The sequence below is a fragment of the Tessaracoccus sp. SD287 genome (assembly GCF_017355265.1).
Lineage (GTDB): Bacteria > Actinomycetota > Actinomycetes > Propionibacteriales > Propionibacteriaceae > Aestuariimicrobium.
Map to the genome: position 1 here is coordinate 1 of NZ_JADIJQ010000020.1, position 52,617 is coordinate 52,617.

Here is a 52,617-nt window from a genome sequence, read left to right on the forward strand (position 1 = left end):
CTTTTCCTTCTTGCATCGCGGGGGACCTCCACCATGGAAGGACCACACATGCGCACGTCCATGACGATGCCACGCATCATTGCGGCCATCGTTTCAGCCCTGCTGCTGGTTGCCGGGCTCAACCTCAGCAATCCCGTCCAGGCCCAGGCCGCCGACAACAATCTCACCGCCTGGAACTTCTTCCGCAACAAGGGCTTTTCGCAGCCCCAGACAGCGGGTCTGATCGGCAACTTCATCGTCGAGTCCGGTGCCGACCCCATCAATCCGGCGGCCGTCCAGTACGGCGGTGGCCCCGGCCGTGGCATCGCCCAGTGGGAGGGGTCGCGCCGTGACGACCTGTACGCCTACGCCAACAGCCGCGGCCTGCCCTGGTACAGCCTGCAACTCCAGCTCGACTTCGTCTGGAAGGAGTTCATGGGGCCGGAATCGTATGCCTACTCCAAGCTGAAGGCCACCACCACCGTCGACAGCGCCGCAGTCGCCGTGAGGCAGTACTACGAACGACCCTCGGTCCACGCCGACGATGCCCGCAAGCGGGCGGCGTGGAGCGTGTACAACCGCTACTCCGGCACCACCCCTGCCCCTGCGCCGGAGACCTCGTTCCCCACCCTGAAGGCCGGTACCACCAACAGGTCCGCGACCACCACGCTGCAGTACCTCCTGCGTTCCAAGGGCTACAGCATCACGGTCGATGGGGCCTTCGGCACGGGCACCACCAGCACCGTCAAGAAGTTCCAGAGCGCGCGTGGTCTGGTGGCCGATGGTGTGGCCGGTCCGGCGACCTGGGGGGCACTGGTCCCCTCCCTGAAGGAGGGCAACACGGGGTCAGCGGTCACCGCCCTGCAAGTGGAGCTCAAGGCCCACGGCAAGTACACCGGCACCATCGACGGCAACTTCGGCCCGCTGACCACGTCAGCGGTCATCAGCTACCAGAAGTCGGTCGGCCTGGTCGCTGACGGAGTCGCTGGGCCCAAGACCTGGGGCAGCCTGGTCGACTGACCGCCCCAGAACCGTCATCGCCCCCGGCGATGACCACGCAGCGGCCGGTACCCGCCAGCCGGCCGCTGCTGTGCCCGGGCCCCCTCCCCGGGCACGCCCCCTGGGCGGGACCCCCACCGTCTCATCCCCCTCGTAGAAAGACCGCCATGAACATTCTGAAGAAGGTGCGCACCGTCGCCCTGGTCGCCACCCTGTCTGCCGGCCTGATCGCCGGCACCGCCTCGCTCGCCGAGGCCTACGTCCGCAGCGACTACCCGGCCGCGGTGATGACCTGGGTCCGCACGCCGTCCGGCTGGGACGACTCCTCGCGCGTCAAGGTCTCCGGCAGCACCATCACCTGCAACATTCCTCTCGCCACCGCCTATGCGAGCTCGGCCAAGGCTGTCGTCCGCCAGGAACTTCAGCCGCTCGTCCAGGAACTGATGCGCCGCACCGAGTCCATGGGGTACACGTTGCGGGCGGCCGACACCGGTGCCTACAACTGCCGCTTCATCGGTGGCACCTACACTCCGTCCAACCATGCCTACGGCCGGGCCATCGACATCAACTGGCAGAGCAACCCCCAGTCCTCGACGTTCACCTCGAACATCCCCCCGGCTGTGGTGAAGATGTGGATCAACCACGGCTTCTACTGGGGTGGCCACTACACCTACCCCACCAAGTACGACACCATGCACTTCGAGTACATGGGTTCCTACTCCAACATCGGCTACTACTACAACAAGCTCAAGGGAACCACCCCTGCCCCGGTGCCGGAGACCTCGTTCCCGACCAAGGACTACGGCGATACCGGCTCGGCAGTCACCACCCTGCAGTACCTGCTGCGCGGCAAGGGCTACTCCCTCACCATCGACGGCTCCTTCGGCACCCAGACCAAGAGCGCGGTCATCGCCTTCCAGAAGTCACGCGGCCTCTACGCCGACGGCATCGTCGGGGACAAGACCTGGACCGCGCTGGTCCCCACCCTCAAGGAGGGCAGCAGCGGCTACTCCGTCCGCGGCCTGCAGGTCGAACTCAAGGCGCACGGCAAGTACACCGGCACCATCGACGGCAACTTCGGCCCGCTGACCAAGTCAGCGGTCATCAGCTACCAGAAGTCCGCCGGCCTCTACGCCGACGGCATCGTCGGCGCCAAGACCTGGGGCAGCCTGGTCGACTGACCACCCGAGTCCTGTCGAGTGGCCCGGTGACCGCAGTCACCGGGCCACTCGCCCAATGCGGGGCTCACGTTGAGCAGGGCGGAACCCGTTCGATAGTGTCAGGGCAAAGGCGGGGCCGGCTGCTGTCGGGCCCGAACTCAATGTTGAGAGGAATCCCGTGAGTACTCCTGTGAAGGTGGCCGTCACCGGCGCCGCTGGCCAGATCGGCTACAGCCTGCTGTTCCGTATCGCCTCTGGAGCCGTCTTCGGCCCCGATGTCCCGGTGGAACTGCGCCTGCTGGAAATCACGCCCGCACTCAAGGCGCTCGAGGGCGTCGTGATGGAGTTGGACGACTGTGCCTTCCCGACGCTGGCCGGTGTCGAGATCGGCGACGACGCCAACCAGATCTTCAACGGTGCCAATCTGGCGCTGCTGGTCGGCGCCATGCCTCGCAAGGCCGGCATGGAGCGCGGCGACCTGCTCAGCGCCAACGGTGCCATCTTCACCGCGCAGGGCAAGGCGCTCAACGACGCGGCCGCCGACGACATCAAGGTGGTCGTCACCGGCAACCCGGCCAACACCAACGCGCTGATCGCCATGACCAACGCCCCCGACATCCCCCGCGAGCGCTTCACGGCGTTGACCCGCCTCGACCACAACCGGGCCAAGTCGCAGCTGGCCCACAAGCTCGGCGTCCCGGTCGGCGAGATCACCAACCTCACCATCTGGGGCAACCACTCCTCGACCCAGTACCCCGACCTGTTCAACACCCGCGTCGGCGGCAAGAACGCCGCCGAACTGATCAATGACCAGGACTGGATCGAGAACACGTTCATTCCGACCGTCGCGAAGCGCGGTGCCGCCATCATCGAGGCCCGCGGTCTCAGCTCGGCCGCCTCGGCAGCCAACGCCACCATCGAGCATGCCCGTGACTGGGTCAGGGGCACCGCCGACGGCGACTGGGTCTCGATGGCGATCCCGTCCGACGGCTCCTACGGCGTCCAGGAGGGCCTGATCTCGTCCTTCCCGGTCACGGTCAGCAATGGCACCTACGAGGTCGTCCAGGGTCTGGAGATCAACGACTTCTCGCGCGCCAAGATCGATGCCTCGGTCGCAGAACTCGCCGACGAGCGCGACGCGGTCAAGGAACTCGGCCTGATCTGATCCCCGCTGGGGTCACCACTGCCCTGGCCCAGGACAGCCTGGCGCAAACCTTCCGGCAAACGGCTCGCCCTCTTGGGGGCGAGCCGTTTGTCATGGGTGGACGGTTCAGCCGCCGACCGATGGCGGCGACGGCGGCACCACCAGGGTCAACGCGAGCAGGGCCGCCGCCGCCGCCAGCAGCAGCGCGGTGTCGAACCAGCGGCTGCGCACCGCCAGCAGCCCCACCCGTCGGGTGGGCAGGACCAGCCGGAACAGTCCCGCCAGCAGCACCGTCAGCCCGAAGGCGAATGCCCCTCGACGCCAGTGGCCGGTGGCCAGGATGGTGCAGGACGTGGCCATCGCCAGCAGCACCAGGAACAGTGTCCACTGGTTGCGGAGCTTGACCAGCAGGCTGCCTGCCCCGGTGTGCTGTGCGGGCGCGGCCATCTCAGCCGGCGAGGTGTTCGGCGCGGTCCACCACGTTGCTGAGCAGCATGGCGCGGGTCATCGGGCCGACGCCACCCGGGTTGGGGGTCACCCATCCGGCCGTGTCCCAGACGTCGGGGGCCAGGTCGCCGACGGTCTTGCCGTCGACCCGGCTGACACCGACATCGATGAGCACAGCACCCGGCTTGATCACCCCGGCGGTGATCATGTGGGGCACACCGGCGGCGGCCACCACGATGTCGGCGGTGCGGGTGTGCGCAGCGAAGTCCCGGGTGCCGGTGTGGCACAGGGTGACGGTGGCATTCTCGCTGCGCCGGGTCAGGATCAACCCCAGGGGGCGTCCGACGGTGGTACCGCGACCGATCACGGTGACCTCGGCACCGTTCCAGTCGATGCCGTGGCGGCGGACCAGTTCGACGATGCCGCGCGGGGTGCACGGCAGCGCGGCCGGCTCGTTGAGCACCAGCTTGCCGAGCGTGGTCGGGTGCAGCCCATCGGCGTCCTTGTCGGGATCGATGGCGGCCAGCGCAGCGAACTGGTCGAGGTGTTTGGGCAGCGGCAACTGGACGATGTAGCCGGTGACCGCGGGGTCCTCGTTCAGGTGCCGCAGCGCCTCGTCCAGTTGTGCCTGGCTGGCCTGGGCCGGCAGGTGGACGCGGAGCGATGCGATACCGACCTGCTCGCAGTCACGGTGCTTCATGGCGACGTAGCGTTCGCTGGCCGGGTCGTCCCCGACCAGCACGGTGGCGAGCCCCGGCACCACGCCACGCTCGGCCAGTGCCTGCACCCGTGCCGTCAGCTCGTCCTTGATCGCAGCGTGGACGGCCTTGCCGTCAAGAACCTGGGCGGTCATGGTGTGCCTCTCAGTGGAAGAAGTGGCGGGTGCCGGTGAAGTACATGGTGACCCCGGCGGCCTTGGCAGCCTCGATGGTCTCGTCGTCGCGCACCGAACCGCCGGGCTGGACGATCGCCCGCACGCCGGCCTGCAACAGGATCTGTGGCCCGTCCGAGAAGGGGAAGAACGCATCCGAGGCTGCCACCGACCCGTTGGCGCGGGCCCCGGCGCGTTCGACGGCCAGGCGGCACGAGTCGACCCGGTTGACCTGCCCCATGCCCACCCCGACCGAGGCGCGGTCATGGGCCAGCAGGATGGCGTTCGACTTCACCGCGCGGCAGGCGCGCCAGGCGAAGACCAGGTCGGCCAGGGTGTTCTCGTCGGCGGCCTCGCCGGTGGCAAGCACCCAGTTCGCCGGGTCGTCACCTTCGGCGTCGATCCGGTCGGGTGCCTGCAACAACGCCCCACCCGAGATCGGCTGCAACTGCCGTGAGCGATGGGTGTAGGCCGGGGCCACCAGGACGCGAATGTTCTTCTTGCGCTGCAGCTCGGCGACCGCACCGTCCTCGTAGGACGGGGCGATGATCACCTCGGTGAAGATGTCGGCGACCTGCTTGGCCATCTCCAGGCTGACGGGACGGTTGGTGGCAATCACTCCGCCGAACGCCGAGACCGGGTCGCAGGCGTGGGCCTTGCGGTGGGCCTCGGCGACGTCGCGACCCGAGGCGATGCCGCACGGGTTGGCGTGCTTGATGATGGCGACGGTCGGCTCGTCGAAGTCATAGGCCGCCCGATAGGCCGCCTCGCCGTCGGTGTAGTTGTTGTAGCTCATCTCCTTGCCGTGCAACTGCTCGGCCTGGGTGATGCCAGCGGGACCTGCCGCGTAGGAGTACAGGGCGGCAGGCTGGTGGGAGTTCTCGCCGTAGCGCAGCGTCCCCTGCTTGGTCCAGGCGCCGCCGATGAACGCCGGGAAGTTGTCACCGCCGGAGCTGTCGGTGAGCACCGATCCCATCCAGCTGGCCACCGCAATGTCGTAGGTGGCGGTGTGGACGAACGCCTGGGCGGCCAGCGCCTGCCGTTGCGCCAGCGTGTAGCCGCCCGCGGTCAGTGCAGCCTGCAGGTCGGCGTACTGGTCGGGGCTGGTGACGATGGCGACCGAGGGGTGGTTCTTGGCCGCGGCACGCACCATCGAGGGCCCACCGATGTCGATCTGCTCGACGCACTCATCAGGGGTGGCACCCGAGGCAACGGTCTCGGTGAAGGGGTAGAGGTTGGACACCACCAGGTCGAAGGGAGCCACCTGCAACTCGTCGAGTTGATCACGGTGGCTCTGCAGTCGACGGTCCGCCAGGATGCCGGCATGGATCTTGGGGTGCAGGGTCTTCACCCGTCCGTCCAGGCATTCCGGGAAACCCGTGACCTGCTCGACGGGGACGACGGGGACGCCGGCCTCGGCGAGCACCTTGGCGGTGGAGCCCGTGGAGACGACCTCGACCCCCGCCGCCGCCAGCGCCCGGCCCAACTCGGCCAGACCCTGCTTGTCGTAGACCGAGACCAGTGCCCGGGTGATGGGTGCCCGGGTGATGGGCTGGACGTCACTCATGTGCTTCTCCAATGTGCGTGCTGGCCAACTGGTCGACAACCTCGACCAGCAGACGCCGTTCGACGATCTTGATGCGCTCGTGCAGGGACTCCACGGTGTCGTCGTCCTCGACGGACACCGCCCCCTGGGCCAGGATCCGGCCGGTGTCGACGCCGTCGTCGACGAGGAACACGGTGGCCCCCGTGACCCGGACGCCGTGCTCCAGGGCGTCACGGGCGCCGTGCATGCCCGGAAAGGACGGCAGCAGCGCCGGATGGGTGTTGATGGTGCGGCCCGCGAAACGCGCCAGGAAATGGGCCCCCAGCAGCTTCATGAACCCGGCGCTGACCACCAGGTCGGGGCGGTAGGAGGCGACCAGTTCGGTCAGCTCGGCGTCCCACTGGGAGCGGTCCGCGCCCTTGGCCAGCGGCACCGCGAAGGTGGGCAGGTTGAGCGCGCGAGCACGATCGAGCCCCTCGCATTCACGGTCGGAGCCGACCGCCACCAGTTCCACGTCACGGCGGCCGACCAGATGGTCGGCCAGGGCCTGGAACAGGGTGCCGGAACCCGACACCAGGACGAGGACGCGGTAAGTCACCCCACCACCCTAACGAGTTCGGAGCCCCACGCGCGTGATCGTCCGCGCCGCTGCACCAGGCCGGCCGCCGGCGGGTGGGTTCGACGTCATCGCTCCTGGCGATCGTCGCGCACCCGCACGCGGGTGGGTTCGTCCTCCGCGGGCAGGGGTTCGGTCTCGACGGTGACGGTGCTCTCGACCAGCCCCTCGACGGGGTGCTCGGCCGACCCGTCGGCGGGTCGGGGACGCAGCACACCCGTCACGGCGCCGGTGAGGACACCGGCGATGCCGAGCAGGGTGGGTGCCATCACGAAGAGGTGGGTGGGACGCACCCCGAGTGCGACCAGGCGGCCGACACCGAGGTCGCCGCTGGACAGCATCCCCAGCCCCATCAGGACCAGACCGGCGATCACCCCCACCAGTCCCCCGACCAGCGCCGTCTCGTCGAAGCGGGCGCGGGGACGCGCTCGCAGCACCACCAGGGCACCGACGGCACCGGCGACCAGCCCGCTGAGCAGCCACAGCAGGTGCAGGGACGACCCGGGGCCCGACTCGGGCATGGCGCCCAGGACCGGGATCGCCGGCAGCATCCCCAGCTGGTTCTGCGCAGGACTGACCACCGAGCCGACACCGAACTGGAAACCGGCGCCCAGGGCCCACGAGGCGCACCACACCACCAGGTTGGGCAGCCACAGCAGCTGCAGCACCAGCAGCAGGATCGATCCCAGGGTGCCCGGTTCGAGGGATTCGTGCAGGGCGGTGATGCGGTCACGGTTCTGAATGAGGCCCAGTGCCAGCACGGCGGCACCGGTGCTGAGCATCACCAGCACGCTGGCCGCCACCCCCGCCGGCACCGGCCGCAACCAGCGCGGCCAGTCGTCCATGATGCGCCACTGGAAGACCCGCGCGGCGGCGACCACCGACGCGACCAGGCCGAGCGCCGCGGCGCCCACCAGGGCCCGCGCGGACTCCTCAGTGGTTGCCACCACGAAACTGGGCACCAGCACGGCCAGGGTGTGGACCAGGGTGAACACCCCGACGACCCGCAGCGCCAGTCCGCGGCGCTGGTGGCCGCTCAGTTCCTCGGGGGCGGCCAGTCGCGCCTGCCCCGCGGCAAAGCTTGCCAGTCCGACCGCCAGGGCCAGGTTGGCCAGCGTCATGCCGAGCGGGGTGATGCTGAGGTGCAGACCGACCACGGTGGCACCGGACAGGAAGCCGAGCAGCCAGACGCGGGTGCCGCTGGTGAAGATGCTGGTGAAGTCGACGTCGGTGGTTGCCAGCCACCCGAGCGCGAACAGGCCACAGACCACCACCCACGAGATCAGCACGCTCAGCGCGGCGGCGGCCGCTGAGGCCAGCCACCAGGGCAGCCACGGCTCCGCACGGGTGGGGTGCTCGTCGCCCTGGCCCTCCACGACCACATCCAGACCGGTCGTCCGGCGACCTCGTCGACCTGCGACCACGCCCATCCCTCCTCTTGCCCCTACCCGGCTGGGCAGGTCCCCCCTTGGTACTCTGAAGGATGCCCGGCAGGATCTGTGGTGCACACTGACTTGACGTCGGTCCCTGCTGGGACTGTTCCACGTCCTGATATCACCGCTGTCAACCGTGAAGGATTCCCGTGAGCGACGAACGCCCCGAGGCCATCCGGCGAGCCCGGCGCGCTGCCTCGGACGATGCACTCGACCCGGACGTCGTCGACGATACCCCAGGGGAGTTGGACTCCCCGTCACGACAGGGCGGACGCTTCGCCGCGGCGCCCGAGGCCACCGACACCCCGGTGCCGCCGCCCTCGTCCGGCGGAGCGGCTCCGGCCCCCGGTGCCCACGCCGCGTTCATGCGCCCCGGGGCGTCCTCCGCTGACACCCCCGCACCGCCCACCCCGCCCGAGCCGGTGCGGCCCGGCGGGCGCTTCAGCTCGGGCGTGGGTGACGCCGACGGGGACGGGCCGGCCCCGCGCCGCTCGGCCGCCACCTCAACGACTCCTCCCGAGTTCCCCAGCTTCGAGGCTCCTGCCGGCGTCGGCACCCTCGCCTTGACCGCGGCCGGTGACCCGGCCCCGGCGTCGGATCCGCCGGCGCCCGCCGCAGCCAGTGACACGCCCTCACCCGACGACTCCGCGGCCGACTCCCGTGCGACCGACTCCCGTGAGGACGCGGACGAACTGACCACCCACGCCGCCCGGAACCCGTGGCCGACGCGCATCCTGGTCGGGGTGCTGGTGCTGGCGCTGGTCGCCGCCGCCGGCTACTTCGCACTGCAGCAGAGCCGCAAGCCCGACGTGTCGGTCACGGTGACCCAGTCCTCGACTGCCAGCGCCACCCCCACCGGACCGGAGGCGGTCAGCGATGCGTCACTCTTGACCGACGCCGAGGCGACGGCCACTCTGGGCGGCACCTGGACGACCACCGAGACCCTCAGCGAGGTGTCGGCCAGCTCGCCCCAGGTCACCTGCATGACCAACCCCGAGGGTCTGCCGAACGCGCAAATCACCCGTCAGCGCGTGCTCGCCTCCGGCCAGGACAATGGACTGGCCGCCCTGCACCGCATTGACGCCTACGCCACCGAGGCCCTGGCCACGCAGGCCTACCAGGTGCGTCTGGCCAGGCTCAGCGCCTGCGACGACGTGCCGGCCTGGCTGAGCAGTTCGGCCAGCGTCGCCGGTCTGGCCGATGAGTCCTTCTCGTTGACCATCGCCTACCAGGACCCCACCGTGCAGTACCGCACGGTGGTGATCAGCCGCACCGGCACGGCCGTCTCAATGCTCGACGTCGCCCAGAACACGACCGCCGTCGACCCGGCCAAGGTGGCCGACGCCGCCCTGGAGCCGTCCAAGCGGCTGTGCCAGTCGGCCGGTGGAACGTGCCCCACCGAACTGGCCGTCCGTCCCGAAGTGGTCCCCCCCACCCCGATCTTCGGGTGGTTGGCGCAGTCCGACCTGCCACGCATCACCGCTGGTCAGGGTCTGTGGAGCGCGACCCAGGTCGGACAGGTGACCACCAAGGGCAGCCAGTGCGAGAACGCCACCCTGGCCTCGGTGAACGGACCTACCTCTCGGGAACAGCGTTCCTATTTGCTCGACCAGGACGACCGCGCCCCGGAGGCCTTCGGTGTTGACCAGGTCCGCTTCCTCTTTGCCGACGCCGCTGCGGCCAAGACCTTTGCCACCAAGCTCGGCAGCGACATCGCCGACTGTGGGAAGCGCAGCGAGACCGCGACCGTCTCGGAGGACCGCACGCTCAGCATCTCGGGGCAGAACCGTCAGCCCGTCACCGGCCGCATCTTCCTGGTCACCCAGGCCACCGGCGCGAACACCAAGGTGTACTTCCGGGTTGCCGTGGTGGTCTCGGGCAATCGGATGACCTACCTGGTGTCGAACACTCGCGAGAACTTCGACTTCACCACCGACTCGTGGCTGCTGCTGGCCGCTCGCGCCGGGCAGCGGATCACCCAGTCGCGCTAGTTTCTCCGTCCTCGCTCCGCGAGTTCTGCAGGGCCGGTGAACAAACAAGCACTCAGCGGCACAGGACCTGCATTTCTGCAGGGCGCGTGCCGCTGGGTACTTGTTTGTTGACGCCTGGCTGTTGGCTCAGCCGTGGGCGATGCTGCGCATCACGTCGCGCATGAGGGCGGCCGTCTCGCTGGGAGTACGGCCGACCTGGACGCCAGCGGCCTCGAGGGCCTCCTTCTTGGCGGCCGCGGTGCCTGCCGACCCGCTGACGATGGCCCCGGCGTGGCCCATGGTCTTGCCCTCGGGGGCGGTGAAACCGGCGACGTAGCCGACGACCGGCTTGGTGACGTGCTCACGGATGTAGTCGGCGGCCCGCTCCTCGGCGTCCCCGCCGATCTCGCCGATCATCACGATGGCGTCGGTTTCCGGGTCATCCTGGAACGCCTGGAGGCAGTCGATGTGGGTGGTCCCGACGATCGGGTCGCCGCCGATGCCGACCGCGGTCGAGAACCCGATGTCCCGCAGCTCGTACATCATCTGGTAGGTCAGGGTTCCTGACTTCGAGACCAGACCGATCCGGCCGGGGCCGGAGATGTTGGCCGGGATGATGCCGGCGTTGGACCGTCCGGGAGAGATCAGCCCCGGGCAGTTCGGGCCGATCAGGCGCGAGTTGGACTCGGCCACCTCGGCGTAGAACTCGGCGGTGTCACCGACGGGGACGCCCTCGGTGATGCACACGATCAACTCGACGCCGGCGCGGGTGGCCTCCAGCACCGCATTCTTGGTGTGGGCGGCCGGCACGAAGATGACCGAGACGTTCGCGCCGGTCGCGGCGCGGGCGTCAGCGACCGAGTTGAAGACCGGAACCGGGTCCTCCTCGAAGAGGACCGACTGGCCGCCCTTGCCGGGGGTCACCCCACCGACGATGCGGCTGCCCGACATGATCATCCGCTGGGTGTGCTTGCGGCCCTCAGAGCCGGTCATGCCCTGGACGATGATCTTGGACTTGCTGTTCAGCAGGATCGACATGGATCAGGCCTCCGAATCGGATGAGGTGGCGGCCAGTTGGGCGGCCGTGCGGGCAGCGGCGTCCATGGTGTCGACCACGGTCACCAGCGGATGGTTGAACTCGCGCAGGATCTCGCGTCCCACGTCGACCGCGTTGCCGTCCAACCGGACGACCAATGGCTTGACGGCCTTGTCGCCCAGCGACTGCAGGGCAGCCACGATGCCGGAGGCGACCTCGTTGCACGAGGTGATGCCACCGAAGACGTTCACGAAGACCGACTTCACCTGCGGGTCGGACAGGATGATCTCCAGACCGTTGGCCATCACCTGGGCCGAGGCGCCGCCGCCGATGTCGAGGAAGTTCGCGGGGTGCGGCGCGCCGGGCAGGTCCTCCCCTGCCTTGGCCACCACGTCCAGGGTGCTCATCACCAGACCGGCACCATTGCCGATGACGCCGACCGAACCGTCGAGCTTCACGTAGTTCAGTCCCTTGGCGGCCGCGGCGGCTTCCAACGGGTCGTTGGCCTGGGTGTCCTCCAGGGCGGCGTGGCCGGGGTGGCGGAACCGGGCGTTGTCGTCGAGGCTGATCTTCCCGTCGAGGGCGATGATGTCGCCCTGCTTCGTCTTGACCAGGGGGTTCACCTCGACCAGGGTGGCGTCCTCCTGGATGAAGACCCGGCCGACGCTGCCCAGGACCCGGGCGACGCGGGCCCGGTCCTCCTGGGCGAAGCCGGCGGCCTCGACGATGGCATCGGCGGTGTCCCAGTCGATACCCCGGCGAGGGTCCACGGGGATGCGGGCCAGCGCCTCGGGGCGCTCCACGGCCAATTGTTCGATGTCCATGCCGCCCTCGACCGAGCACATGGCCAGGTACTCACGGTTGGCGCGGTCCAGCAGCAACGAGAAGTAGTACTCCTCGGCAATGTCGGCTCCCTCGGCGATCATCACCGTGCGCACCGTGTGCCCCTTGATGTCCATGCCCAGGATCTCGCCGGCCTTCTCGGCGGCCTCGTCGGCGCTGCGGGCGAGCTTGACCCCGCCGGCCTTGCCACGGCCACCGGTCTTGACCTGGGCCTTGACGACGACCACCGCCGAACCCAGTCGCTCGTAGGCGGCGCGCGCCTCCTCTGGCGTCGAGGCGACCAGACTTCTCAGCACGGGCACTCCATGCTTCTCGAAGATGTCGCGGGCCTGGTACTCGTAGAGATCCACCCTTGGATTCCGTCCTGTCGTCGTGGCTTGCAACCGACGTCGAGCCTACCAATGCGGGCACGTCAGGTCCCCCGCCGTCCGCGCCGTGCAGCCCTGCTTCCTGAGAGATTCAGGCGGTAGTTTGAGTTCTTCCTGAGAATTGCTAAGCTTTCCTCAGTAAGTCGGGTTCACCCACCTGACCGTCGTACCCAAGGAGAAACCCTGTGCAGGACGCATCGAGCCGCTTGGCCATTCGCCGTGCCTTCGCCCGGACGAACACCCAGGCACCCGTTCGCGACTTCGACGAGACCCAGCCTCGTCACCGCGCCGTCCTGCGTCCGGCCCTGGTAGGACTGGTCGTCGGCGGGCTCGGCCTGCTCGGCGCCGGCGGCATCGTGGTGGCCGCTGCCGCCACCTCCACCGAACAGTCGCAGACCACCCTGGTGGTCGACGGCAACAGCCCCGACAGCTCCAAGGCGGAGCCGCAGAACCTCACCCTGGACGCCAACCAGAAGGCCGCCCAGACCGACACCGAGCAGACCGACACCGAGGGCGACGGCGCCGGCGGCCTGTTCGGCCAGCGCGGCACCACCCCCAACCGCAACGCCGTGCGTGCCGAACTGAACAAGACCCTGGCCAACGCCAAGGGCCAGCAGCGTGAACAGTCCCTGCAGGAGAGCAACAAGAACGTCACCGCCGCCAACGCCGCCGCCGAGGCCGCCGAGCGCGAGAAGCTCATGAATGCCGATGTCTCCAAGGTCAAGGCGGAGGGCGAGCGCATCAAGGAGGAGAAGCGCAAGGCTGCCGAACTGCTCAAGAAGCTGCAGGAGCAGGCTGCGGCGCAGAAGAACACCGCTGCCGCTGCCGACCCGGCCTCCACCACCTCCAATGACTCCGGGTTCACCCTGTCCACCGCCGACCTGCAGGCCATCAGCAAGGGTGGGGGCGCCTTCCCGCTCAAGGCCGGCACCTACTCCACGGGCGCCTACTTCGGCAAGACCGGCTCGTGGTCGCGCTACCACACCGGCCAGGACTTCCCCGCCGCCACCGGCACCCCTGTCTACGCTGCCGCCTCGGGCGTGGTCAGCGGCAACATGTCGGCCGCCGGCTGGGCCGGCTCCAAGTACGTCACCATCAACCACGCCAACGGAAGTTCGACGCTGTACGCCCACTTGAGCGGCCGGGTCGTCTCTGCGGGCCAGCCGGTCAAGGCCGGCCAGTTGATTGGCTACGTCGGCAATGAGGGCCGCAGCTTCGGGGCTCACCTGCACTTCGAGTACTACCCCGCCGGCACCCTGCCCGGTGACGTCTACTCGGCCGCCGACCCGATGTCCTGGCTGCGCAGCATCGGCGTCGCCTGAGACCGGCCGCGTCACCCCGGACGCGACGCCCCGGCTGAGAATTTCATGGCAGCCGGCAGCCCGCCACCCCGGACTTTCGGTTCTTCCTGAGAATTGCTAAGGTTTGCCTCATTGTGCAGACCGCTGCAGAACACACCTCAAGGAGCGCCGTGCAGGACCTCTTGGCTCGTCTGGCCCTTCGTCGGACATTTGCGCGGTCCCAGTCCGACGCTCCCGTCGCCGACTTCCAGGAGACCCGCAGCGCCTCCCGCACGGTGCGCACGACCCTCATCGGGGCCCTCGTGTGCGGGGTCTCGGCGTTGGGGGGCGGCGGCATCGTCCTGGCGGCGGCGTCCACCTCGACCCAGCAGGCCAGTTCCTCCTTGGTCCAGGACCAGAACAGCCCCGACGACACCGTGGCGGAGCCCCAGAACCTGAAGCTGGACGCGCAGCAGCAAGCGGCCCAGCTGACCGCCGAGGCCAAGGCCAAGGCCGACGGCACCGGGGCCGGTGGCCTGTTCGGGCAGCGTGGCACCACCCCGAACCGCAACAGTGTGCGCGCCGAGTTGAACAAGACCCTGGCCAACGTCAAGGGCCAGCAGCGTGAGCTGTCCCTGCAGCAGAACACCAAGGATGTCACCGCCGCCAACGCGGCCGCCGAGGCCGCCGAGCGCGAGAAGCTCATGAACGCCGACATCGCCAAGGTCAAGGCCGAGGGCGAGCGGATCAAGGAAGAGAAGAAGAAGGCCCTGGAGCTGCTGCAGCAGCTGCAGGGCGGCACCAACACCTCGGGCTACCAGCTGACGGTCGACGACCTGCAGGCGATCACCCGGGGTGGCGCCGCCATGCCGCTGAAGCCGGGCACCTACTCGATGAGTGCCTACTTCGGCAAGACCGGCCTGTGGTCGCGCTACCACACCGGACAGGACTTCGCCGCCCCCACCGGCACCCCCGTCTACGCCGCATCCTCGGGCATCGTGGGCCAGTCCCGCGCCGGCGGCTGGGCCGGTGTCCACCTGGTCGTGAACCACGCCAATGGCGGCTCCACCCTGTACGCCCACCTCAGCGGCAAGGCCGTCTCACCCGGGCAGCCGGTCAAGGCCGGCCAGCTGATCGGCTATGTCGGCAACACCGGCAACAGCTACGGGGCGCACCTGCACTTCGAGTACTACCCCGCCGGCGCGCTGCCGGGCGACGTGTACTCGGCCTCCGACCCGATGGCCTGGTTGCGCAGCATCGGCGTCGCCTGAGGCTAGAGCTTCTCCATCGGGGCGTGCCGCAGCAGGAAGCGCTTGACCCCCGCCGAGCCGAAGTCGACGTCAGCGGTCGCATCGGCGCCGACCCCGCTGGTGGCCACCACGCTGCCCATCCCGAAGGTGGTGTGCAGCACCCGGTCGCCGGCGTCCAGCTTCGGCACCGGTTTGCTGGCCCGCGCCTGTGGCAGCGACGGCATCCGCCCGTTGCCCGATCCGAACGAGGGACCCTCGGTACCCACCGACTGGCGCGACTGCCAGTTGCGGGTGGCCGAGGTGGACGCCCAACTGCTGATCGCCGACCCAAGGCGGCGCCAGTCGACGAGGTGGGGCGGGATCTCGTCGAGGAACCGGCTGGCCGCGTTGTAGGACGGGGTGCCGTAGGCCGAGCGAACCGCCGCCCGGCTGAGGTAGAGGCGCTTGCGGGCGCGGGTGAGCCCCACGTAGGCGAGTCGTCGTTCCTCCGAGAGCTCGGCCGCGTCGGCGAGTGCCCGCTGGTGGGGGAAGATGCCCTCCTCGAAGCCGCTGAGGAAGACGGTGTCGAATTCCAGTCCCTTGGCGGTGTGCAGCGTCATCAGGGTGACCACCCCGGTGCCGTCGCCCGAGTCGGGGATCTGGTCGGCGTCGGCCACCAGCGCGATGCGTTCCAGGAAGGCCGACAGCGACGGGTCGGCCTCCGGGCTGCCGGCGGCCAGGTCGAGCCCATCCGGGTCGTCGGGACCATCGGGTCCCCCCTCCGGCGGGGTGAGGTCGAGCGTGGTGGCCTGGGAGACGAACTCGGCGGCGATCGAGGTGAACTCGACCAGGTTCTCGATGCGGGTCTCGTCCTGCGGGTCGCTCGAGGCCTGCAACTCCTCGACGTACTCCGACTCCTTGAGGATTGAGGCCAGCACGTCGTCGGCGCTGGCACCGTCGGCAACCAGCTGCCGGTGCCGGGCCATCAGGGCAGCGAAGCCCTCGATCTGCTTGCGCGAGCGGGTGGCCAGACCCGGCACCTCACCGGCGCGTTCCAACGCCTCACTGAACGTGGTGCGGTGTTCGGCGGCGAACAGCTCGACGGCGGCCACCGCACGCTCGCCAACGCCGCGCTTGGGCACATTGAGGATGCGTCGCACCGACACCTCGTCGGCGGGGTTGGCGATCGAGCGCAGGTAGGCGATGGCATCACGGATCTCCTTGCGCTCGTAGAAGCGCAGCCCGCCGACCACCTTGTACGGCATGCCGGTGCGGATGAAGACGTCCTCAAAGGCCCGTGACTGCGCGTTGGTGCGGTAGAACACGGCCACGTCGGAGTACCTGTGGGTGCCGGCATCGGCCAGCGCGTCGATCTCGTTGGCCACGAACTGGGCCTCGTCATGTTCGGTGTCGGCGACGTAGCCGGTGATCAGGTCGCCGTCACCCGCATCGGTCCACAGCTTCTTCTCGGGACGACCGGAGTTGCGTGAGATCACGGCGTTGGCGGCGGTCAGGATGTTCTGGGTGGAACGGTAGTTCTGCTCGAGCAGGATGGTGCGGGCGCCGGGGAAGTCCTGGTCGAAGTCGAGGATGTTGCGGATGGTGGCGCCCCGGAAGGCATAGATCGACTGGTCGGAGTCACCGACCACCATCAACTCGGGGGCCTCGACGATGGGGGTGCCCTCCAGCAGGCCCGATTCCGGTTCCCAGGCCCCGCACAGCATCTGGATGAGTTGGTACTGGGCGGTGTTCGTGTCCTGGTACTCGTCGACCAGCACGTGGCGGAACCGTCGCCGGTACTGCTCGCGCAGGTCGGGGAACGCCTTGAACAGGTTGACGGTGGTCATGATCAGGTCGTCGAAGTCGAGGGCGTTGGCCTCGGTCAGTCGGCCCTGGTAGACCCGGTAGGCCTCGGCGAAGATCTCCTCGTTGCCGGTGCCAGCGTTCTGTCTGGCAGTCTCGACGTCGCGGCACTCGTTCTTCTGGGACGAGACCCAGTTCATCACCGCACGCACCGGCGCCCGCTTGGGGTCGACGTTGAGTTCCTTGAGCACCAAACCCATCAGGCGCTTGGCGTCGGTGTCGTCGTAGATGGAGAAGGTCTTGCGCATCCCCAGCCGGCTGATCTCCTGACGCAGGATGCGGACGCATGCCGAGTGGAACGTCGAGACCCACATCAGCTTGGCGCGTCCGCCCACCAGGTCGGCGACCCGGTGGCGCATCTCTGCGGCAGCCTTGTTCGTGAAGGTGATGGCCAGCACCGATCCGGGGTGCACGTTGCGCTGGCTGACCAGCCAGGCGATGCGTCGGGTGAGCACCCGGGTCTTGCCCGACCCGGCACCCGCGACCACCAGCACCGGCGACCCGGCATGGACGACTGCCTCGCGCTGCGGCGTGTTGAGTCCGGCCAACAACTCGGCGGGGTCGGCCGGTCGGGCGGGAGGTGCTGCGGGGTCACCGGCGTCCGGACGTCGGCGGGCAGCAGGCGTCGCAGCGGGTTCGTCGGGAGCGAAGAACGAGAACAGGTCAGGGTGATCGGTCATGGCCCGAACCACCCTAGTCGTCTGAACAGACACGTTGTTCAATAGGCTGGGGCCATGAGCTCACCCCGGACGTCCCTGCGCCACCTGTTCAGCCGAGGCCAGCGCCTGGCCGGCGTGGTCGCCACCGCGGTGCTGTCAGCGCAAGTGGTCCTGATGGTCGCCCTCAGCGTGATCGACGTCATCGCCCGCCGCAAGCGCAAGATCCGCAAGTTCCCGACGGTGCCGCCGAAGCCGATCCCCCTGGGTGAGGACATGGTCACCATCTACACCTTCGGACGCGACCTCTACGCCGACATGCTCGCCTCGATTGAGGGGGCCGAGCGCTACGTCTACTTCGAGACCTACATCTGGAAGGGCGACGAGGTGGGACAGGCCTTCAAGGACGCCCTGGTCGCCGCCGCCGCACGTGGCGTGGACGTCTTCGTCGCCTACGACGTGTTCGCCAACCTGGTCGTCGACCGACGCTTCTTCGACCTGCCCGACAGCATCCACCTGCGCCGCCACCCGTTGATCGGCAGCATCCTGCCGTTGCCGCGCAACATGGGACGCAACCACCGCAAACTCCTGGTCGTCGACGGCGACGACGCCTACATCGGTGGCTACAACATCGGCTCCCTGTACGCCGACCGGTGGCGCGACACCCACGCCCGCGTCCAGGGCCCGGCGGCGGCCGAGATCGAGAACGCCTTCGTCGACTACTGGAACATGAAGCCGCTTGGTCTGCTGCCCAGCAAACCCGCCCTGGAACTGCAGTCCCCCGCCGGTCGCGACTGGGAGGCCAGCATGCAGGTGCACCGCAACACCCCGCGCTGGCAGGTCTACCCGATCCGCAACATGTACCTGGAGGCCATCGACAAGGCCGACCACCACATCTGGCTGACCCACGCCTACCTGATTCCCGACGACGACCTGATGAGCTCACTGTTCCAGGCGGCACGCCGCGGGGTCGACGTGCGCATCATCGTGCCGGCCAAGTCGAACCACGTCGTCGCGGACTGGCTCTCGCGCGGCTTCTACGACGAACTGTTGTCCAAGGGGGTGCGACTGTTCCTGTACCAGGGCGCCATGGTGCACTCGAAGACGGCCACCATCGACGGGCACTGGTCGACGATCGGGACCGCCAACCTTGACCGGCTGAGCCTGGTCGGCAACTACGAGGTCAACGCCGAATGGACGGCGCCGGAAGTGGCCCAGAAGATGGAGGAGGTCTTCCAGAGCGACCTGCACAACTGCGTGGAACTCGACCTCGACCGCTGGCGGGCCCGGTCCCGGTTCGCGAAGGCCACCGAGTCGTTCCTGGCACCTTGGCGTCCTGTGTTCTGATCCCTTGAACCTGAGAAACAGCTGATTTCAGCCCACCCTTTCAGGCGGGGGAAGCCGTGTTTTGCGCGAAAAGGGCACCGGCCGCACCGACTCGTGCAAGGCTGAACAACATGAGCATTATTGGTTGGATCGTCCTTGGACTTATCGCTGGAGCCATCGCAAAGGCAATCCTGCCGGGCGAGCAGGGCGGCGGATGGCTCGTTACCATCATCATCGGCATCATCGGAGCAATCCTGGGCGGCTTCCTCGCCTCGGCACTCTTCGATGTCAACGTCAATGATGGCTTCTGGAATGTCTCGACGTGGATCAGCGCCATCATTGGCTCGATCATCGTCCTGGTCATCTGGGGCTTCATCCGTTCACGCAGCGGCCGTCGCGCCGTCTGACCCGCGAGACACCTCCACTTCCCCACCTATCCACAGAACACCGACGAAGCAAGGGCTGGCACCGCGCCAGCCCTTGTTTCACGTCCGCAGCCGCGGCGCTGCCGGGTCGTGACCCTCAGACGAGCTTGCGATCGGTGGCCCACTTGGTCAGCTGGTGCCGGTTGGACAGCTGCAGCTTGCGCAACACGCTCGACACGTGGGTCTCCACGGTCTTGATCGAGATGAACAGCTCGCGGGCGACCTCCTTGTAGGCGTAGCCGCGGGCGATCAGCTTCATCACCTCGCGTTCGCGTTGGCTGAGCCGGTCCAGGTCCTCGTCGATGCTGGCAATGTCGATGGCGCCGCTGAAGGCGTCCAGGACGAACCCGGCCAGCCGGGGAGAGAAGACCGCATCCCCGGTGGCGACCCGGCCCACGGCCTCAACCAGTTCGGCCGAGTCGATGGACTTGGTGACGTAGCCCCTGGCGCCGGCCCGGATGACCCCGATCACGTCCTCGGCGGCGTCCGAGACCGACAGGGCCAGGAACTTCACCCGGGTGGTGGGCTCCTCGCCTGCCTCGATGGAGAGCTTCTCGCACTGCCGGATGACTTCGGCGCCACCCCCGCCGGGCAGGTGCACGTCGAGCAGGACCACCGCCGGTGCGGTTTGCCGGATCGCGGCGACAGCGGTGGCGACGTCCTCACCCTCACCCACCACCTCGATGCGCCCGGCGCTGCGGGACAGTTCGTGGCGCACGCCGGCACGGAACATGGCGTGGTCGTCGACCAGGACGACGCGGACCGGCCACTGGGGCTCGGCAGCGCTGGCCGGGGTGGCGGGGGTTGGTACTTGGCTCACAGGTCCATCTCCAATGTGATGTTCGTTCCTTCGCCGGGGGCTGAAGTGATCCGGGCCCTGCCGCCGTGACGCTCGACGCGTCCGATGATCGAGGCCCGCACACCCTGCCTGTCGTCGGCGACGTCGTCCAGGCTGAACCCGACGCCACGGTCGCGCACGTACACCTCGACGTGGGCGTCCTCGACCTCACCGAACACGTCGATCTTATCGGCACCGGAATGCTTGGCGGCGTTCATCATGGCCTCGCGCGCGGCGCTGACCAGGGCCGACAGGTCGGGGGTCATGTCCGCATCGCCGACGCAGACCACCTCGATGGGCACGCCGCGTTCATCCTCGATCTCGAGCCCGGCCCGCTTGAGGGCGGCGGAGAGGTAGGCGTCGTCAGGACTGACGTCGTCGTAGAGCCAGCCCCGCAGCTCGCGTTCCTGGCGGCGGGCCAGGCTGGCGACCGCCTTGGGGTCGTCGGACTGGCGTTGGATCAGCGCCAGGGTCTGCAGCACCGAGTCGTGAAGGTGCGCGGCCATGTCGGCGCGGGCATCGCTGAGCAGCTTCTCGACGCGCGCCGCCTGCATCTCGGTGCGCCAGCGGTGGATCCAGGGCGCGGCGATCAGCCCGATGCCGGCCACCATCACCGCCGAGAGCAACATCAGCGCCGGCAACTGGGCCAGGCCCACCGAGGAGGCCACCACCGTGGAGGCAGCGGTGAAGATCATGCCGCCGCCGACCACCATCCGGGTGATCCCGGTCCAACCGTGGGTGCTCACCAGCGGCGCCACCCACTTGCTGGTGTCCTTCGCCGGCGCCGGGTCGGCGTCGGCCTGCTTCCAGATCAGGGTCAGCCCGACCCCGGCGAAGGCCAACGGCCAGAACATGCTGAACGGCACCCCCATGCCGAACGACTGGGCTGCCCACACCACGCCGACGCCGAGGACGGCCATGGCGGTCACGGCGCCGGCGTCGCGGCGCTTCTCGGGCACGGTCCGGGCGGCCTTGGTGCGCTTGTTGCTGCGGCTGGCGGCCGCGATGCCGGGTGCTTCGGCCTCACGCCGGCCGCGGGGCATCAGGACCCAGAGCAGCCCATACAGCAGGACGCCCAGGAAGCTGACGAAGGTGAGCGCCACGAAGCCGACCCGGACCGCGCCGACCGGCCAGTTCAGGTGCTGCGCGATGCCGGTGCAGACGCCGGCCAGCCACGAGCCCTGGGGCTCCCGATGGGCGCGGCGCACCGGCGGCGCCTCGAGTGCCACCGCCGGCGGTGGCGTCCCCACGTGGACGGGCGGTGTCGCGGGGCGGCTCGCCGGCTGCACCGCCTGGCCACTTCGCTGTGTCATCCATGCCGGCGCCGACGTCGGTGCCCCGGGCGCCCCCGCGCTGGGCGGGAACCAGGTCGGCGCGATCGGACGACCCGCCCCGGGACGGCCCTGCTGCCACTGTTCGGGGCTGCGGGCGGGTCCGGTGCGGGCCTCCTCAGGGACGTCGCGACCCAGCGGGGGCGGCGTCGGGCGCGCAGTCTGATGGTTCATGACCCCTCAAGGGTCACATGCCGGCGCGTGCGGTGCCACCCCGTCCGGCGAAGTCAGGTGTGGTTCAGGGTCGATCCCGATGACGAATTCGTCCTCCGGCCGCAATGATGGATCCATGACCCAGCCTGTCCGGACGCGACCTGTCCCTCAGCCGCGGCCCAGCAACGTCCCCGATGGTGTGCTCACCACGGTGCGTCGCCAGGACCGCCTGATCGCCGGCGTCTGTTCAGGTCTGGCCGTTCGCTACAACGTCGACCCCCTGCTGGTGCGGGTCGCCTTCGTCCTGCTCGGCCTGTCGCTGGGCATCGGCCTGGTCCTGTACGCCTTCTGCGCCGTCTGGATGGTCGAGGAGGGCTCCAGCGAACCGCTGATCCACCAGCAGGTGCCCAGTTCACGGAACTGGACCTGGCTGTGGGTGATGGTCGGACTGGTGGTGGCGTGCATCGTGGTGATGGTGACCATCGGCGGCCTGGTGCCGTTCGGTCCGATGCCGGCGGTCATCCTGCTGGGCGTGTGGCTGTGGGCGCGCCATGTGCGGGCCAGGGCCGAGAACCGACCGATGGTCTACTTCCCCGCGCAGACCCCCCACCAGCAGCAGCCCCAGACCCACTTCGACGCGGCCTCGATGGCGTGGCGCTCCCGCCTGGAGTCCGTCTACCTCAGCAACGACCCGCTGCCCCCTGCACCGCCGCAACCATTGCCGGTGGTCGACCTGTACGGCGTCCAGCCCGAACCAGAACCGGCCGCAGTACCCACGGGTCGGCGGGCCACGCGTTCCTCGTGGTTGGCCACCCTCGCGATGTGGCTGCTGGCCGCCGCCGCCTTCAGTGGGGTCCACCTGCTGGCCCCCGAGGGGGCGTACCGCTGGATGCTGCCGGCGGCCGCGGCCCTGGGGGTGATCGCTCTGTTCCTGGTGGTCGGGTCCTTCACCCGCCGTCCCCATCTGGGCGTCCTGTCCGGGTTGCTGGTGGCGGTGACGATGTTCTCGTCACTGGCCGCGCCCCATCTGGAGCCGGCGGGTCCCGCAGGCACCCACGTCTACAGCGCCGCGGCCGCGGTCCCCGACCACCTCGACATCCGTTACCGCTCCACCACCCTCGACTTCTCCCAGGTCGAGCTGACCGGGGACCAGACGCTGGTCCTGAACGTGACAGGATCCTCGGTCACGCTGAAACCCAGCGCCAGCACCGTCATTGAGTACCAGCTGGAGGGTGGCGTCCTGACCCACCAGGGCACCGACCACGGAGCGGCCGGGTCCGGCACCATCGACCTGCGCCAGGCCGGACAATCGACCCTGACCATCAAGGTCCGGGCCCGAGCAGCAGAGGTGGTTGTCCCATGACCACACCCACCCCCGCACGGCCTCGCACCGTCGACGCCAGTGCCCTGATCTGGGGACTCATCTTCCTCGCCGCGGCCACCCTCGGACTCGTCCGTGGCCTCGGTCAGCCCGTCAACTGGCAACTCGTCGGCATCCTGGCCCCCGTCGCGCTGATTGCCCTGGGCGTCCTCGGCCTCACACTCAACCGCTTCCAGACCCGTTAGGAATCACCATGTCACCCACCAAACACACTGCCATCAACTACGTAAAAGCCGGAGGCAAGCAGATGACCAGCAAGTACGTCCGCAGCAACGACAAGATGATCGCCGGTGTCTGCAGCATGATCGCCAAGCAGACCGGCATGGACGTCGGCCTGGTCCGGATCATCACCGCCGTCCTGGCGGTCGTGACCAGCGGCATCGCTCTGGTCGCCTACCTGATCGCCTGGGCGGTGCTGCCCGCCGAGGGCCAGACCACCACCCTGATGGACAAGGCGGTCAACGAGGGACAAAAGTTCTACGAGCAGCAGAAGGCCAAGAAGGCAGGCCAGCCGGGGGCACAGCCCGGGCCCGGGGCCCCGACCCCGTTCCAGCAGCCCCAGCACCGCACCAGCGAGCCCGACCCCTTCGACTTGTACGAGAAGTGACCTACCCCCACCTCGCACGCTGCTCGGCCCCGCACCCAGGTGCGGGGCCGAGTCAGGTGGTCACTCCCACTCGATGGTGCCCGGCGGCTTGCTGGTGATGTCCAGCACCACCCGGTTCACCTCACGGACCTCGTTGGTGATCCGGGTGCTGATCTTCTCCAGCACGTCGTAGGGCACCCGAGTCCAGTCGGCAGTCATGGCGTCCTCGCTGCTGACCGGGCGCAGCACGATCGGATGACCGTAGGTGCGACCGTCCCCCTGCACCCCGACGGAGCGGACGTCGGCGAGCAGCACCACGGGGCACTGCCAGATGTCGCGGTCGAGTCCGGCGGCGGTGAGTTCCTCACGGGCAATGGCGTCGGCCTCGCGCAACAGGTCGAGTCGTTCGGCGGTCACCTCACCGATGATCCTGATGCCGAGCCCGGGACCCGGGAACGGCTGGCGCCAGACCATCGAGTCGGGCAGCCCGAGTTCGCTGCCGACGGCACGCACCTCGTCCTTGAACAGGGTGCGCAACGGTTCGATGAGGCTGAACTGCAGGTCGTCGGGAAGGCCACCAACGTTGTGGTGGCTCTTGATGTTGGCCGCACCCTCGCCGCCACCGGACTCGACGACGTCGGGGTACAGGGTTCCCTGCACCAGGAAGTCGATGTCGCGGTCGTTGTTCAGGTCGCGGGCCACCTGCTCAAAGGTGCGGATGAACTCGCGGCCGATGATCTTGCGCTTGGTCTCGGGGTCGCTGACTCCGGCCAGCGCGCCCAGGAAACGCTCCCGCTCGTCGGCGACGACCAGGTCGACCCCGGTAATGGCCACGAAGTCCTTCTTGACCTGTTCGGCCTCACCCTTGCGCAGCAGCCCGTGGTCGACGAAGACGCAGGTCAACTGGTCACCGATGGCGCGCTGCACCAGGGCCGCCGCAACGGCCGAGTCGACGCCACCGGACAGGGCGCACAGTACCCGGCTGTGGCCGACGGCCTCACGGATCAGGGCCACCTGCTCATCGACGATACTGGCGCTGCTCCAGTTGGGCTCCAACCCCGCCAGGTCGTGCAGGAATGAGCGCAGCACCTGCTGACCGTGCTCGGAGTGCAGCACCTCGGGGTGCCACTGGACGCCGGCGAACTTGCGCACCGGATCCTCGAAGGCCGCCACGGGGGCGCCGGCGGAATGGGCCAGCGGACGGAAGCCCTCGGGGGCGCGGGAGACCGCGTCGCCGTGGCTCATCCACACATTGGCGGTGCTCGGCATGCCGGCCAGCAGGCAGCCCCCCTCGTCGACCGAGACGGCCGTGCGCCCGAACTCGCTGATGCCGGTCTTGGCCACCGCCCCGCCCAAGGCCTGGGTCATCGCCTGGAAGCCGTAGCAGATGCCCAGCACCGGTACACCGGCTTCGAACAGGGCGGGGTCGACCTGCGGGGCGTCCTCGACGTAGACCGACTGGGGGCCGCCGGACAGGATGATCGCCGACGGATTCCGGGCCAGGATACGCTCGACCGGCGCGGTGTGCGGCACCACCTCGGAGTACAGATTTGCCTCGCGGACGCGGCGGGCGATCAGCTGGGCGTACTGGGCACCGAAGTCGATGACCAGGACAGGGGCGTGCAGCGCCTCACCACCGGTGGGCATGGCGGCAGCAGCGGAGTTTTCGGACATGGGCCGAAGTCTAGGGCCCGCGTGCGGACCGCCGCATGTCGCTGCGGGCCGCCCACCGCAGCATTCGTCCCAGAATGCGGGATTTCGGAATATTTGGGCACGACGCGCGCTTGTCTCAGACATGACCATCTTCGAAAATGTCACCCACCTCGTCGGGCGCACGCCCCTGGTGAAGATCAACCGGCTGGTTGATGCCCCCGCCACCGTCGTCGCGAAGCTGGAGTTCTACAACCCGGCCAGTTCGGTCAAGGACCGCATCGGTGTGGCCATGGTCGACGCCGCCGAGGCCAGCGGCCAGTTGCAGCCGGGTGGCACCATCGTCGAGGCCACCTCGGGCAACACCGGTATCGCGTTGGCCTTCGTGGGCGCCGCGCGTGGCTACAAGGTCGTGCTGACCATGCCCGACACCATGTCGACCGAGCGTCGTGCCCTGCTCAAGGCCTACGGTGCCGAACTCGTCCTGACCCCCGGCGCCGAGGGCATGCGTGGCGCGGTCGCCAAGGCCGAGGAGATCGGCGCCCGCGACGGCGCCGTGCTGGTGCGCCAGTTCGACAACGAGGCCAACCCGGCCATCCACTACCAAACCACCGGCCCCGAGATCTGGGACGACTCCGAGGGCAGCGTCGACATCCTGGTCGCGGGCGTCGGCACCGGCGGCACCATCAGCGGCGCCGGCAAGTACCTCAAGGAGAAGAACCCCGAGGTGAAGGTGATCGCCGTGGAGCCTGCCGAGTCGGCGATCCTGTCCGGCGGCACCCCCGGACCCCACAAGATCCAGGGCATTGGCGCCAACTTCGTGCCGAAGAACTACGACGCCTCGGTGGTCGACGAGGTCGTCACCGTGACCAGCGAGGACGCCCTGTCCACCGCCCGCGACGCCGCCACCCAGGAGGGGCTGCTGGTCGGCATCTCGTCGGGCGCCGCCCTGAAGGCAGCCGCCGAGGTGGCCGCCCGCCCCGAGAACGCCGGCAAGACCATCGTGGTGATCATCCCGAGCTTCGGTGAGCGCTACCTGTCCAGCGTGCTGTTCAAGCACCTGCAGGAGTCCTGACCGCGATGGCACCACTCAGGGCCGGGCTGGCCCACGGAATCGGCCACATGCGAGAGGACCTCGATGCGGCCATGCGCAGCGATCCGGCGGCGAACTCCCGGGTGGAGGTGGCGCTGTTGTACTCCGGCGTGCACGCCATCTGGGGTCACCGTCTGGCCCACGCGCTGTGGAATACCAGCCCGGCCCTGAAGCCCGTCGCGCGCGGACTGAGCCAGCTCGTCCGGTTCCTGACCGGCATCGAGATCCACCCCGGGGCCACCATCGGGCGCCGATTCTTCATTGACCACGGCATGGGCGTGGTGATCGGTGAGACCGCCATCGTCGGTGACGACGTGATGCTGTACCACCAGGTCACCCTGGGCGGACGCAGCCTCGAGAAGGGCAAGCGGCATCCCACCCTGGAGGACCGGGTGCTCGTCGGCGCCGGCGCCAAGATCATCGGCAACATCACCATTGGGGCCGACGCCAAGATCGGCTCCAACGCGCTGGTAGTCAAGGACGTTGCCGCCGGGTCGGTGGTCGTGGCGGCCCCGGCCGTCAGCAAGTCCGCGCCCGTGCCCGACGACCTCTACGGCGACTGGAGCAGTCAGCTCTGAAGATCTGACAAAGAAGTACCCAGCGGACCGGTCAGGCGGCCCAACATTCGATTTCGGCCATTGGCTCCTTGTTTCTCGGATCGGATGACGCCCACGTCAGTCAGACTGCCTGTGGATGACTCGAGTCCGGTGCCGACAAGTGATCCTGCAAAGCGTCAGCATGAGCATCATGTGGAGCACACTGCCGTTGTCGGCGCTGAAGATTCGCCTGCAGGTCTGCAGCCGTCGTGACCTGCTCGCGGCAGGTCACACTGACCATCACATCCGGAAGTTGGTCGCAACCAACTCTGTGCGTCGACTTGGCAAGCACTGGTTCGGCACGGAGCGGACCCCGTCGCCAGTGGCCGCGGCGCTGCGACGCAATCATCGCCTCACCTGTGTCTCTGCCCTGGCCATTCACGGGGTCTACGTCCCGGACGCGCCGTGGGCCCACGAAGTCGGCCGTCAGTGCTCGTGCACGTCGGTCGAGGGCATCATCGAACACAGCCCGTTGCGCAGTTGGCCCGATGACGAGCCACTGACCTCGGTCCGGATGGCACTGCAGCATGCAGTGACCTGCCTCGATGCCGAATGGGCCGCCATCGTGATGGAGTCGGCGCTCAACAGCCAGCTCATCCGCGCTTCGGAGCCTGCCGAGCTCATCGAACACGTCTCGCTGAAGAAGCAACGCGCGATCGGCACCATTGACGGGCGGGCCATGTCCGGCACTGAGACGCGAGTCCGACGGTTCATGCAGAGCCTGGGTGTGCAGGTCGTCCCGCAGTACGAGGTGGCCGGGGTTGGCCGGGTGGACATGCTGGTGGGTGAGCGACTGGTGCTGGAATGTGATTCGCGGGGACACCACACGGGCCACCAGAACTACTCAGCCGACCGGCGTCGCGACCAGAAACTGACGCAATTGGGTTTCCAGGTCGTGCGGCTCACCCATGCTGACGTCATGCAGAACTGGGACCAGACCCAACACTTGCTGCGCGCCTTGATAGCAGCGGGCGTGCATCGACGTCAGCAGCGGCGAGGTCGCGCCGAGCCGACAAAGAAGTAGCCCACGGCCGCGCTGCGGGCCTCAACACCCGATCTGAGTCGCTGGCTCCTTCTTTGTCGGATCGCACAACGGTTCAGGCGTGCTCGCGGGCAATCTGCTCGTGGTGGCGAACCACCTCGGTGACGATGAACGTCAAGAACTTCTCCGCGAACTCCGGGTCGAGCTGGGCGTCAGCCGCCAGCGCCCGCAGCCGCTCGATCTGGCGCTGCTCGCGGGTGGGGTCGGCCGCCGGCAGTCCGCCGCGGGCCTTCAGCTCCCCCACCTGACGGGTCACCTTGAACCGCTCGGCGAGCAGGTGCACCAGCGCGGCGTCCAGGTTGTCGATGCTGCCCCGCAACTCCCCCAGCCGCACCATGACCGCGTCCTGCTGGGCAAGCTGCGGCTCCGGTGGCTGCGGGGACGAACCGGCCGCCATCAGTGCACCACGATCTCGATGCGCTGGAAGGACTTCACGTCGGTGTAGCCGGTGATGGCCATGGAGCGGCGCAGCGCACCGGTCAGGTTCATCGAGCCGTCGGAGGTGTGCGAAGGGCCGACCAGGATCTCGGCCAGGCTGCCGACCTGCTCGAAGTGCACCCTGGCCCCCCGCGGCAGCGACGCGTGCCACGCCTCCGCGCCCCAGTGCCATCCCCGACCGGGGGCCTCGGTGGCCCGCGCCAACGGTGCCCCGACCATGACCGCGTCAGCCCCACAGGCGATCGCCTTGGCAATGTCACCGGAACGGCCGACCGAACCGTCGGCGATGACCTGGACGTAGCGGCCACCCGACTCGTCCATGTAGTCGCGGCGGGCCTCGGCGACGTCGGCGATGGCGGTGGCCATCGGCACCTCCAGTCCCAGCACCTCACGACTGGAGTGGGCAGCGCCACCGCCGAAGCCGACCAGCACCCCGGCGGCGCCGGTGCGCATCAGGTGCATGGCGGTGCGGTAGTTCGCGCAGCCGCCGACGATGACGGGCACGTCGAGCTGGTGGATGAACTTCTTCAGGTTCAGCGGCTCGACGGCGTCCGAGACGTGCTCAGCCGAGACGGCCGTGCCCCGGATCACGAAGAAGTCCGGCTGGCTGGCCACGACGTGCTCGCCGAACTCCTGGGTGTTCTGCGGCGACAGCGCGCCGGCGACCGGCACCCCCGCGTCGCGGATCTCGTCCATCCGGGCCCGGATCAGGTCGGGCTGGATGGGCGCGGAGTAGACCTGCTGCAGACGTGCCGTCGAGTCGGCGGCGTCGCAGTCGGCGAGCTCGGCCAGGATCGGTTCGGGGTCCTCGTAGCGGGTCCACAGGCCCTCGAGGTTGAGCACGCCCAGACCGCCCAGACGCCCGACCTCGATGACGGTGGCGGGCGACATGATGGAGTCCATCGGCGCAGCCAGGATCGGGAACTCCAGTTGCACGGCGTCGATCTTCCAGCTCAGGTCGACCTGCTCCTCGCCGCGGGTGCGGCGACTCGGGATGATCGCCACGTCGTCAAGGCTGAAGGCCCGCTCTGCTCGCTTGCTGCGTCCAATGTCGTACATGTGTCCTCCGGCTCAGCGCACGTAGTTGGGTGCGTCGGCGATGTTCGCGACGTCGTGGGGGTGGGACTCCTTGAGCCCCGCGGGGGTGATGCGGACGAACTGGCCGTTGCGCTGCAACTCGGGCACCGTGCGAGCGCCCGCGTAGAACATGGACTGGTGCAACCCGCCCACGAGCTGGTGCACCACCTGGCCGACGGGGCCACGATAGAGCACCGTGCCCTCGATGCCCTCGGGGATCAGTTCGTCGTCGCTGGCCACGTCGGCCTGGAAGTAGCGGTCCCTGGAGTAGGACTTCTTGCCGCGGCTGCTCATCGCGCCCAGCGAACCCATGCCGCGGTACTGCTTGTACTGCTTGCCGGCGATGAAGACCGTCTCACCGGGGCTCTCCTCCGAACCTGCCAGCAGCGAGCCCACCATCACCGTCGACGCCCCGGCCACCAGGGCCTTGGCAATGTCGCCGGAGTACTGCAGGCCGCCGTCGGCGATCACCGGGACCCCCGCCGGGGCGCACGCCTGGGCCGCCTCGTAGACAGCCGTCACCTGCGGCACGCCCACACCGGCCACCACGCGGGTCGTGCAGATGGAACCGGGCCCGACGCCGACCTTGACGGCATCGACGCCGGCCTCGACCAGGGCGGCCGCGCCGGCACGGGTGGCAACGTTGCCGCCGATGATCTGGACGCGGCTGGCGGCAGGGTCGGCCTTGAGCCGGCGGATCATGTCGAGCAGCAGCTTGGCATGGCCATGGGCGGTGTCGACCACCAGCACGTCCACGCCCGCCTCGATCAGGTGCATGGCCCGGTCCCAGGAGTCGCCGAAGTAGCCGACGGCAGCGCCCACCATCAGCCGACCCTGGTCGTCCTTGGAGGCGTCGGGGAACTGTTCGGACTTCACGAAGTCCTTGACGGTGATCAGCCCGGTCAGCGTGTTGTCGGCGTCGACCAGGGGCAGCCGCTCACGCTTGTTGCGGCGCAGGATCTCGGTCGCCTCGGCGCGGCTGATGTCGCTCGGTGCGGTGAACAGCGGCGAGGAGGTCATCACGTCACGCACCCGCGTGGTGGTCCACTCCTCGACGGGGGTGAACCGCAGGTCGCGGTTGGTGCAGATGCCGAGCAGGTGGTTCTGCTCGTCGACCACCGGCACACCAGAGATCCGGAACTGCCCGCACAGGGCGTCCAGTTCCTCGAGGGTGGCATCTGGGCCGATGGTGACCGGGTTGCTGATCCGGCCGGTCTGGGTGCGCTTGACCAGGTCGACTTGGTAGGCCTGGTCCTCGGCCGACAGGTTCCGGTGCAGGATGCCGAGACCGCCGAGGCGGGCCATGGCGATCGCCATCCGGGATTCGGTGACGGTGTCCATGGCCGCGGAGATCAGCGGGATGTGCAGCGACAGCTCGCGGGTCAGCCGGGTGCTGGTGTCGACCTCGGAGGGGATGACGTCGGTCTCGCCCGGAAGGAGGAGCACATCGTCGTAGGTCAGCCCGAGGGCCTGGAACTTGGGGGGTACTCCTGCACCGGTGAGCTCGTCCACGCGTCTGCCTTTCGATCGACCGAGGCCCAAGTCTATCGACCCGAACACGGGACGCTGCAGTCGTGGCGGGCGTGGGACGCCCCCACTCGTCGGACGAGCACTCACAGGCGGTGCGTCGGGATGAGCTTCAGGCCTTGCAGGAGGCGAAACCGAGCCAGCTGTGACGATTGTTGTGCCAGCACCAGCCCACCTTCGGGGCGTCGGTGTTCTCAGCCCCGTCCCGGCCGGTGCCGCCGCTGATCCAGATGGCCGGCGTCCGAGCGTCCCACCCGGTGCCGTTGGCTCGGCGCTTGCGTGAGCCGATGGTCATGAAGCAGTGGTTCTGTTGCAATTGGTCGGGTTCCTGGAGCAGCCAGGAGATGCCCTCACTGACTGTCAACGGCCGTCGCCCCGCACCGGTGATGACCGGGAGCGCCTCGGCGGGACTCCGGTCGCGCAGTTCGTCACCGCGTGCAACAGCGTCAATGACGTAGAGCCCGGCCTCGGGCACCACCACCCCATCGATGGGGGTGAAGTCGGCCAGGTCGGTCATGTCGGTGACGACGAAGCCGGGCTTGCCGTGACGTTCCAGCTTGGTCGCCAGGTCGGCAGCCGCTACCAGTGCGGGGTGCACCACCAGCAGTGGGGTGGTGGCGCCCGGAGCGGCGACAGCCGCGGTGTGGACCAACTGCCTGAAATCGTCGGCGCCCAGCCCCGCCAGTCCTGCCACCCCTTGTTCAATCAGTTTCTCGCCCTGTTCAACAACCCCGGACACTGTCGACTCCTTTCGCAGATCATTCTCAGCGCCTGCCGAAGCGGGCGTATTCCCCCGTCGGATCGACCCCTCGATAGTGTGGCTTCACCATGACGACGTTCACGATTGACCAAGTTCCGGGCCGCAGCGCGGCAGAGCGTGAGGCCCTGCTGGCCTCCCCCGGCTTCGGCAGCACCTTCAGTGACCACATGAGCCTGGTCGACTGGGACCCCGAGCGCGGCTGGCACGACCACCGCGTCAGCGCCTATGCGCCGTTCACACTGGACCCTGCGAGCGCCGTGTTCCACTATGCCCAGGAGGCCTTCGAGGGCCTGAAGGCCTACGCCCATGAGGACGGGTCAATCTGGCGGTTCCGTGCCGAGGTCAACGCCGCCCGGTTCCAGCGCAGCTGTCGTCGGCTGGGGCTGCCGGAGCTGTCGACCGAGGACTTCCTGGCCAGCGTCGACGAACTCGTCCGGGTCGACCGGGACTGGGTGCCGCGCGGTGCCGAGCAGAGCCTGTACCTGCGCCCGTTCATGTTCGCCCGCAGCCCGGCGCTGGCGGTCAAGCCGTCGACGAAGGTGACCTACGCGGTCATCGCCAGTCCCTCGGGCGCCTACTTCGGCGGCAGCGGGGTCGCACCCGTCGACATCTGGTTCACACGCACCTACAGCCGGTCGGCGCCCGGCGGCACCGGCTTCGCCAAGTGCGGGGGCAACTACGCCGCGTCCATGGTGGCCCAGCAGGAGGCCGAGGCCCACGGCTGCAGCCAGGTCGGGTTCGTGGACGCCACCGAGCACCACTGGGTGGAGGAGTTGGGCGGCATGAACCTGTTCGTGGTCACCCAGGACGGGGAACTGTGGACCCCGGAGTTGACCGACACCATCCTGGAGGGCGTCACCCGCGGGGCCATCCTGACCCTGGCGTCGGAGGCCGGCCTGGTCGTGCGGGAACGGCGGATCAGCCTGGACGAACTGTACGAGGGCATCGACTCCGGGCGCTTCGGCGAGGTCTTCGCCTGCGGCACCGCGGCCATCATCACCCCGGTGGCCTCATTGCGGGACGAGGACGGTGAGCACGTGGTGAGCGGGCGTCGTCCCGGGGCCACCACCCTGTCGCTGCGCCAGCAGTTGACCGACATCCAGTACGGCCTCACCGAGGACTGTCACGGCTGGATGCAGCGTATCGTCTGATCGACCGGCGCCTAGGGTGGACGCCGATGAACACCTTCACCGACTTTGACCCGTACGCCGAATCCGCCGTGGTGCTGGATCATCTGAGCGACGAGCAGCGGTTGCGCTACTTCGGCACCGCCGACGACGCCGAGGCGGCCCGGCAGTTGGTGGCCGAACGTGCCGCGGCGGGGCCGGTCGCACCCGGAGTGAACCCGGCGCCCACGCACCTGGCCGAGCACACCGAGGGCCTGCGGGTGCGGGCCGAGGCGACCCGGTCCTTTGACTGGCTGTTGAACGGCGTCCGCGTCGGCGCCCTCGGCTTCTGTGCGGTCTTCCTGGTCGGGGGCATCGCGGCGATGATCTGGGCCGGCGTTACCCAAGACGGGGACCGGACGTCGATGGGACTGACCGTCCTGTCGGTCATCGTGGGCGTCTCGATGGTGCTCGGATTCCTCGGCCTGATCGCCAACAGCCTGCTGACCCGGTTCGCCGAGAACCGCCGCCGCGCGGCCCAACTGGAGTGGGCCTCGCATCGTCCGGGCCAGTTCGGCCGGGGGCTCCCTGGCCTCAGCGGGAACACCTTCGTGGTGCCCGGTGGCGCCGCGCGAACGGGTCGACTGGCCGCCGGCCTGGTCACCCTGGGACTGTTCACCGGTGGCGCCGGCGCAGTGTTGGGCTACCTCGCCGTCCAGGAGGGCGACCTCACGCTCGTCGGGACCGGACTGCTGCTGGTGGTCCTCGGGCTGGGAGCGGCGTGGGTGGGCTGGAGGATTCCCGGCTGGGAGCGGCGACGCGATGCCCGAGACGCCGCCGAGTTCAGGGCCCTGGCATGGCGAGCACCGCGCGACGCCCGTTGAGGTGCCCCCACAATGCCGCTGGGGCTCCTTCCGAGTGGAAGGAGCCCCAGCGGTGTGACCAGGTTGGACCGAGGATCAGTCCTCGTGCTCGACCTTCTCGACGATCAACGTCTCGGTGGTGAGCAGCAGCGCAGCAATGGAGGCTGCGTTGGCCAGCGCCGACCGGGTGACCTTGACCGGGTCGATGACGCCCGACTCGAGCAGGTTCTCGTAGACGTTGGTCTTGCCGTTGTAGCCCTGGCCGGGCTCCAGTTCGGCGACCTTGGCCACGACCACGTATCCGGCCTCGCCGCCGTTCTCGGCGATCCAGCGCAGCGGCTCACGAATGGCCTTGGCGACGATGGTGACGCCAGTGCGCTCGTCACCCTCGAGACCCAGACCGTCGGCGAGCACCTTGCCAGCGTGGATGAGGGCAGAGCCGCCGCCGGCGACAATGCCTTCCTCGATGGCTGCACGAGTGGCCGAGACGGCGTCCTCGATGCGGTGCTTCTTCTCCTTGAGCTCCACCTCGGTGGCGGCGCCGACCTTGATCACGCAGACGCCGCCGGCGAGCTTGGCAACCCGCTCCTGCAGCTTCTCGCGGTCCCAGTCGGAATCGGTGCGCTCGATCTCGGCGCGCAGCTGTGCCACGCGGGCCGAGACCTCGTCATGCGAACCGGCACCGTCGACGATGGTGGTGTTGTCCTTGGTGACGACGACGCGACGAGCGCGGCCGAGCACCTCCAGACCCACCTGGTCGAGCTTGAGGCCGACCTCGGGGGCGACGACCTGACCACCGGTCAGGATCGCGATGTCCTCGAGCATGGCCTTGCGGCGGTCACCGAACGCGGGAGCCTTGACGGCCACCGAGGTGAACGCGCCACGGATCTTGTTCACGACCAGGGTCGACAGCGCCTCGCCGTCAACGTCCTCGGCCACGATGAACAGGGTGCCCTGGGCGCCGATGACCTTCTCCAGCAGCGGCAGCAATTCGTTCATCGACGAGATCTTGCCCGAGTGGACCAGCACGTAGGGGTCGTCCAGGACGGCCTCCATGCGGTCGGAGTCGGTGACCATGTAGGGCGACAGGTATCCCTTGTCGAACTGCATGCCCTCGGTGAACTCGAGCTCGGTGCCGAAGGTGTTCGACTCGTCGACGGTGATGACGCCGTCCTTGCCGACCTTGTCGAAGGCGTCGGCGATGAGCGAACCGATCTGCGCGTCACGCGAGCTGATCGTGGCCACGTTGGACATGTCCTCGGTGGTCTCGATGGCCCGCGACAGGTTGCGCAGTTCATCGATGACGGCGGTGACGGCCTGGTCGATGCCTCGCTTGAGACCGACCGGGTTCGCACCCGAGGCGACCGCACGCAGGCCCTCGTGGACCAGTGCCTGGGCCAGCACGGTGGCGGTGGTGGTGCCGTCGCCGGCAACATCGTTGGTCTTGGTGGCGACCTCCTTGGCGAGCTGCGCGCCAAGGTTCTCGTAGGGATCCTCAAGGTCGACTTCGCGGGCCACGGTGACGCCATCATTGGTGATGGTCGGGGCGCCGAACTTCTTGTCGAGGACGACGTAGCGTCCCTTGGGGCCGAGGGTCACCTTCACGGTGTTGGCGAGCACGTCGACGCCACGCTCGAGTGAGCGACGCGCCTCCTCGTCAAACTGAAGGGTCTTTGCCATGTGTACTGAGTCCTTACTTGGTGACGACGGCGAGGATGTCGCGGGCGTTCAGCAGCAGGTACTCGATGCCGTCGTACTTGACTTCGGTGCCGCCGTACTTGCTGAAGATCACCACGTCGCCCTCGGCAACGTCGAGGGGAATGCGGTTGCCGTTGTCGTCGACGCGACCGGGGCCGGTGGCGACGACCTTGCCCTCCTGGGGCTTCTCCTTGGCGGTCTCGGGGATGAAAAGGCCCGAGGCGGTGGTCTGCTCGGCGTCGAGAGGCTGAACGAGGACGCGGTCCTCGAGCGGCTTGATCGTGGATGCCACGTCAAACCCCTTTCTGTGTCTGTGTCTGCCGTGCGGCAGCTGAGTTTTCGAACAGGTGCCAGTGGGGGCGTCGTCGCGGTGCCGACCCCATCGGCGTTGGCACTCTCCAATGAAGAGTGCCAATGCCAAACCTATACCCGGGTTGGCACTCGATCAACCCGAGTGCCAGCGATCTGGACGTGGCACGCTGGGCGCTAGGCGACGGCGGCGCGTTCGACGTGGAGCGCCCGGACGTGGCCCTGCACCCGGGCGAGCACGAGGGTCGCCGTCTGTGTGCCCCTGGGTGCCAGGGTGCGGCGCAACTCAGCCGGGTCGGTGTCGAGCAGCCCACCACTACCCCGCTTCTTGATCTCGAGGGTGCCGACGTCGTGGCTGCGCACCCACTGCTTCAACGTCTTCGTCCGGGCCTCGAGCACCTCAATGACCCGGAAGCTGGTCATGAACGGCCCGTCCAGGGCTGCGTCGGAAGAGAAGTAGCCCGCCCCGACGTCGAGTTGGACGAGGTCGTCCGCCAGCGCCGTCACCAACTGGGCACGGCTGAGCGCGGGGTCGGGTTCGTGCACGAAGGCGGCCAGCGGCCCGAGCGGCGCGTCCCCGGGGTGGTCGCCGACCAGGGTGTGGACGACCCCCGCACGGTCGATCGCGACTGCCTCGATGGGCGCCAGGTCCGTGAAACCCGACCACAGGGTGGTCTCGACGGCGGCACCGGCATGGCTGACGTGGCTGGTGGGCACCGGCGGAAGGAGCCCGCGGTCAATGCCGGGGCCGAGCTTCACCACCATGGGACGCCCTGCGGCGACCAGGTCGGTGACGAAGGACCACGGCGGGCTGAGGTCCTCCAGTCGCCAGCTGCGGCCGCGTGCGGTGCGGCGGGCCGGGTCGACCAGGATGGCCGTGGTGTCGGGGGGCATCTCGGCCAGCAAGCCATCGAGCAGTGCGGTGGCATCGCCCTCGACCAGCCGGGCACCGGCGTCGGCCAGCGCCAGGTTGTGGCGGGCGCAGGCCGCGGTGTCCGGGTCGAGTTCGACGGCCACGACCTGCAGCCCGGCGTCCAGCGCGGCCAGCGCGTCGGCGCCGATGCCGCAGCCGAGATCGAGCAGGTGGGTGATGCCGGACGAGCGCAATCGGGCGAAGCGCCATCTCGACACCTCGGCGCGGGTGGCCTGTTCCATGCCGTCGGCGGTGAACATCAGGTTGTGGGCACGGTCACCGAACTTGGGGACGGCACGACGGCGCAGCGCTTCCTGGTGCAGGGCGGCAGTGGCCAGTTCCGGGCTGAACCGGGCACGCAGTCGGGTGGCCGCCTGGACCGACCTGGGATCGGGCTGCTCGGCGGCCAGCGCCAGGGCCGACTCTCCTTGCGGCCCGGTCAACAATGCGATGCTCATCCAGTGAGGTTAGCGCCCCGACCCGGCTCGGCCTGCTGCGTCGCTGTGCCCCGATCGTTGGGCGCCCAGCCCAGCAGGCTGACCGTCCAACTGGTGGGTTCGCCGTCCCGATAGGGCAGGACCCCGTGGAACTGGGGCACCGAGTCGTCGAAGACGAGCGGAATGAAATGTCGGTCACCGGCCCACATCGGCAACCGGTCGAGGTCGTCGATGCGTTCCCAAGTCAGCACGCCCTCCTCGTTCGCCGCCGGCACCTCGCCATTGAATCCGTCCACCACGCTGAATTCATCCACCACAAAGATGAACCCGAAGTGGTCGGAGCCGTCGCGTCCGAAACCGGGCCACGACACGGTGCCGCGCAGCCGCAGCGCGGTGGCCTCGATGCCGGCCTCCTCGCGCAGTTCTCGGCGGATGCAGGCCACCACGTCCTCGTCGCGTTCGACCTTGCCGCCAAGGCCGTTGTACTTGCCCAGCTGTTCGTCGTGACTGCGTGCCACCCGGTGGCACATCAGCACCCGCTCGCCGTCGGGGTGGCGGACGAAGGCGAGCGTGGTCAGGATCGGGGTGAGCACGCCCGCTCAGCCCTGCCGGCGCTGGCGCAGGGTCTGCAGTTCCCGCTTCTCGGCCTCGCTGAGGCTGTGGATGCCGCCGGCGTTGATCTTGTCGAGGAGTTGGTCGATGCGTTCGGCATCAGACGTGCGGCGGCGTTCCTGTCGGGCCGCCGTGCGTGACTGGCGGGGCGCTGCGGCGGAGGTGCGGACGCGACGTCGGCCCGGAATCCAGGCGTAGTCGCGCAACAGGCCGAGGCTTCGGGCCAGTACCGCGACCAGGACGAAGGACGCCAGCAGGCTGACCAGGCTGCCGATCGAGCGCACCGCGATCATGGTCAGCAGTTGCATGGCCACGATCACCAGGCCCACCACCCAGGCAGGGATGCCGAAGAAGAAGGGCCGCCGCGGGTTGTCGGCGATCCACAGCAGCAGCAACAGCAGCTGCACGGTGCCGAGCCCCAGCATGAACCCGCCGCCGAGCAGCAGTCCCACACCCAACGACAAGACGGTCAGGATCGCCCAGCAGCCGACGTAGAGCCAGGCCATCGACCGGCGTCCGATCTCGCGTTCCAGGTCGCCGCCGAAGTACCACACCATCACCAGGGTCAGCAGTGACCACAGCGAGACCTGGTCGAGCCACGGCCAGGTGACCACCCGCCACAGCTGGCCGTCCAGCACGGCGGTCGGGATGAAGGTGGCCAGCGCCCCCAGACCCGGCACGAAGGCGGCGAAGACGATGCCGAGCGCACCGAGCAGGACGACGGCGACGGTGCTGGTCACCTCGAGCCTGCCGAGGCGGAACCAACCGTCGGACGAGGAGATGCTGAACGAACTCACCCCCCAAGACTGCCAGACCGGGGAAGGGAACTCAGACCAGGATCGTGCCGACCGGCAGCCCGGAGTTGGCCGAGATGTCAAAGGAGCTCGGCGCACCGCCGGCCTTGATCACCTGCACCCCGAGCGCGGCGATCATGGCGCCATTGTCGGTGCACAGTGCCGGACGCGGCCGACGCAGTTCGATGCCGGCCGCCGAGGTGCGCTCCTCCAGCAGGGTGCGCAGCCGGGAATTGGCGGCCACTCCCCCACCAATCAGCATGTGGCGGACGCCGTGGTGCTGGGCGGCGTCAACGGCCTTGGCGGTGAGGACGTCGGCGACGGCCTCCTGGAAGGACGCGGCCACGTCATTGACCGGGATGTCCAGCCCGTCCCGCTCGCGGGCCTCGACCCACCGCGCCACCGCGGTCTTCAGGCCCGAGAAGGAGAAGTCGAAGCGGTGTTCGGCGAGGTCGTGCCGGGCGGTGAGGCCGCGGGGGAAGCGGATCGCGGTGGGGTCACCGGCCTGGGCGGCGCGGTCGATCACCGGACCACCCGGGTAGGGCAGGCCCAGCACGCGGGCGACCTTGTCGTAGGCCTCACCAGCGGCGTCATCAATGGTCGAGCCGATCTCGACGATGCCGGTGGCAATGTCGTTGACCAGCAGCAGCGAGGTGTGGCCCCCGGAGACCAGCAGCGCCACGCAGGGGGTGGGCAGGTCGCCGTGGTCGAGCAGGTCGACCGCGACATGCCCGGCCAGGTGGTTGACCCCGTACAGCGGCTTGTTGAGCCAGGCCGCCAGGGCCTTGGCGCTGGCCAGGCCGACGACCAGGGCGCCCATCAGTCCGGGGCCGGCCGTGACGGCGATGCCGTCCAGGTCGGCCAGGTCGACGTCGGCGGCGGCGCAGGCACGCTGCAGGGTCGGCACCATCGCCTCCAGGTGGGCGCGACTGGCGACCTCGGGCACGACGCCGCCGAAGCGGACGTGCTGGTCGACCGAGGAGGCGACCTCGTGGGCGAGCAGGTCATTGCCCCGGACGATGCCGACACCGGTCTCGTCGCAGGACGACTCGATGCCGAGCACGAGTGGTTCAGCCACGGCTGTCTCCTTGGATCGTTGCGGCACTGGGTGCTGGTGGGGCGGTGGCGCCGGGTGTGCGCAGCGGCAGCGCGGTCTGCATGACCCGGGCGTCCAGGCCGGCACCGTAGTAGTTGCGGCGGGTGTCGATGGTGGTGAAGCCCAGTCCGGCGTACAGGCCCAGTGCTTCGGTGTTGTCGTGGCGCACCTCGAGCATCATCTGCTCGGCGCCGCGGTCAGCGGCCCATTCGGCGCCGGCCAGGACCAGTTGGCGGGCCAGTCCGAGGCCGCGGTGGCTGGGCCTGACCAGCACCCGGTGCAGGTCGACGGTCTCAAAGGCCAGCGCGAAGGTGGCCGCCGCCATCAGGTCACGGTCACGCTGGACGATGACCAGACGGTCGGCCGCCTCGAGTTCGTCCAGCCACAGCTGGGCCGACCAGCGTTCAGCGGCGTCAAAGCAGGCCCGGTCGAGGTCGGCCAACTGGTCGGCGTCGGCCGGGGTGGCACGTTCGGGCATCATGACGGTTCCCCCTTCAGCCGTCCCAGGCGGCTGGTGGCCTTGCGGCGCGGGGTCAGGCCGGTGGGCAGCAGCGTCGACTTGCGGGTGGTCGAGACGGTCGCGTCCGGCTTGCGCAGGTAGAGCGGTTCCAGTCCGGCGTCGGCGAGGTCGGCCCAGTCGGTCGCCATCACCCCGGCCCGCAGGACGTCCTCCCCGAAGGTGTCGCGGTCGGTGAGTCCGGCGCCGGGGCCGGTGGCGGGAAGGTCCGGCAGCTCGGCGGGGTCGCTGACGTGCGGACCGTCGAGGCGCACCCCCTCGCTGTCGTGGCGGGCCCAGTAGACCTGCTTGCGGCGGGCGTCGATCACCGTCAGGAACTCCCCGGACACCCCACCAGAACGCACTGCCTGGCGGGCCACCACGTCCACGCTGCAGACGCCGTGGGCCTCGGTGCCGGCCAGCGCCGCCAGGGTGCGGGCGGTGACGATGCCGACGCGCAGGCCGGTGAACGGGCCCGGGCCCACTCCCATCACGAACTCGGTGAGGTCGGCCACGGCAATGCCCGCCTCGGCGCACAGCTGCTGGACCATGGGTGTCAGGGCCTCGGTGTGGGCCCGGCTGTCGTCGAGGCGTGCCTCGGCGACCAGCTCACCGTCGCGGGCGATGGCGGCGCAGACCATGGTGGAGGTGTCCACGGCCAGGGTCCACCGATGCTCGGACCCACGGTTGTCGGGGTTCTCGGGCGGACGGTTCTCGGACCAGCGCTTCTCAGGCATGGCTTCCAGCTTCCTGTGCGGGAACGGCGGTGGTGACGGGCCAGGGCAACGCGTCGGTCAGGTTGACGTCGGCCCAGCGGGGCCCCTCACCCCAGATGAGCACCACCCGGGTCTCGTCGTCCGGGTCGCCGGAGCGGTGGATCTCGATGGTGAGCACCGAGTCGGCCAGGCCCTCGACCAGTCCCAGGCCCCACTCGACCAGCGTCACCGAGGCGGCCATGGTCTCGTCCAGGTCAAGGTCGTCCACCTCGGCCGCCGAGCCGAGGCGGTAGGCGTCGACGTGCACCAGGTCGGGGCCGCCGCTGCGGGCGCGGTGCACCCGGCTGATCACGAAGGTGGGTGAGATGACCTGGCCCTCGACGTCCAGGCCGCGGGCCAGGCCCTGGGTCAGGGTGGTCTTGCCCGCGCCCAGTCCCCCGGCAGCCACCACCAGGTCACCGGCGCGCAGCAGCCCGGCGATCAGGGCACCCAGGTGCTGCATGGCGGGACCGTCGACGACCTCCACGCGCACGGGGAGCTCGCGAGCCATGATGTAGCCCAGGTCGACCTCACGGGCAATGCCGAAGCCGTGCCGCTGCCACATGCGCAGGTTCTCGGGGAACTCGCGCCGGGAGAGCAGTTCCACGTGGGTGGCCCCCATCTCGCCGGCGACCATCGCGCCAGCGCGAATGATGCTCGCGCCGACGCCGAACCGGCGGAACTCGGGCACCACGCTGACCCGGTGCATGCCGGCCACCCGGGAGCCGTCGGGTCGTTCCACGGGGGCGCTGATCTGCAGCGAGGCCGCTGGAACCCCGTCCACCTCAGCCAGCACGATCTCGCCGTCGACCAGGAACGTCCGGACGTCGGCGAGGGTGTCGGACAGGGCCGCCGCTGGCGGGTCAACGGGCGGGCGGGCCGCGAAGGCTGCCCTGACCACGCCGAGCACGGCGGCGGCGTCCTCGGGAGTGGCGAGTCGGATCACGACGTCTGGGTCATGTCCTGCCACGGGTTGCGCCTGCTGATTCACAACGACCCATCATATGCCGGACGCAGCACAGCTGCGCCGACCCGCGAGGGCCGACGCAGCTGTGTGCGTGGTGAACGTGTCAGTTGTCGCGGTTCCAGCCGCCGGCCTCGGCGACGCGGGGCTTGCCGTAGCCGCCCTTGTTGCCGCGGTAGCCGCCGCCGCTGCCGCTGCCGCCACGGTTGAAGCCGCCCCCACGGCTGCCGCCACGGTTGAAGCCGCCGCCGCGCTTGTTGTCGTAGCCGCCGCGGCCGCCCTCGGGGCGGGGACGACGAGCAGTCTGGCGGGGTGCCACCAGGACCTTGAGCTGGTCATCGGTGATGGGCTCACCGGTGGGCTCGGCGGCGCCGGTCAGGTTGACCAGGGCCTCGTCGTCGGGGCGGATGTCGACGGGGTCGACCTTCACTCCGGTCGAGCCGATCATCCGCAGGGTCTGGCGACGCTGGTGCGGCAGCACGATCGAGATGACCGCACCCTCCGAACCGGCGCGCGCGGTACGACCGGCGCGGTGGGTGTAGTCCTTGCCATTCATCGGCGGATCGATCTGCAGCACCAGTGAGACCTCGTCGACGTGGATGCCGCGGGCGGCGACGTCGGTGGCCACGAGCACCGGCAGGGTGCCCTCCTTGAAGGCGGCCAGCATCCGGGCGCGGGCGCCCTGGGTCAGGCCACCGTGCAGGGACCCGGCCATCACGCCGGCCTCACGCAGCTGGGCGGCGACCCGGTCGGTGCCCAACTGGGTGCGGGCGAAGATGACGGTGCGGCCCTCGCGGTTGGCGATGCGTGCGGTGACCTCGACCTTGTCGTGGGGCTTCACCAGGAAGACCTCGTGGCGCATGGTGGTGACGCTGGCCTTGCCGGAGTCGACCTCGTGCAGGGCGGGGGTGTTCATGTACTTCTTGACCAGACGGTCAACGGCACCGTCCAGGGTGGCCGAGAAGAGCAGCTTCTGGCCGCCCTCGGAGACGGCGTCCAGCAGCGTGGTGACGGCCGGCATGAAGCCCAGGTCGGCCATGTGGTCGGCCTCGTCGAGCACGGTGATCTGCACGTTGGACAGGTCGGCGGCGCCCTGCTCGAGCAGGTCGATCAGGCGACCGGGGGTGGCCACCACGATGTCCACGCCCCTGTCAAAGGCCTTGGTCTGGGGTCCGTAGGGCATGCCGCCGGCGACCAGCACCAGCTTGAGTCCCAGCGAGGCGGCCAGCGGCGAGAGCACGTCGGCAACCTGCAGCGCGAGTTCGCGGGTCGGGACCAGCACCAGGGCGCGAGGGGTGCGGCGACCGCCCTGGGTGTGGGTGGCCTCCGGGTCCTGCGAGAGGCGGGTGACGACCGGCAGGCTGAAGGCCAGGGTCTTGCCCGAACCGGTGCGTGCCCGTCCGAGCACGTCGCGACCGGCCAGGGCGTCCGGAATGGTCGCGACCTGGATCGGGAAGGGCTCGTTGATGCCGCGCTTGGTCAGCATGGCGACGATCTCGTCGGGCAGGCCGAGGGTGCTGAAGCCACCCTCGTGGTCGACGCCGGAGGTGTCCAGGTCGACGACCTCTTCCTGCTGCCAGTCCATCTGGTCGAGGGCGGCGTCGTCGCTCGGGCGGTCGTTGCGCTCGAAGCGCGGACGATCATTGCGCTCGAAGCGCGGACGGTCGTTGCGCTCGAAGCGGGGACGGTCGTTGCGCTCAAAGCGGGGACGGTCGCTGCGCTCCTGGCGCGGGCGGTCGTTGCGGTCATAGCTGTTACCGGTGAACACGCGTCCACTCTCCTCACGGGCACGGACATCGCCGCCCCAATGGCCATCACGGGCCGGACGCGGACGACGGTCGTCACGCTCAAAACGGGGGCGATCATCGCGCTGGGGGCGGTCGTCGCGGTTGAAGCTGCGCTGGGGACGGTCGTCCCGGTTGAAGCTGGGACGGTCGTTGCGGTCAAAGCTGCGCTGGGGACGATCATCCCGGTTGAAGCTGGGACGATCGTTGCGGTCAAAGCTGCGCTGGGGACGATCATCCCGGTTGAAGCTCGGACGATCGTTGCGGTCAAAGCTGCGCTGGGGACGATCATCCCGGTTGAAGCTGCGGGCCTGGTCGCCGTCGCGGCGCTCGCCACCGAAGCGGTCCTGGCGGGCGTCCCCGCCCTCGCGATTCCACCGGGGCGCAAAGGTGTTCTCGCGCTGGCCGCCGCGATTGCGGGGGCCCAGACCATTCTGGGTGCGCTCGGCAGCCGACCAACGCTTCTTGGGGGTGCCGTCGGCCTTGTGCGACTTGGCGGGGCGGTTCTTGGCGGACTTGGGGCCGCGCTTGGGGGTCTTGTCTGAAGACATGGGTGAGTCCTTTTCGCCCTGGGGCGGTCAACCGCGACGGGGCGGCATGGTGACATCACCGGCCACGGGGGGCCGGCGACACGGTCAGTTGCACGACGAAGTACCAACGAATGTTGGTGGCGTCTGTGCCAGGGAATCTCGGCGCAGCCTCACTGAGGTACTGCCATGCCGAAAGGTGGTGTTGGGCGAATTCGTCGCTTGTCCCTCGTCCCCAGCGTGTGGAGATCCCTGCAACTGATTCGCATCGCCGACGGAAGTCATTTCCATCAGGCGGACCGGACATCGGGTCCGTAACGTCTACCTACTCTAGCTTGTCGGGCCGGGTTCGGCGAAATCGGACGCGGTGACCCCACCAACGCCTGCCGTCCTCGCCGCGCCACCGGACATTGTGCCCTCAGGGCCACCAACGCTGCCCTCCTCGCCCGCTGAGGCGGACATTGTGCCCCGGGGCCACGAATGCCTGCTGGCCTCCCCCGGATCGCCGGACATGGTGACCGGGTGCCGGATTCTCCGGCGTTCACCTGTCGGCAGGCGCCCCCACCGAGCCGTCGGCGTTCACCGCCGGCCGGTCGTCGACGCCACGGTCACCGACAGGTCGCACGGGTGCGCCGATTGCCCTCAGAGCGCGGTGATCAGCGGTTGCGGCACCGACGACTGCGAGGCGGTGCGAATGGCGTGCTCGTAGTGGCCCACCAGTTGGGTGCACAACGCCGACCAGGTCCTGGTGCGGACGGTCTCGCGACAGGTCCTGGCGAAGGCGGCCCGCTTGGCGTCGTCCCCGACCAGGTCGGCGACGTAGGCGCGCAGCCCCTGCAGGTCGCCCGGCTCGTAGAGCCACCCGGTGTGCGAGGGGGTGACCAGGTCAATGGGTCCACCGCGGCGCGGCGCCACCACCGGGACACCGGAGGCCTGCGCCTCCTGGATGGTCTGGCCGAAGGTCTCCAGTTCCCCGGTGTGGACGAACACGTCGAAGCTGGCCAGTGACACCGCCAGGTCCTCGCCGGTCTTGGGGCCGGTGAAGATCGCGTCGGGAAGGCTCGCCTTCAGCTCGTCCTGCAAGGGGCCACCCCCGATGATGACCAGCCGGGTGTCCGGCAGGTCGGCCAGCACGCGCAGGTCCTCGACCCCCTTCTCGGGGGCCAGCCGTCCCATGTAGCCGACGATCTTCTCACCCCCGGGTGCCCACTCGCGGCGCAACTCGTCCGACCGCTTGTCGGGGTGGAAGCGCACCGAGTCGACGCCGCGCGCCCAGATGCCCACGCGCGGAATGCCCTGCTTGACCAACTGGTCGCGGGCCACCGTCGAGGGGGCGAAGTTGAGGGTGGCCAGGGAATGCGTCAGCCGCAGCCGGCGCCAGAAGACCGGCTCCAGGTGGGGTGCGCCGTACCGCGCGGCGTAGGTGGCCAGGTCGGTCTGGTAGATCGCGACGCTCGGCAGACCGAGGTGCGCGGTGGCCAGTGCCGCCTTGTAGCCCATCATGAACGGGGCAGCCAGGTGCACGACGTCGGGTCCGTGGTCGTCCAGGATCTTGGCCATGGCAAAGGTGGTGGTGCCCACCACCCGGACGTCCGCGTACCCGGGCAGGCCCACCGAGGGCAGCGCGATCACCGGGTAGCCGAGGTACTGCTTCGGCGTCCTGCCGACGTCCTGTGGCGCCACCACGAAGGCGTCGTGGCCGGTGGCGCGCAGGTGCTCAAGCACTCGCAGGACCGAATTGGTCACGCCATTCACCTGAGGTAGGAATGACTCCGCAATGATGGCAACCCGCATGCTGGGCAGTCTAGCGTCGGGCCGCCCGCAGCCCCGCTCCCCTCAGCGTGGCGTCGATGAACACCAGGTGACACGCCTCAACGCGACTGTTCCAGCACCCGACGCAGGGGCGCGTAGTGCGTCAGCACCGCAGCTCGGTAGGCTGCCACGTCGCCGGCGACCACGGCCGCCAACATTGCCCCATGGGCGTCGACGGTCGTGCGAATGTCGTCGGGCTCGGGAATTCCCAGTTGCGGCACCACGACGGTGTGCACCTCCCACAACGCCCCCACCAATTGGCGCACCAGATCATTGCCGGCCTGACGCAGCAACAATTCATGGAAAGCCCGGTCGGTCTCCAGGAATGGTGACCCATTGGCGGATTCCGCACGCATCTGGTCGACCAGGGCCTGCAACTCGGCGGTGTCCTGGCCGCGATAGTTCTCCACCAGCGGCTCGGCGGCCAACAAGTCGATGCCCTGGCGGAGCTCGACGACCTCCCGCAGGGTGGTCAGCCCACCCCCGGGATTCAACAGGCTGCGAAACACCAGTCCGTTGACGAAGGGGGCCAGGGACAAGCCCCCCACCGTGGTGCCATGGCCATGGCGGACGTCGACGATGTCCAGCGACACCAGGGTGCGAATGGCCTCCCGGACCGAGGAACGCGAGACCCCCAGCGAGGAACACAGTTCGGCTTCTGTCGGCAACGGGTCCCCGGGCGCCAGTCCCCGCTCCAGGATGTACGCCTTGATGGCCTCGACGGCCGACAGGCCAGCACCCGGACGCGTGACGACCGTTCGCGCAGTGCCGTTGAGCGCTTCGTCGTCTGCTGGCTTCCTTGCCATGGCTGGCCCTTCCTTTACGCTGCGCAGTCACTCTGACTGCGAACCTTCGCCGGCGCACGCCCGGGCGGGCGCCCCACTGCTGCGTGACCTCATCGTGACCTGGGAGTCGCGCCGTCGGCTTGACCCGTGGTCCCTCCGGAATCTACAGTCATCCTAACGTACATCAGACATCAGACGTCCGATGTCGGGCGGGATCTCCATGGTGGCGAATCCCGTCCGCGGCCCCGGCCGCATTGCACTGTCGCAAAGGAGCCTCACATGCAGTCCCCCATCCAGGAGCCGCGTTCACGGCGGGCATTCTTCAACTTGACGGCCTCGATCGGCGCAGCCGCCGGCCTCGCGGCCACCCTGTCGGCCTGCGCGCCTGACGGCTCCGGCTCGACCAGCACCACCTCCGCCGCGACCGCGGCGGGTTCGGCCAGCGCCGACGGCACCATCAAGGCCGCCATCAGCTACGAGCTGGGCACCAACGGCTACGACCCGATGACCACCAGCGCCGCGCTGACGGTCGCCGTCAACTGGCACACCCTCGAGGGCCTCACCGAGATCGACCCGGCGACCCGCAAGACCTATGCCGCCCTGGCCAAGGAACTGCCCTCGGCCGACGGCACCACCGTCGACGTCGCCCTGCGTGACGGAGCGGTCTTCCACGACGGCACCCCGGTCACCGCCGAGGACGTGGTCTACTCCTTCGAACGTGTTCTCGACGTTGCCAACGCGTCCCTGTACCGACAGTTCATCCCGTTCATCGACAAGGTCGCCAAGAAGGACGAGACCACCGTCACCTTCACCCTCAAGCACCCCACCGGCGTCTTCGCCGACCGTCTCGCGGTCGTCAAGATCGTCCCCAAGGCCGCCGTGGAGAAGGACAAGAAGGCCTTCGACGCCAACCCCGTCGGCACCGGCCCGTGGAAGATGACCGACAACGGGGCCACCTCCAAGAAGATCGTCTTCGAGCGCTTCGACGACTACACCGGCCCCAACAAGGCACGGGCCAAGGCCATGGAGTGGCAGATCATTCCTGACGCCTCGACGCGCACCAACGCCATCCAGTCCAAGAGCGTCCAGGCCATTGACTCGGTGCCCTACCTGTCGATCGACCAACTCAAGGCCAGCGCCCAGGTGGAGTCGGCCCAGGGCTTCGGCCTGCTGTTCGCCATGTTCAACAACAGCGCCAACAACCCCTTCGCGAACCAGAAGAACCGTCAGGCGTTCCTCTACGCCATCGACATGAACAAGGTCATCGCCACCGGCATGCTCGGCCAGGCCGAGGCCGCCACCTCGTTCCTGCAGTCGTCCCACCCCGAGTACCAGAAGGCGTCGACCGTCTACGCACTGGATGCCGACAAGGCCAAGAGCCTGTTCGCCGAGACGGGTCTGAAGAAGTTCCGGATGCTGTGCACCGACCACGACTGGGTCCAGAAGGTCACCCCGATCATCCAGGAGTCGCTGAAGGCTGTCGGCATCGAGGTCAGCTTCGAGCAGAAGAAGTCCGCCGACGTCTACAACACCATCGACAGCGACCCCAACGCCTTCGACGTGGTCATCGCCCCCGGCGACCCCTCGGTCTTCGGCAACGACCCCGACCTGCTGGTCCGCTGGTGGTACGCGGGTGACGTGTGGACCGACAAGCGCATGCACTGGAAGGGCAGTGAGTCCTACACCACGGTGCAGGGCCTGCTCAAGAAGGGCATTGAGGCCACCGACAAGGCCGCCCAGAAGGCGACCTGGGGCGAACTGTTCAACGTCCTCTCCGACAATGTCCCGCTCTACCCGCTGTTCCACCGCAAGGCGCCCACCGCGTGGGACGCCTCGTCGCTGGTCGACTTCAAGCCGATCCCGGTCACGGGGCTGAGCTTCCAGAACGTCGCCTCGACCAAGTAGGCACCACCAGCAGCACCCCCGGACGGCCGGCACCCACACCCCACTGCGGGTGCCGGCCCCAGGGCCGCGGACCCCCACCGCGGCTGCACCCAACCAAGGAGTTGCCACCGTGTCCAACTTGCTCCGCCTGATCGGGCGGCGCCTGATCGCCTTCCCCATCATGGTCGTGGGAGTCACCCTGCTGGTCTTCCTCGTGATGGCGTTCTCGCCCGCTGACCCGGCCCAGTTGGCGCTGGGTGAATCAGCCTCCGACGAGGCCAAGGCCCTGTACCGCGCCGAGCACGGCCTGGACGATCCGCTGATGGTGCGCTACGCCAGTTTCATGGCCGGCCTGCTGCGCGGCGACCTGGGCACCACCAGCGGCAACACGCCGGTAACCGATGTGGTGGCCCAGGCCTTCCCGATCACCCTGCAGCTCACCTTCCTGGGTCTGGCCGTCGCCGTCGTCCTGTCCCTGGTGCTCGGCGTCCTCGCCGCCCTCTACCGCGACCGCTGGCCCGACCAGGGCATCCGCGTCATCTCCATCGCTGCGCTGGCGACCCCGTCCTTCTGGCTGGCAATCCTGCTGATCCAGTGGCTGGGCCAGGTTCCCGGCGCCTGGGGCATCTTCCCCGCCCTGATCCTCGACTGGGTGCCGTTCAGCGAGAACCCCGCACAGTACGTCAACAACATCACCCTGCCCGTGCTGGCACTCGCGGTGCCGGTCACCGGCTCGCTGACCCGGGTCGTGCGCACCGCCATGGTCGAGGAACTCGACAAGGACTACGTGCGCACCGCCATCGGCTCGGGCATCCCCTACCCGATCGTGGTGGCTCGCAACGTGCTGCGCAACGCGCTGATCACCCCCATCACCGTGCTGGGCCTGCGGGTCGGCTACCTGATGGGCGGGGCGGTCATCATCGAGATCATCTTCAACATCCAGGCCATGGGCCAGCTCATCCTGGACGGCGTCACCCGCAATGACGTCTACCTGGTGCAGGGCGTGACCCTGACAGTCGCCATCGCCTTCATCGTCGTCAACATTGTGGTCGACATGCTGTACGTACTGGTCAACCCGCGGATCAGGAGCATCTGACATGCGCCCCACGCTCACCTCACGACTCACCACGGTGCAAGGCGGCAGCCTCGGCGCCCTGCGGCGGCTGCCCCTGGCGTCCAAGATCGCCGTGTTCTTCCTGCTCGTGGTCGTCCTCGCCGCGGTCTTCGCGCCGCTGCTGGCACCCTTCGACCCGCTGGCCACGGGGTTGTCCACCGACCCCGAGATCGTCGGCCCGCTGCCCACCGGCGAGATCCTGCGACCCAACGTCGCCCCCAACGGCACCTTCTGGTTCGGCACCGACGCCACCGGCCGCGACATCTTCAGCCGGGTCCTCTACGGGGCCCGCGCCTCGCTGCTGATCGGTCTGTGCGCCACCGGCATCGCCCTGTTCTTCGCCGCGATCCTCGGTTCGGTCGCCGCCACCGCCCACAAGTGGGTCTCCGAGGTGCTGATGCGCATCCTCGACATCGTGATGTCCTTCCCCGGCATCGCCCTGGCCGTGGTCTTCGTGGCCGTCTTCGGCACCTCCCTGCCGGTGATCATCATGGCCATCGCGTTCCTGTACGTGCCCCAGCTCGCCCGCGTGGTCCGCGCCAACGTGCTGGCCCAGTTCGGTGAGGACTACGTCGCCGCCTCCCGCGTGATGGGCGCCTCGACCACCTGGATCCTGATCAAGCACGTCGCCCGCAACTGCCTGGCCCCGATCCTGGTCTTCGCCACGGTGCTGGTCGCCGACGCGATCGTCTTCGAGGCCTCGCTGTCGTTCATCAACGCCGGCGTCCGCCCGCCCAACCCGTCCTGGGGCAACGTCCTGGCCGAGGGCAAGCAGCTGCTGATCTCCGGGGCGTGGTGGCCCACCTTCTTCCCCGGGCTGATGATCCTGATCACCGTGCTCTCGCTGAACATCCTGTCCGAGGGGCTCACCGACACCCTGGCCAGCCCCACCCCCAAGAAGCATGTCGACGTCGAGGCCGACGAGCAGAAGCTGATCAGCACCGTCGCCGCCACCGAGGACACCCCGCGGGACCCGGTCGCCGAGGCCGAGGCAGCGCTGGACCAGGCCGTCGCCAGCCCGGTGCAGGGAACCGAACCCATCGGCGTCCGTGCCCACGCGCTGCCCACCACCGACGACCTGGACCCCGAGGAGTTGCTCGCCCAGGGCGACCTGGTGCTCGGCGTCACCGACCAGACCACCGCCCAGCGGCTGCTGGACGAGTCGCTGGCCACGCTGGCCATCCGCGAGCGCAGCCGCAGCGACCGGCTGGTCTTCGCCGACACGCACGTCCAACCGCTGCTGGACGTGCGCAACCTGCGGATCGCCTTCCCCTCGGCCCACGGCGAGGTCGACATCGTCGATGACGTCTCCTTCACCGTCCGTCCCGGCGAGACGATGGGTCTGGTCGGCGAGTCCGGCTGCGGCAAGTCGATCACCTCGATGGCCATCATGGGGCTGCTGCCCCGCACCGCCGACATCCGCGGCGAGATCCTCTTCGAGGGACGCAACCTGCTCACCATGGGCGCCCGGGAGCGCAACGACCTGCGGGGCCACGACATGGCGATGATCTACCAGGATGCGCTGAGCTCGCTGAACCCGTCGATGCTGGTGCGCACCCAGCTGCAGCAACTGATCAAGCGCGGCGGCACCCGCACCGCCGAGGAGCTGATGGGGTTGGTCGGTCTGGACCCGAAGCGCACCCTGGCCGCCTACCCGCATGAGTTGTCGGGTGGCCAGCGCCAGCGCGTGCTGATCGCCATGGCCTTGACGCGTGACCCCAAGCTGGTCATCGCCGACGAACCCACCACCGCCCTGGACGTGACCGTGCAGCAGCAGGTCGTCGACCTGCTCAACCGGCTGCGAACCGAGCTCGGCTTCGCGATGGTCTTCGTCAGCCACGACCTGGCGCTGGTGGCCCAACTCGCCCACCGGATCACGGTGATGTACGCCGGTCAGGTGGTCGAACAGGCCACCAACCAGGAACTGCTGATCGACCCGCGCCACGAATACACCCGGGGCCTGCTGGGCTCGGTGCTGTCCATCGAGTCCGGCGCCGAACGCCTTCACCAAGTGCCCGGCACCGTCCCCTCACCCCGCGAGTTCGTCACGGGGAACCGGTTCGCCCCCCGCTCGTCGACGCCGACCCTCGGCCTGGACATCCGTCCGACGATGATCACCCTGCCGGGCACCACCCACGCGGTGGCGACCAGCCCCGAACCCGGAAGCCCCGAACCCAGTAGCTCCGCATCCAGCAGCCCCGAGCCCGTCACCGCAGGAGACCAGCGATGAGCCAGTCCACCACCCCGGTCATCGACCTGCGCGACATCCACGTCGTCCACAAGCTGCGCACCGGCAAGCTGTTTCGTCCCGACCGCATCCGCGCCGTGGACGGGGTCAACTTCACCAGCCACCGCGGCGAAGTCGTCGGCATCGTCGGTGAGTCCGGCTGCGGGAAGACCACGCTGGCCCGGGTCATGGTCGGGCTGCAGCAGCCGACCTCCGGCCAGGTGCTGTTCAACGGCCAACAACTCGGCGGTTCCCGCGGGGCGCGCCGCACCCTGGGCCGGTCGGTCTCGGTCGTCTTCCAGGACCCCGCCACCGCGCTCAACCCGCGGATGCTGGTGCGTGACCAATTGATCGACCCGCTGCGGGTGCACGGCATCGGCACGGCCGCGGAGCGCCTGGCCAAGGTGAAGAACCTGCTGCACCTGGTCGGCCTGCCGCAGTCGGCGCTCGACGTGCTCCCCCGCCAGATCTCCGGCGGTCAGCGCCAGCGTGTGGCCATCGCCCGTGCCCTGGTGCTCGACCCCGACGTCATCGTCGCCGACGAACCCACCTCGGCGCTGGACGTCTCGGTGCGCGCCCAGGTACTGAACCTGCTCGCCGACCTGAAGTCGACCCTGGGGCTGGGACTGGTCTTCATCTCCCACGACATCAACACGGTCCGCTACGTCTCGGACCGGATCGCGGTCATGAAGGCCGGCAAGGTCGTCGAGACCGGGCCCGCCGAGCGCGTCTTCGCGTCCCCCGAACACGACTACACCCGGACCCTGCTGGCGGCGAC

At 68.9% G+C, this 52,617-nt stretch carries 46 protein-coding genes and 1 pseudogene; 20 read left to right on the forward strand and 27 right to left on the reverse strand.

Annotated features, from left to right (window positions below; all coding sequences use genetic code 11):
• Positions 1–48: 48 nt before the first annotated feature.
• From IPV09_RS09205 to IPV09_RS09215, 3 genes are all read left to right on the forward strand, one after another.
• Positions 49–999, forward strand: a complete 951-nt coding sequence (locus IPV09_RS09205) for a phage tail tip lysozyme (protein ID WP_207474946.1) — start codon at positions 49–51, stop codon at positions 997–999.
• A gap of 146 nt (positions 1,000–1,145) precedes the next feature.
• A complete protein-coding gene (locus IPV09_RS09210; protein WP_207474947.1) occupies positions 1,146–2,159 on the forward strand; it encodes a peptidoglycan-binding protein in 1,014 nt (337 codons plus the stop codon).
• Positions 2,160–2,316: 157 nt separating this feature from the next.
• Positions 2,317–3,303, forward strand: a complete 987-nt coding sequence (locus tag IPV09_RS09215; RefSeq protein WP_207474948.1) for a malate dehydrogenase — start codon at positions 2,317–2,319, stop codon at positions 3,301–3,303.
• Positions 3,304–3,408: 105 nt separating this feature from the next.
• Here IPV09_RS09215 and IPV09_RS09220 read toward each other — a convergent pair whose 3' ends face one another.
• The 5 genes from IPV09_RS09220 to IPV09_RS09240 form a co-directional block, all read right to left on the reverse strand.
• The gene (locus tag IPV09_RS09220) at positions 3,409–3,729 is read right to left on the reverse strand and encodes a DUF3017 domain-containing protein (RefSeq protein ID WP_207474949.1); all 321 of its coding nucleotides are present in this window, start codon (positions 3,727–3,729) and stop codon (positions 3,409–3,411) included.
• Between the two features lies 1 nt (position 3,730).
• On the reverse strand, positions 3,731–4,582 hold the full coding sequence (locus IPV09_RS09225) for a bifunctional methylenetetrahydrofolate dehydrogenase/methenyltetrahydrofolate cyclohydrolase (RefSeq protein WP_207474950.1): 852 nt from the start codon (positions 4,580–4,582) through the stop codon (positions 3,731–3,733).
• A 10-nt stretch (positions 4,583–4,592) separates the two neighbouring features.
• Complete coding sequence (gene purH, locus IPV09_RS09230) at positions 4,593–6,167, reverse strand: bifunctional phosphoribosylaminoimidazolecarboxamide formyltransferase/IMP cyclohydrolase (RefSeq protein ID WP_207474951.1); 1,575 nt, start codon at positions 6,165–6,167, stop codon at positions 4,593–4,595.
• Positions 6,160–6,744 (reverse strand): phosphoribosylglycinamide formyltransferase, encoded by a 585-nt coding sequence (purN, locus tag IPV09_RS09235; RefSeq protein ID WP_207474952.1) that lies wholly within the window; start codon positions 6,742–6,744, stop codon positions 6,160–6,162. The genes purH and purN overlap by 8 nt, the downstream gene beginning before the upstream one ends.
• A gap of 86 nt (positions 6,745–6,830) precedes the next feature.
• Positions 6,831–8,192, reverse strand: coding sequence for a DUF6350 family protein (locus IPV09_RS09240; protein ID WP_207474953.1), 1,362 nt, complete (start codon positions 8,190–8,192; stop codon positions 6,831–6,833).
• 152 nt (positions 8,193–8,344) lie between these two features.
• On the opposite strand from IPV09_RS09240, the gene IPV09_RS09245 reads away from it, so the two are divergent.
• Complete coding sequence (locus tag IPV09_RS09245) at positions 8,345–10,186, forward strand: hypothetical protein (RefSeq protein WP_207474954.1); 1,842 nt, start codon at positions 8,345–8,347, stop codon at positions 10,184–10,186.
• 126 nt (positions 10,187–10,312) lie between these two features.
• Here the strand turns inward: IPV09_RS09245 and sucD are convergent, their stop codons facing one another.
• On the reverse strand, positions 10,313–11,203 hold the full coding sequence (gene sucD, locus IPV09_RS09250) for a succinate--CoA ligase subunit alpha (RefSeq protein ID WP_207474955.1): 891 nt from the start codon (positions 11,201–11,203) through the stop codon (positions 10,313–10,315).
• 3 nt (positions 11,204–11,206) lie between these two features.
• Positions 11,207–12,394, reverse strand: a complete 1,188-nt coding sequence (gene sucC, locus IPV09_RS09255; protein ID WP_207474956.1) for an ADP-forming succinate--CoA ligase subunit beta — start codon at positions 12,392–12,394, stop codon at positions 11,207–11,209.
• Between the two features lie 203 nt (positions 12,395–12,597).
• Between sucC and IPV09_RS14660 the strand changes: the two genes are divergently transcribed.
• Together IPV09_RS14660 and IPV09_RS14665 are read left to right on the forward strand one after the other, a co-directional pair.
• Positions 12,598–13,734: a M23 family metallopeptidase gene (locus IPV09_RS14660; protein ID WP_207474957.1), complete on the forward strand. Its 1,137-nt coding sequence runs from the start codon at positions 12,598–12,600 to the stop codon at positions 13,732–13,734.
• Positions 13,735–13,883: 149 nt separating this feature from the next.
• Positions 13,884–14,963, forward strand: a complete 1,080-nt coding sequence (locus tag IPV09_RS14665) for a M23 family metallopeptidase (protein ID WP_207474958.1) — start codon at positions 13,884–13,886, stop codon at positions 14,961–14,963.
• Positions 14,964–14,965: 2 nt separating this feature from the next.
• On the opposite strand, the gene IPV09_RS09270 is transcribed toward IPV09_RS14665, so the two are convergent.
• Complete coding sequence (locus IPV09_RS09270) at positions 14,966–17,464, reverse strand: UvrD-helicase domain-containing protein (RefSeq protein ID WP_207474959.1); 2,499 nt, start codon at positions 17,462–17,464, stop codon at positions 14,966–14,968.
• 153 nt (positions 17,465–17,617) lie between these two features.
• Here IPV09_RS09270 and IPV09_RS09275 point away from each other — a divergent pair, with 153 nt between their 5' ends.
• Both IPV09_RS09275 and IPV09_RS09280 read left to right on the forward strand, forming a co-directional pair.
• Positions 17,618–18,787, forward strand: a complete 1,170-nt coding sequence (locus tag IPV09_RS09275) for a phosphatidylserine/phosphatidylglycerophosphate/cardiolipin synthase family protein (protein WP_242681440.1) — start codon at positions 17,618–17,620, stop codon at positions 18,785–18,787.
• A gap of 110 nt (positions 18,788–18,897) precedes the next feature.
• Positions 18,898–19,173 carry a GlsB/YeaQ/YmgE family stress response membrane protein gene (locus IPV09_RS09280; protein WP_207474961.1) on the forward strand — a complete coding sequence of 92 codons (276 nt, stop codon included), beginning with the start codon at positions 18,898–18,900 and terminating at the stop codon, positions 19,171–19,173.
• A gap of 115 nt (positions 19,174–19,288) precedes the next feature.
• Here IPV09_RS09280 and IPV09_RS09285 read toward each other — a convergent pair whose 3' ends face one another.
• Both IPV09_RS09285 and IPV09_RS09290 read right to left on the reverse strand, forming a co-directional pair.
• A complete protein-coding gene (locus IPV09_RS09285; protein WP_370590268.1) occupies positions 19,289–20,011 on the reverse strand; it encodes a LuxR C-terminal-related transcriptional regulator in 723 nt (240 codons plus the stop codon).
• The gene (locus IPV09_RS09290; protein ID WP_207474962.1) at positions 20,008–21,534 is read right to left on the reverse strand and encodes an ATP-binding protein; all 1,527 of its coding nucleotides are present in this window, start codon (positions 21,532–21,534) and stop codon (positions 20,008–20,010) included. The genes IPV09_RS09285 and IPV09_RS09290 overlap by 4 nt, the downstream gene beginning before the upstream one ends.
• 115 nt (positions 21,535–21,649) lie before the next feature.
• Here IPV09_RS09290 and IPV09_RS09295 point away from each other — a divergent pair, with 115 nt between their 5' ends.
• From IPV09_RS09295 to IPV09_RS09305, 3 genes are read left to right on the forward strand one after another with little or no spacing between them, the layout of a single operon-like run.
• On the forward strand, positions 21,650–22,876 hold the full coding sequence (locus IPV09_RS09295; RefSeq protein ID WP_207474963.1) for a PspC domain-containing protein: 1,227 nt from the start codon (positions 21,650–21,652) through the stop codon (positions 22,874–22,876).
• On the forward strand, positions 22,873–23,079 hold the full coding sequence (locus IPV09_RS09300) for a hypothetical protein (RefSeq protein ID WP_207474964.1): 207 nt from the start codon (positions 22,873–22,875) through the stop codon (positions 23,077–23,079). The genes IPV09_RS09295 and IPV09_RS09300 overlap by 4 nt, the downstream gene beginning before the upstream one ends.
• An 8-nt stretch (positions 23,080–23,087) precedes the next feature.
• On the forward strand, positions 23,088–23,501 hold the full coding sequence (locus IPV09_RS09305; protein WP_242681432.1) for a PspC domain-containing protein: 414 nt from the start codon (positions 23,088–23,090) through the stop codon (positions 23,499–23,501).
• Between the two features lie 60 nt (positions 23,502–23,561).
• Here the strand turns inward: IPV09_RS09305 and guaA are convergent, their stop codons facing one another.
• A complete protein-coding gene (guaA, locus tag IPV09_RS09310; RefSeq protein ID WP_207474988.1) occupies positions 23,562–25,127 on the reverse strand; it encodes a glutamine-hydrolyzing GMP synthase in 1,566 nt (521 codons plus the stop codon).
• A 148-nt stretch (positions 25,128–25,275) separates the two neighbouring features.
• Between guaA and cysK the strand changes: the two genes are divergently transcribed.
• From cysK to IPV09_RS09325, 3 genes are all read left to right on the forward strand, one after another.
• The gene (cysK, locus tag IPV09_RS09315) at positions 25,276–26,205 is read left to right on the forward strand and encodes a cysteine synthase A (protein ID WP_207474965.1); all 930 of its coding nucleotides are present in this window, start codon (positions 25,276–25,278) and stop codon (positions 26,203–26,205) included.
• A 5-nt stretch (positions 26,206–26,210) separates the two neighbouring features.
• Positions 26,211–26,801, forward strand: a complete 591-nt coding sequence (gene cysE, locus IPV09_RS09320; RefSeq protein ID WP_207474966.1) for a serine O-acetyltransferase — start codon at positions 26,211–26,213, stop codon at positions 26,799–26,801.
• Positions 26,802–26,970: 169 nt separating this feature from the next.
• Complete coding sequence (locus tag IPV09_RS09325; protein WP_207474967.1) at positions 26,971–27,843, forward strand: endonuclease domain-containing protein; 873 nt, start codon at positions 26,971–26,973, stop codon at positions 27,841–27,843.
• A gap of 73 nt (positions 27,844–27,916) precedes the next feature.
• Here the strand turns inward: IPV09_RS09325 and IPV09_RS09330 are convergent, their stop codons facing one another.
• From IPV09_RS09330 to IPV09_RS09345, 4 genes are all read right to left on the reverse strand, one after another.
• Entirely contained in the window at positions 27,917–28,258 is a 342-nt protein-coding gene (locus IPV09_RS09330; protein WP_207474968.1) for a chorismate mutase, read from the reverse strand.
• Entirely contained in the window at positions 28,258–29,358 is a 1,101-nt protein-coding gene (locus tag IPV09_RS09335; RefSeq protein WP_207474969.1) for a GuaB3 family IMP dehydrogenase-related protein, read from the reverse strand. The genes IPV09_RS09330 and IPV09_RS09335 overlap by 1 nt, the downstream gene beginning before the upstream one ends.
• 12 nt (positions 29,359–29,370) lie before the next feature.
• Complete coding sequence (gene guaB / locus IPV09_RS09340; protein ID WP_207474970.1) at positions 29,371–30,888, reverse strand: IMP dehydrogenase; 1,518 nt, start codon at positions 30,886–30,888, stop codon at positions 29,371–29,373.
• A gap of 127 nt (positions 30,889–31,015) precedes the next feature.
• Positions 31,016–31,642, reverse strand: a complete 627-nt coding sequence (locus tag IPV09_RS09345; RefSeq protein WP_207474971.1) for a DUF5701 family protein — start codon at positions 31,640–31,642, stop codon at positions 31,016–31,018.
• Between the two features lie 89 nt (positions 31,643–31,731).
• Between IPV09_RS09345 and IPV09_RS09350 the strand changes: the two genes are divergently transcribed.
• Positions 31,732–32,814: a branched-chain amino acid aminotransferase gene (locus IPV09_RS09350; protein WP_207474972.1), complete on the forward strand. Its 1,083-nt coding sequence runs from the start codon at positions 31,732–31,734 to the stop codon at positions 32,812–32,814.
• Positions 32,815–32,840: 26 nt separating this feature from the next.
• The gene (locus IPV09_RS09355) at positions 32,841–33,653 is read left to right on the forward strand and encodes a hypothetical protein (RefSeq protein WP_207474973.1); all 813 of its coding nucleotides are present in this window, start codon (positions 32,841–32,843) and stop codon (positions 33,651–33,653) included.
• A gap of 75 nt (positions 33,654–33,728) precedes the next feature.
• Here IPV09_RS09355 and groL read toward each other — a convergent pair whose 3' ends face one another.
• The 12 genes and pseudogenes from groL to IPV09_RS09415 form a co-directional block, all read right to left on the reverse strand.
• Entirely contained in the window at positions 33,729–35,312 is a 1,584-nt protein-coding gene (gene groL, locus IPV09_RS09360; RefSeq protein WP_207474974.1) for a chaperonin GroEL, read from the reverse strand.
• Between the two features lie 13 nt (positions 35,313–35,325).
• Entirely contained in the window at positions 35,326–35,622 is a 297-nt protein-coding gene (gene groES / locus IPV09_RS09365) for a co-chaperone GroES (protein ID WP_207474975.1), read from the reverse strand.
• A gap of 194 nt (positions 35,623–35,816) precedes the next feature.
• Positions 35,817–37,010, reverse strand: coding sequence for a methyltransferase domain-containing protein (locus IPV09_RS09370; protein ID WP_207474976.1), 1,194 nt, complete (start codon positions 37,008–37,010; stop codon positions 35,817–35,819).
• A 74-nt stretch (positions 37,011–37,084) separates the two neighbouring features.
• Positions 37,085–37,582 (reverse strand): annotated as a pseudogene (locus tag IPV09_RS09375) (NUDIX domain-containing protein); the annotation flags it as partial.
• A 6-nt stretch (positions 37,583–37,588) separates the two neighbouring features.
• The gene (locus IPV09_RS09380; RefSeq protein WP_207474978.1) at positions 37,589–38,398 is read right to left on the reverse strand and encodes a rhomboid family intramembrane serine protease; all 810 of its coding nucleotides are present in this window, start codon (positions 38,396–38,398) and stop codon (positions 37,589–37,591) included.
• A 31-nt stretch (positions 38,399–38,429) separates the two neighbouring features.
• A complete protein-coding gene (gene tsaD / locus IPV09_RS09385; RefSeq protein WP_207474979.1) occupies positions 38,430–39,473 on the reverse strand; it encodes a tRNA (adenosine(37)-N6)-threonylcarbamoyltransferase complex transferase subunit TsaD in 1,044 nt (347 codons plus the stop codon).
• Positions 39,466–39,972, reverse strand: coding sequence for an N-acetyltransferase (locus tag IPV09_RS09390; protein ID WP_207474980.1), 507 nt, complete (start codon positions 39,970–39,972; stop codon positions 39,466–39,468). Before IPV09_RS09390 ends, tsaD begins: the two co-directional genes overlap by 8 nt.
• Complete coding sequence (tsaB, locus tag IPV09_RS09395) at positions 39,969–40,724, reverse strand: tRNA (adenosine(37)-N6)-threonylcarbamoyltransferase complex dimerization subunit type 1 TsaB (protein ID WP_207474981.1); 756 nt, start codon at positions 40,722–40,724, stop codon at positions 39,969–39,971. Before tsaB ends, IPV09_RS09390 begins: the two co-directional genes overlap by 4 nt.
• Entirely contained in the window at positions 40,717–41,712 is a 996-nt protein-coding gene (gene tsaE / locus IPV09_RS09400; protein WP_370590269.1) for a tRNA (adenosine(37)-N6)-threonylcarbamoyltransferase complex ATPase subunit type 1 TsaE, read from the reverse strand. The genes tsaB and tsaE overlap by 8 nt, the downstream gene beginning before the upstream one ends.
• Positions 41,713–41,812: 100 nt before the next feature.
• Positions 41,813–43,291, reverse strand: coding sequence for a DEAD/DEAH box helicase (locus tag IPV09_RS09405; RefSeq protein ID WP_207474990.1), 1,479 nt, complete (start codon positions 43,289–43,291; stop codon positions 41,813–41,815).
• A 1,368-nt stretch (positions 43,292–44,659) separates the two neighbouring features.
• The gene (locus tag IPV09_RS09410) at positions 44,660–45,811 is read right to left on the reverse strand and encodes a glycosyltransferase family 1 protein (protein WP_207474982.1); all 1,152 of its coding nucleotides are present in this window, start codon (positions 45,809–45,811) and stop codon (positions 44,660–44,662) included.
• Positions 45,812–45,888: 77 nt separating this feature from the next.
• Positions 45,889–46,635, reverse strand: a complete 747-nt coding sequence (locus IPV09_RS09415; protein ID WP_207474983.1) for a FadR/GntR family transcriptional regulator — start codon at positions 46,633–46,635, stop codon at positions 45,889–45,891.
• A 258-nt stretch (positions 46,636–46,893) separates the two neighbouring features.
• On the opposite strand from IPV09_RS09415, the gene IPV09_RS09420 reads away from it, so the two are divergent.
• From IPV09_RS09420 to IPV09_RS09440, 4 genes are all read left to right on the forward strand, one after another.
• Positions 46,894–48,519 (forward strand): ABC transporter substrate-binding protein, encoded by a 1,626-nt coding sequence (locus tag IPV09_RS09420; RefSeq protein WP_207474984.1) that lies wholly within the window; start codon positions 46,894–46,896, stop codon positions 48,517–48,519.
• A gap of 109 nt (positions 48,520–48,628) precedes the next feature.
• Positions 48,629–49,594 carry an ABC transporter permease gene (locus IPV09_RS09425; protein WP_370590270.1) on the forward strand — a complete coding sequence of 322 codons (966 nt, stop codon included), beginning with the start codon at positions 48,629–48,631 and terminating at the stop codon, positions 49,592–49,594.
• Position 49,595: 1 nt separating this feature from the next.
• Positions 49,596–51,842: a dipeptide/oligopeptide/nickel ABC transporter permease/ATP-binding protein gene (locus tag IPV09_RS14260; protein WP_242681435.1), complete on the forward strand. Its 2,247-nt coding sequence runs from the start codon at positions 49,596–49,598 to the stop codon at positions 51,840–51,842.
• On the forward strand, positions 51,839–52,617 hold a 779-nt coding region (locus tag IPV09_RS09440; protein ID WP_207474985.1), incomplete at its 3' end, for an ATP-binding cassette domain-containing protein. The genes IPV09_RS14260 and IPV09_RS09440, both read left to right, overlap by 4 nt.

What these genes read in the sequence shown, in the direction of transcription:
- IPV09_RS09330 (WP_207474968.1), bottom strand. Translation starts at nt 28,258, where the DNA reads ATGGCGGCCGGTTCGTCCCCGCAGCCACCGGAGCCGCAGCTTGCCCAG.
- tsaB (WP_207474981.1), bottom strand. Translation starts at nt 40,724, where the DNA reads ATGCCTGAGAAGCGCTGGTCCGAGAACCGTCCGCCCGAGAACCCCGAC.
- purH (WP_207474951.1), bottom strand. Translation starts at nt 6,167, where the DNA reads ATGAGTGACGTCCAGCCCATCACCCGGGCACCCATCACCCGGGCACTG.
- cysE (WP_207474966.1), top strand. Translation starts at nt 26,211, where the DNA reads ATGGCACCACTCAGGGCCGGGCTGGCCCACGGAATCGGCCACATGCGA.
- IPV09_RS09240 (WP_207474953.1), bottom strand. Translation starts at nt 8,192, where the DNA reads ATGGGCGTGGTCGCAGGTCGACGAGGTCGCCGGACGACCGGTCTGGAT.
- IPV09_RS09415 (WP_207474983.1), bottom strand. Translation starts at nt 46,635, where the DNA reads ATGGCAAGGAAGCCAGCAGACGACGAAGCGCTCAACGGCACTGCGCGA.
- IPV09_RS14260 (WP_242681435.1), top strand. Translation starts at nt 49,596, where the DNA reads ATGCGCCCCACGCTCACCTCACGACTCACCACGGTGCAAGGCGGCAGC.
- guaA (WP_207474988.1), bottom strand. Translation starts at nt 25,127, where the DNA reads ATGCCCACCGGTGGTGAGGCGCTGCACGCCCCTGTCCTGGTCATCGAC.
- IPV09_RS09405 (WP_207474990.1), bottom strand. Translation starts at nt 43,291, where the DNA reads ATGGACTGGCAGCAGGAAGAGGTCGTCGACCTGGACACCTCCGGCGTC.
- IPV09_RS09270 (WP_207474959.1), bottom strand. Translation starts at nt 17,464, where the DNA reads ATGACCGATCACCCTGACCTGTTCTCGTTCTTCGCTCCCGACGAACCC.
- IPV09_RS09335 (WP_207474969.1), bottom strand. Translation starts at nt 29,358, where the DNA reads ATGTACGACATTGGACGCAGCAAGCGAGCAGAGCGGGCCTTCAGCCTT.
- IPV09_RS09305 (WP_242681432.1), top strand. Translation starts at nt 23,088, where the DNA reads ATGTCACCCACCAAACACACTGCCATCAACTACGTAAAAGCCGGAGGC.
- sucD (WP_207474955.1), bottom strand. Translation starts at nt 11,203, where the DNA reads ATGTCGATCCTGCTGAACAGCAAGTCCAAGATCATCGTCCAGGGCATG.
- groL (WP_207474974.1), bottom strand. Translation starts at nt 35,312, where the DNA reads ATGGCAAAGACCCTTCAGTTTGACGAGGAGGCGCGTCGCTCACTCGAG.
- IPV09_RS09390 (WP_207474980.1), bottom strand. Translation starts at nt 39,972, where the DNA reads ATGATGCCCGAACGTGCCACCCCGGCCGACGCCGACCAGTTGGCCGAC.
- IPV09_RS09290 (WP_207474962.1), bottom strand. Translation starts at nt 21,534, where the DNA reads ATGAACCATCAGACTGCGCGCCCGACGCCGCCCCCGCTGGGTCGCGAC.
- IPV09_RS09350 (WP_207474972.1), top strand. Translation starts at nt 31,732, where the DNA reads ATGACGACGTTCACGATTGACCAAGTTCCGGGCCGCAGCGCGGCAGAG.
- IPV09_RS09210 (WP_207474947.1), top strand. Translation starts at nt 1,146, where the DNA reads ATGAACATTCTGAAGAAGGTGCGCACCGTCGCCCTGGTCGCCACCCTG.
- IPV09_RS09420 (WP_207474984.1), top strand. Translation starts at nt 46,894, where the DNA reads ATGCAGTCCCCCATCCAGGAGCCGCGTTCACGGCGGGCATTCTTCAAC.
- IPV09_RS09295 (WP_207474963.1), top strand. Translation starts at nt 21,650, where the DNA reads ATGACCCAGCCTGTCCGGACGCGACCTGTCCCTCAGCCGCGGCCCAGC.
- IPV09_RS09325 (WP_207474967.1), top strand. Translation starts at nt 26,971, where the DNA reads ATGTGGAGCACACTGCCGTTGTCGGCGCTGAAGATTCGCCTGCAGGTC.
- IPV09_RS09370 (WP_207474976.1), bottom strand. Translation starts at nt 37,010, where the DNA reads ATGAGCATCGCATTGTTGACCGGGCCGCAAGGAGAGTCGGCCCTGGCG.
- cysK (WP_207474965.1), top strand. Translation starts at nt 25,276, where the DNA reads ATGACCATCTTCGAAAATGTCACCCACCTCGTCGGGCGCACGCCCCTG.
- IPV09_RS09220 (WP_207474949.1), bottom strand. Translation starts at nt 3,729, where the DNA reads ATGGCCGCGCCCGCACAGCACACCGGGGCAGGCAGCCTGCTGGTCAAG.
- IPV09_RS09275 (WP_242681440.1), top strand. Translation starts at nt 17,618, where the DNA reads ATGGTCGCCCTCAGCGTGATCGACGTCATCGCCCGCCGCAAGCGCAAG.
- IPV09_RS09280 (WP_207474961.1), top strand. Translation starts at nt 18,898, where the DNA reads ATGAGCATTATTGGTTGGATCGTCCTTGGACTTATCGCTGGAGCCATC.
- IPV09_RS09300 (WP_207474964.1), top strand. Translation starts at nt 22,873, where the DNA reads ATGACCACACCCACCCCCGCACGGCCTCGCACCGTCGACGCCAGTGCC.
- IPV09_RS09355 (WP_207474973.1), top strand. Translation starts at nt 32,841, where the DNA reads ATGAACACCTTCACCGACTTTGACCCGTACGCCGAATCCGCCGTGGTG.
- IPV09_RS09410 (WP_207474982.1), bottom strand. Translation starts at nt 45,811, where the DNA reads ATGCGGGTTGCCATCATTGCGGAGTCATTCCTACCTCAGGTGAATGGC.
- IPV09_RS09225 (WP_207474950.1), bottom strand. Translation starts at nt 4,582, where the DNA reads ATGACCGCCCAGGTTCTTGACGGCAAGGCCGTCCACGCTGCGATCAAG.
- IPV09_RS09205 (WP_207474946.1), top strand. Translation starts at nt 49, where the DNA reads ATGCGCACGTCCATGACGATGCCACGCATCATTGCGGCCATCGTTTCA.